Origin of the sequence: uncultured Mediterranea sp. (assembly GCF_902493215.1) — a bacterium.
Lineage (GTDB): Bacteria > Bacteroidota > Bacteroidia > Bacteroidales > Bacteroidaceae > Bacteroides.
On sequence record NZ_CABUOL010000007.1, the window covers coordinates 1 to 57,671 of the forward strand.

The 57,671-nt window shown below is 53.2% G+C and carries 49 protein-coding genes and 1 tRNA gene (1 of these 50 running past the window's edge); 31 read left to right on the forward strand and 19 right to left on the reverse strand.

Going from position 1 to position 57,671, the window contains the following annotated elements; all coding sequences use genetic code 11:
* Nucleotides 1-223 precede the first annotated feature (223 nt).
* The 3 genes from rfbA (at nucleotide 224) to RDO88_RS05930 (ending at nucleotide 2,998) form a co-directional block, all read left to right on the forward strand.
* Complete coding sequence (rfbA, locus tag RDO88_RS05920) at nucleotides 224-1,126, forward strand: glucose-1-phosphate thymidylyltransferase RfbA (protein WP_307758502.1); 903 nt, start codon at nucleotides 224-226, stop codon at nucleotides 1,124-1,126.
* Nucleotides 1,127-1,205: 79 nt separating this feature from the next.
* Nucleotides 1,206-1,769 carry a dTDP-4-dehydrorhamnose 3,5-epimerase gene (rfbC, locus tag RDO88_RS05925; RefSeq protein ID WP_307758503.1) on the forward strand — a complete coding sequence of 188 codons (564 nt, stop codon included), beginning with the start codon at nucleotides 1,206-1,208 and terminating at the stop codon, nucleotides 1,767-1,769.
* Between the two features lie 89 nt (nucleotides 1,770-1,858).
* Complete coding sequence (locus tag RDO88_RS05930; RefSeq protein ID WP_307758504.1) at nucleotides 1,859-2,998, forward strand: GDP-mannose 4,6-dehydratase; 1,140 nt, start codon at nucleotides 1,859-1,861, stop codon at nucleotides 2,996-2,998.
* Nucleotides 2,999-3,129: 131 nt separating this feature from the next.
* On the opposite strand, the gene RDO88_RS05935 is transcribed toward RDO88_RS05930, so the two are convergent.
* Entirely contained in the window at nucleotides 3,130-3,999 is an 870-nt protein-coding gene (locus tag RDO88_RS05935; RefSeq protein ID WP_307758505.1) for an NAD kinase, read from the reverse strand.
* A gap of 104 nt (nucleotides 4,000-4,103) precedes the next feature.
* On the opposite strand from RDO88_RS05935, the gene RDO88_RS05940 reads away from it, so the two are divergent.
* The 15 genes from RDO88_RS05940 (at nucleotide 4,104) to RDO88_RS06010 (ending at nucleotide 19,596) form a co-directional block, all read left to right on the forward strand.
* Nucleotides 4,104-4,820: a pyridoxine 5'-phosphate synthase gene (locus tag RDO88_RS05940; RefSeq protein ID WP_307758506.1), complete on the forward strand. Its 717-nt coding sequence runs from the start codon at nucleotides 4,104-4,106 to the stop codon at nucleotides 4,818-4,820.
* Nucleotides 4,817-5,530 (forward strand): MotA/TolQ/ExbB proton channel family protein, encoded by a 714-nt coding sequence (locus tag RDO88_RS05945; RefSeq protein ID WP_307758507.1) that lies wholly within the window; start codon nucleotides 4,817-4,819, stop codon nucleotides 5,528-5,530. Before RDO88_RS05940 ends, RDO88_RS05945 begins: the two co-directional genes overlap by 4 nt.
* Entirely contained in the window at nucleotides 5,524-5,937 is a 414-nt protein-coding gene (locus RDO88_RS05950; protein ID WP_307758508.1) for a biopolymer transporter ExbD, read from the forward strand. The genes RDO88_RS05945 and RDO88_RS05950 overlap by 7 nt, the downstream gene beginning before the upstream one ends.
* A 49-nt stretch (nucleotides 5,938-5,986) precedes the next feature.
* A complete protein-coding gene (locus tag RDO88_RS05955) occupies nucleotides 5,987-6,808 on the forward strand; it encodes a TonB family protein (protein WP_307758509.1) in 822 nt (273 codons plus the stop codon).
* 22 nt (nucleotides 6,809-6,830) lie between these two features.
* Entirely contained in the window at nucleotides 6,831-7,382 is a 552-nt protein-coding gene (locus tag RDO88_RS05960) for a DJ-1 family glyoxalase III (protein ID WP_307758510.1), read from the forward strand.
* A gap of 10 nt (nucleotides 7,383-7,392) precedes the next feature.
* Entirely contained in the window at nucleotides 7,393-8,061 is a 669-nt protein-coding gene (locus RDO88_RS05965) for a 2-C-methyl-D-erythritol 4-phosphate cytidylyltransferase (protein WP_307758511.1), read from the forward strand.
* Nucleotides 8,058-10,154, forward strand: a complete 2,097-nt coding sequence (gene recG / locus RDO88_RS05970) for an ATP-dependent DNA helicase RecG (protein WP_307758512.1) — start codon at nucleotides 8,058-8,060, stop codon at nucleotides 10,152-10,154. The genes RDO88_RS05965 and recG overlap by 4 nt, the downstream gene beginning before the upstream one ends.
* 268 nt (nucleotides 10,155-10,422) lie before the next feature.
* Nucleotides 10,423-11,286 carry a peptidoglycan DD-metalloendopeptidase family protein gene (locus RDO88_RS05975; protein WP_307758513.1) on the forward strand — a complete coding sequence of 288 codons (864 nt, stop codon included), beginning with the start codon at nucleotides 10,423-10,425 and terminating at the stop codon, nucleotides 11,284-11,286.
* Between the two features lie 110 nt (nucleotides 11,287-11,396).
* On the forward strand, nucleotides 11,397-11,939 hold the full coding sequence (locus RDO88_RS05980; protein WP_307758514.1) for a nucleotide modification associated domain-containing protein: 543 nt from the start codon (nucleotides 11,397-11,399) through the stop codon (nucleotides 11,937-11,939).
* On the forward strand, nucleotides 11,929-13,242 hold the full coding sequence (locus RDO88_RS05985) for a BT_3928 family protein (protein WP_307758515.1): 1,314 nt from the start codon (nucleotides 11,929-11,931) through the stop codon (nucleotides 13,240-13,242). Before RDO88_RS05980 ends, RDO88_RS05985 begins: the two co-directional genes overlap by 11 nt.
* A 21-nt stretch (nucleotides 13,243-13,263) precedes the next feature.
* Nucleotides 13,264-14,019, forward strand: coding sequence for a triose-phosphate isomerase (gene tpiA, locus RDO88_RS05990; RefSeq protein ID WP_307758516.1), 756 nt, complete (start codon nucleotides 13,264-13,266; stop codon nucleotides 14,017-14,019).
* 130 nt (nucleotides 14,020-14,149) lie between these two features.
* Nucleotides 14,150-14,605, forward strand: coding sequence for an SPOR domain-containing protein (locus RDO88_RS05995; RefSeq protein ID WP_307758517.1), 456 nt, complete (start codon nucleotides 14,150-14,152; stop codon nucleotides 14,603-14,605).
* Nucleotides 14,606-14,678: 73 nt separating this feature from the next.
* Nucleotides 14,679-15,275: a GTP cyclohydrolase I FolE gene (folE, locus tag RDO88_RS06000; protein WP_072546113.1), complete on the forward strand. Its 597-nt coding sequence runs from the start codon at nucleotides 14,679-14,681 to the stop codon at nucleotides 15,273-15,275.
* 261 nt (nucleotides 15,276-15,536) lie between these two features.
* A complete protein-coding gene (locus tag RDO88_RS06005) occupies nucleotides 15,537-16,997 on the forward strand; it encodes a thioredoxin-like domain-containing protein (RefSeq protein ID WP_307758518.1) in 1,461 nt (486 codons plus the stop codon).
* A gap of 13 nt (nucleotides 16,998-17,010) precedes the next feature.
* A complete protein-coding gene (locus RDO88_RS06010) occupies nucleotides 17,011-19,596 on the forward strand; it encodes a hypothetical protein (protein WP_307758519.1) in 2,586 nt (861 codons plus the stop codon).
* A 303-nt stretch (nucleotides 19,597-19,899) separates the two neighbouring features.
* Here the strand turns inward: RDO88_RS06010 and alaS are convergent, their stop codons facing one another.
* A complete protein-coding gene (gene alaS, locus RDO88_RS06015; RefSeq protein ID WP_307758520.1) occupies nucleotides 19,900-22,518 on the reverse strand; it encodes an alanine--tRNA ligase in 2,619 nt (872 codons plus the stop codon).
* Nucleotides 22,519-22,729: 211 nt separating this feature from the next.
* On the opposite strand from alaS, the gene RDO88_RS06020 reads away from it, so the two are divergent.
* The gene (locus RDO88_RS06020; protein WP_307758521.1) at nucleotides 22,730-23,698 is read left to right on the forward strand and encodes a peptidoglycan DD-metalloendopeptidase family protein; all 969 of its coding nucleotides are present in this window, start codon (nucleotides 22,730-22,732) and stop codon (nucleotides 23,696-23,698) included.
* A 52-nt stretch (nucleotides 23,699-23,750) separates the two neighbouring features.
* On the forward strand, nucleotides 23,751-24,152 hold the full coding sequence (locus tag RDO88_RS06025) for a MerR family transcriptional regulator (RefSeq protein ID WP_307758522.1): 402 nt from the start codon (nucleotides 23,751-23,753) through the stop codon (nucleotides 24,150-24,152).
* Here the strand turns inward: RDO88_RS06025 and RDO88_RS06030 are convergent.
* From RDO88_RS06030 to RDO88_RS06055, 6 genes are all read right to left on the reverse strand, one after another.
* Entirely contained in the window at nucleotides 24,149-26,416 is a 2,268-nt protein-coding gene (locus RDO88_RS06030) for a RelA/SpoT family protein (RefSeq protein WP_307758523.1), read from the reverse strand. The two genes, RDO88_RS06025 and RDO88_RS06030, sit on opposite strands and share 4 nt — an antisense overlap.
* 116 nt (nucleotides 26,417-26,532) lie before the next feature.
* Nucleotides 26,533-27,816: a transglycosylase SLT domain-containing protein gene (locus RDO88_RS06035; RefSeq protein ID WP_307758524.1), complete on the reverse strand. Its 1,284-nt coding sequence runs from the start codon at nucleotides 27,814-27,816 to the stop codon at nucleotides 26,533-26,535.
* Between the two features lie 72 nt (nucleotides 27,817-27,888).
* Entirely contained in the window at nucleotides 27,889-28,713 is an 825-nt protein-coding gene (locus tag RDO88_RS06040; protein WP_307758525.1) for a DUF5683 domain-containing protein, read from the reverse strand.
* Complete coding sequence (locus RDO88_RS06045; protein WP_022020727.1) at nucleotides 28,710-29,600, reverse strand: ParB/RepB/Spo0J family partition protein; 891 nt, start codon at nucleotides 29,598-29,600, stop codon at nucleotides 28,710-28,712. The genes RDO88_RS06040 and RDO88_RS06045 overlap by 4 nt, the downstream gene beginning before the upstream one ends.
* 21 nt (nucleotides 29,601-29,621) lie before the next feature.
* Complete coding sequence (locus tag RDO88_RS06050) at nucleotides 29,622-30,386, reverse strand: ParA family protein (RefSeq protein ID WP_022020726.1); 765 nt, start codon at nucleotides 30,384-30,386, stop codon at nucleotides 29,622-29,624.
* 408 nt (nucleotides 30,387-30,794) lie between these two features.
* Nucleotides 30,795-31,268 (reverse strand): DUF456 family protein, encoded by a 474-nt coding sequence (locus RDO88_RS06055; protein ID WP_307758526.1) that lies wholly within the window; start codon nucleotides 31,266-31,268, stop codon nucleotides 30,795-30,797.
* A 143-nt stretch (nucleotides 31,269-31,411) separates the two neighbouring features.
* Here RDO88_RS06055 and surE point away from each other — a divergent pair, with 143 nt between their 5' ends.
* The 3 genes from surE (at nucleotide 31,412) to RDO88_RS06070 (ending at nucleotide 34,248) form a co-directional block, all read left to right on the forward strand.
* A complete protein-coding gene (gene surE / locus RDO88_RS06060; protein ID WP_307758527.1) occupies nucleotides 31,412-32,176 on the forward strand; it encodes a 5'/3'-nucleotidase SurE in 765 nt (254 codons plus the stop codon).
* Between the two features lie 62 nt (nucleotides 32,177-32,238).
* The gene (gene lpxB / locus RDO88_RS06065; RefSeq protein ID WP_307758528.1) at nucleotides 32,239-33,381 is read left to right on the forward strand and encodes a lipid-A-disaccharide synthase; all 1,143 of its coding nucleotides are present in this window, start codon (nucleotides 32,239-32,241) and stop codon (nucleotides 33,379-33,381) included.
* Between the two features lie 117 nt (nucleotides 33,382-33,498).
* Nucleotides 33,499-34,248: a NigD-like C-terminal domain-containing protein gene (locus tag RDO88_RS06070; RefSeq protein WP_307758529.1), complete on the forward strand. Its 750-nt coding sequence runs from the start codon at nucleotides 33,499-33,501 to the stop codon at nucleotides 34,246-34,248.
* 97 nt (nucleotides 34,249-34,345) lie between these two features.
* On the opposite strand, the gene RDO88_RS06075 is transcribed toward RDO88_RS06070, so the two are convergent.
* From RDO88_RS06075 to rsfS, 3 genes are read right to left on the reverse strand one after another with little or no spacing between them, the layout of a single operon-like run.
* On the reverse strand, nucleotides 34,346-35,185 hold the full coding sequence (locus RDO88_RS06075; RefSeq protein WP_307758530.1) for a phosphatidate cytidylyltransferase: 840 nt from the start codon (nucleotides 35,183-35,185) through the stop codon (nucleotides 34,346-34,348).
* Between the two features lie 14 nt (nucleotides 35,186-35,199).
* The gene (ftsH, locus tag RDO88_RS06080) at nucleotides 35,200-37,293 is read right to left on the reverse strand and encodes an ATP-dependent zinc metalloprotease FtsH (protein WP_307758531.1); all 2,094 of its coding nucleotides are present in this window, start codon (nucleotides 37,291-37,293) and stop codon (nucleotides 35,200-35,202) included.
* Between the two features lie 9 nt (nucleotides 37,294-37,302).
* Nucleotides 37,303-37,662: a ribosome silencing factor gene (rsfS, locus tag RDO88_RS06085; protein WP_307758532.1), complete on the reverse strand. Its 360-nt coding sequence runs from the start codon at nucleotides 37,660-37,662 to the stop codon at nucleotides 37,303-37,305.
* A 220-nt stretch (nucleotides 37,663-37,882) separates the two neighbouring features.
* Here rsfS and RDO88_RS06090 point away from each other — a divergent pair.
* Nucleotides 37,883-37,953, forward strand: a tRNA-Gln gene (locus RDO88_RS06090).
* Nucleotides 37,954-38,162: 209 nt separating this feature from the next.
* Here RDO88_RS06090 and RDO88_RS06095 read toward each other — a convergent pair.
* From RDO88_RS06095 to rsmA, 3 genes are all read right to left on the reverse strand, one after another.
* Nucleotides 38,163-40,031, reverse strand: coding sequence for a DUF349 domain-containing protein (locus RDO88_RS06095; RefSeq protein ID WP_307758533.1), 1,869 nt, complete (start codon nucleotides 40,029-40,031; stop codon nucleotides 38,163-38,165).
* Between the two features lie 122 nt (nucleotides 40,032-40,153).
* Complete coding sequence (gene mgtE, locus RDO88_RS06100; RefSeq protein WP_374043907.1) at nucleotides 40,154-41,500, reverse strand: magnesium transporter; 1,347 nt, start codon at nucleotides 41,498-41,500, stop codon at nucleotides 40,154-40,156.
* A 96-nt stretch (nucleotides 41,501-41,596) separates the two neighbouring features.
* On the reverse strand, nucleotides 41,597-42,388 hold the full coding sequence (gene rsmA / locus RDO88_RS06105; protein ID WP_307758534.1) for a 16S rRNA (adenine(1518)-N(6)/adenine(1519)-N(6))-dimethyltransferase RsmA: 792 nt from the start codon (nucleotides 42,386-42,388) through the stop codon (nucleotides 41,597-41,599).
* Between the two features lie 62 nt (nucleotides 42,389-42,450).
* Between rsmA and RDO88_RS06110 the strand changes: the two genes are divergently transcribed.
* The 6 genes from RDO88_RS06110 (at nucleotide 42,451) to RDO88_RS06135 (ending at nucleotide 52,096) form a co-directional block, all read left to right on the forward strand.
* The gene (locus tag RDO88_RS06110; protein WP_307758535.1) at nucleotides 42,451-43,539 is read left to right on the forward strand and encodes a lysylphosphatidylglycerol synthase domain-containing protein; all 1,089 of its coding nucleotides are present in this window, start codon (nucleotides 42,451-42,453) and stop codon (nucleotides 43,537-43,539) included.
* Nucleotides 43,540-43,792: 253 nt separating this feature from the next.
* Nucleotides 43,793-44,785, forward strand: a complete 993-nt coding sequence (locus tag RDO88_RS06115; protein ID WP_307758620.1) for a GSCFA domain-containing protein — start codon at nucleotides 43,793-43,795, stop codon at nucleotides 44,783-44,785.
* On the forward strand, nucleotides 44,761-47,244 hold the full coding sequence (locus RDO88_RS06120; RefSeq protein ID WP_307758536.1) for a bifunctional UDP-N-acetylmuramoyl-tripeptide:D-alanyl-D-alanine ligase/alanine racemase: 2,484 nt from the start codon (nucleotides 44,761-44,763) through the stop codon (nucleotides 47,242-47,244). Before RDO88_RS06115 ends, RDO88_RS06120 begins: the two co-directional genes overlap by 25 nt.
* Nucleotides 47,245-47,323: 79 nt before the next feature.
* Nucleotides 47,324-47,542 (forward strand): twin-arginine translocase TatA/TatE family subunit, encoded by a 219-nt coding sequence (locus tag RDO88_RS06125; protein ID WP_307758537.1) that lies wholly within the window; start codon nucleotides 47,324-47,326, stop codon nucleotides 47,540-47,542.
* Nucleotides 47,543-47,550: 8 nt separating this feature from the next.
* Nucleotides 47,551-48,354, forward strand: a complete 804-nt coding sequence (tatC, locus tag RDO88_RS06130) for a twin-arginine translocase subunit TatC (protein ID WP_307758538.1) — start codon at nucleotides 47,551-47,553, stop codon at nucleotides 48,352-48,354.
* A 331-nt stretch (nucleotides 48,355-48,685) separates the two neighbouring features.
* Nucleotides 48,686-52,096 carry an AAA domain-containing protein gene (locus RDO88_RS06135; RefSeq protein ID WP_307758539.1) on the forward strand — a complete coding sequence of 1,137 codons (3,411 nt, stop codon included), beginning with the start codon at nucleotides 48,686-48,688 and terminating at the stop codon, nucleotides 52,094-52,096.
* A 217-nt stretch (nucleotides 52,097-52,313) separates the two neighbouring features.
* Here the strand turns inward: RDO88_RS06135 and RDO88_RS06140 are convergent, their stop codons facing one another.
* The 5 genes from RDO88_RS06140 to RDO88_RS06160 all read right to left on the reverse strand — a co-directional run bounded on the left by RDO88_RS06140 (nucleotide 52,314) and on the right by RDO88_RS06160 (nucleotide 57,370).
* A complete protein-coding gene (locus tag RDO88_RS06140) occupies nucleotides 52,314-53,792 on the reverse strand; it encodes an MFS transporter (protein ID WP_307758540.1) in 1,479 nt (492 codons plus the stop codon).
* A gap of 147 nt (nucleotides 53,793-53,939) precedes the next feature.
* Nucleotides 53,940-54,896, reverse strand: coding sequence for a 5-dehydro-4-deoxy-D-glucuronate isomerase (gene kduI / locus RDO88_RS06145; protein WP_307758541.1), 957 nt, complete (start codon nucleotides 54,894-54,896; stop codon nucleotides 53,940-53,942).
* A 61-nt stretch (nucleotides 54,897-54,957) separates the two neighbouring features.
* On the reverse strand, nucleotides 54,958-56,331 hold the full coding sequence (locus RDO88_RS06150; protein ID WP_307758542.1) for a PTS transporter subunit IIC: 1,374 nt from the start codon (nucleotides 56,329-56,331) through the stop codon (nucleotides 54,958-54,960).
* Between the two features lie 104 nt (nucleotides 56,332-56,435).
* On the reverse strand, nucleotides 56,436-56,669 hold the full coding sequence (locus tag RDO88_RS06155) for a hypothetical protein (protein WP_307758543.1): 234 nt from the start codon (nucleotides 56,667-56,669) through the stop codon (nucleotides 56,436-56,438).
* Nucleotides 56,670-56,716: 47 nt separating this feature from the next.
* The gene (locus tag RDO88_RS06160; RefSeq protein WP_307758544.1) at nucleotides 56,717-57,370 is read right to left on the reverse strand and encodes an HAD-IA family hydrolase; all 654 of its coding nucleotides are present in this window, start codon (nucleotides 57,368-57,370) and stop codon (nucleotides 56,717-56,719) included.
* A gap of 259 nt (nucleotides 57,371-57,629) precedes the next feature.
* On the opposite strand from RDO88_RS06160, the gene RDO88_RS06165 reads away from it, so the two are divergent.
* Nucleotides 57,630-57,671 carry the beginning of an SDR family oxidoreductase gene (locus RDO88_RS06165; RefSeq protein WP_307758545.1) on the forward strand. Its footprint extends 816 nt past the window's final position, so 42 of the gene's 858 nt are visible here — the first part of the coding sequence; the start codon lies at nucleotides 57,630-57,632; its stop codon lies off the right edge, out of view.

Here is a 57,671-nt window from a genome sequence, read left to right on the forward strand (position 1 = left end):
GGAAAGCTTCCCAAAGGGGCTTTCCCTGTAGGGTACGTCAAAATTGGACGCTTACAGAAAAGGCGGGCGGAGCGGCGATAGAGCGGCTTCGCCCGCCTTTTTTATTGGTATCTGTTTGGGCATGTCGGGATTAATCCTTACTTTTGTGTAGATGTAGACGAAAATGGTTTGCAGAGGGGACGAAAGTCCGGAGTATGAACGTAACAAGTAAACAACCAAAGATATGAAAGGGATTGTTCTGGCGGGAGGAACAGGGACGCGCCTGTATCCCATCACCAAGGGGGTGAGCAAGCAGCTGATTCCCATTTTTGACAAACCGATGATCTATTATCCCATCTCGGTGCTGATGCTGGCGGGTATCCGCGAGATTCTGATTATCTCGACTCCGCAGGACTTGCCGGGCTTCCGGCGGCTGCTGGGCGACGGCTCGGACTTTGGCGTACGTTTTGAATACGCGGAACAGCCAAGTCCGGACGGACTGGCACAGGCGTTCATCATCGGGGCGGACTTCATCGGCGACGATGCGGCGTGCCTGGTGCTGGGCGACAACATCTTCCACGGCAATGGGCTGAGCGCGATGCTGAAGGAGGCGGTGCGCACGGCGGAAGAGGAAAAGAAGGCGACGGTGTTCGGCTACTGGGTGAGCGACCCGGAACGATACGGCGTGGCGGAGTTTGACAAGCAGGGCAACTGCCTGTCCATCGAGGAGAAACCGAAGCAGCCGAAATCGAACTATGCGGTGGTGGGGCTGTATTTCTACCCGAACAAGGTGGTGGACGTGGCCAAACACATCGAGCCGTCGGCTCGTGGGGAGCTGGAGATTACGACCGTGAACCAGCGTTTCCTGGAGGACGGGGAGCTGAAGGTGCAGACCTTGGGCCGTGGCTTTGCCTGGCTGGACACGGGTACGCACGATTCGCTGAGCGAGGCTTCGACGTTCATTGAGGTTATCGAGAAGCGTCAGGGCTTGAAAGTCGCCTGTTTGGAGGGCATCGCTTTCCGCAAGGGATGGATTACCGAAGAGAAGTTGCGCGAACTGGCTCAGCCGATGCTGAAGAACCAGTACGGACAGTATCTGCTGCAGGTAATCGGCGAGGTGGAGCGAACGGGGGAGGAGAACCTTTAAGGAACGGTGAGCGGTTAGTGGTTAGTGATTAGTGATGAGTATGCTAACCGTTAACCGTTGACCACTAATCACTTTAACAATGGAGGTAATCAAGACAAGTATAGAGGGCGTGGTGATCATCGAGCCACGCATTTTCAGGGATGCGAGGGGGTATTTCTTCGAGTCGTTCTCGCAACGGGAGTTTGATGAAAAGGTGGGGCCTGTCACCTTTGTGCAGGACAACGAGAGCATGTCGAGCTATGGCGTGATGCGCGGTCTGCACTTCCAGCGGCCACCGTACACGCAGAGCAAGCTGGTGCGTTGCGTGAAGGGGGCGGTGCTGGACGTAGTGGTGGACATCCGCAAAGGAAGTCCCACGTACGGGCAGCATGTGGCTGTGGAACTGACGGAGGACAACCACCGGCAGTTCTTCATTCCGCAGGGTTTTGCCCACGGCTTTTCGGTATTGAGCGAGACGGCGGTGTTCCAGTATAAGTGTGACAATTTCTACCATCCGGAAGCGGACGGGGGTATCAGCATCCTGGACGAAAGTCTGGGCATCGACTGGCGGATACCGACGGAGAAGGCGATACTGAGTGAGAAGGATACAAAACATCCGTTGTTGAAGGACTTTGAGACACCGTTTGTGTTCACCACGGAGTGACACGGAGTTATCAATAAATAATCGTTTACGTATGAACAGGCACTCAGTGTGACACAGTGTCCTCTGTGGTGCAACAAACCATCATTGAAATGAATTTCAAACGCACAATAGTAATTACCGGCGGAGCCGGTTTCATCGGCAGCCATGTGGTTCGCCTGTTTGTGAACAAGTATCCGGAGTATCGCATCATCAACCTGGACAAGCTGACGTATGCGGGTAATCTGGCCAATCTGAAGGACATCGAGGACCGTCCGAACTACAAGTTCGTGAAGATGGACATCTGCGACTTCGACGCTTTCTACCGCCTGATGCAGGAGGAGAAGGTGGACGGCATCATCCATCTGGCTGCAGAGAGCCACGTGGACCGAAGCATCAAGGACCCGTTTACCTTCGCACGGACGAACGTGATGGGTACGCTGAGCCTGCTGCAGGCGGCGAAGCTGTACTGGGAAAGCCTGCCGGAGAAATACGAGGGCAAGCGCTTCTACCACATCTCGACGGACGAGGTGTATGGGGCACTGGAGATGACGCATCCGGAAGGCATTGAACCACCGTTCACCACAAAGGCTTCGTCGGGCAGGCATCACCTGGCCTATGGCAAGGAGTTCTTCTATGAGACGACGAAGTACAATCCGCACAGTCCGTACAGCGCCAGCAAGGCATCGAGCGACCACTTCGTGCGTGCGTACCATGACACGTACGGCATGCCGACCATCGTGACGAACTGCTCGAACAACTACGGTCCGTACCAGTTCCCGGAGAAGCTGATACCGCTGTTCATCAACAACATCCGTCACCGCAAGCCGTTGCCGGTGTATGGCAAGGGTGAGAACGTGCGCGACTGGCTGTATGTGGAAGACCATGCACGGGCTATTGACGTCATTTTCCACAACGGCAAGGTGGCTGAAACGTACAACATCGGTGGTTTCAACGAGTGGAAGAACATCGACATCATCAAGGTGGTAATCAACACGGTGGACCGTCTGCTGGGCCGCAAGGAAGGGGAGGATATGGACCTGATAACCTACGTGACGGACCGTCTGGGCCACGACATGCGCTACGCCATCGACTCGACAAAGCTCCAGCAGGAGCTGGGCTGGGAGCCGAGTCTTCAGTTTGAGGAGGGTATCGAAAAGACGGTGCGCTGGTATCTGGATAATCAGGAATGGATGGACAACGTGACTTCAGGGGATTACCAGAAGTACTATGAGACGATGTATGGGAGATGACAAATGTCAAATATTAAATATCAAATATAAAATATCGGATATCAGTGGGGGGATTTTCAATTATCAATTCTCCATTCTCAATGAATCGGGCGAAGCGGTCGGGAAAAGGATGGCTTTGCCCGATTGTCGTTTTATCGGATGTCGGCTCCCCACATCATCTTGTCGCGCAGGGTATGGAAAAAGATGTGGTCGAAGCGCTTGACTACTTTGATGGTGTAGGGCGCGCGGGAGATGGTGAGGCGGGTGGCTTCACGGCACGACTCGCTGCGACCGTCGATGGCCACGAGGAAGTTGTGGCTGCGGCTTTCGACGTCGAGGGTGATGGTCCAGTCGTCGCAGATGACGATGGGGCGCATGTTGAGGCTGTGGGGGGCGACGGGAGTGATGGCAATGGTCTTGCTGTGGGGTACAATGATGGGCCCTCCCACGCTGAGCGAGTAGGCGGTGGAGCCGGTGGGCGTGGCAACGATGAGTCCGTCGGCCTGGTAGGTGGTGAGCGGGGCACCGTTGATGGCGGTGTGGATACTGATCATCGACGAGCTGTCGCGCTTGAGGACGGCTATCTCGTTGAGGGCATAGGGGCAACGCATCAGGTTGCGGTCGTCGCATGACAGCTGGAGCACACTGCGCTCTTCTATTTTATAATGGTGGTTGTAGATGTCGTTGAGGGTGATCTCCATTTCTTCGGGGGAGATGTCGGCCAGGAAACCGAGGCGGCCGGTGTTGATGCCCAGAATGGGGAATCCCTTGGCACCTACCCGGCTGGCTGCCTTGAGGAACGTACCGTCGCCGCCCAGGCTGATGACAAGGTCGGCCTCGAAACAGTCGCCGTCGAACAACTCGACGGGAGGAAGCTGGAGATGCAGCTCGGCCGTCAGGAACTGGTAGAACTCACGGCAGATACAGATCTCGGCCTTGTGGCGGGTGAGGATACTGAACAGGCGCTCGGCATACGAGGACTTTTTGGCCTGATAAGTGTTTCCGAAAATGGCTATTTTCATACGCTCCGTTTGTTATTAGCATTGCAAAGATGCTATTTTTTTATAATATTCCTGTCAACTTATGACTATTATTTGTACTTTTGCCCGAAACTAACGGTAAAATTATGACTAAATTAAGTGTAAACATAAACAAGGTAGCAACGTTGCGCAATGCGCGCGGCGGGAACGTGCCGGATGTGGTAAAGGTAGCGCAAGACTGTGAAAGCTTTGGTGCGGACGGCATTACGGTGCATCCGCGGCCGGATGAAAGACATATCCGCCGGAAAGATGTGTATGACCTGCGTCCGCTGCTGCGTACGGAATTCAATATCGAGGGGTATCCGGCGCCGGAATTCATTGACCTGGTGCTGAAAGTGAAGCCCCATCAGGTGACACTGGTACCCGACAGCCCGACACAACTGACTTCGAACGCCGGATGGGATACGAAGAAGAACCTGGACTTCCTGAGCGAAGTGCTCGACGAATTCAAGAAGGCGGGTATACGGACCTCGGTGTTTGTGTCGACCGACATTGAAATGATAGAATATGCCGCCAAGGCAGGTACCGACCGCGTGGAACTGTACACGGAACCCTATGCGTCGGGCTACACGAAGAATCCGGAAGCGGCTGTGGCGCCTTTTGTGGCTGCCGCAAAGGCTGTGCGCAACCTGGGGCTGGGCCTGAATGCGGGCCATGACCTGAGTCTGGTGAACTTGAACTATTTTTATAAGAACATACCCTGGCTGGACGAGGTGTCGATAGGACATGCGCTGATCTGTGATGCGCTGTACCTGGGACTGCAACGCACCATTCAGGAATATAAAAACTGTCTTCGTCAATGAATGCAATGATGTTATTGGCCCAAGTGGCCCCGGCGATGGCCGACTCGATTGCGGGTGCCAATCCGGTTCTGACTCCGGTGGCCGGACCGGAAGAGATGAGTTTGTGGAGTATGGCCGTGAAAGGCGGCTGGATCATGGTGGTGCTGGGACTGCTCTCGGTGCTGTGCTTCTACATCCTGTTTGAACGGAACTACGTTATCCGCAAGGCTGGAAAGGAGGATCCCATGTTTATGGACAAAATCAAGGATTACATTCTGGGAGGCGAAATCAAGGCTGCACTGGCCTACTGCCGTAGCGTGAACACGCCGTCGGCACGCATGATAGAAAAAGGAATCAGCCGCCTGGGCCGTCCGGTGAGCGACGTACAGGCTGCCATCGAAAATGTGGGCAACATTGAGGTGGCCAAGCTGGAAAAGGGACTGACCATCATGGCAACCATCGCTGCGGGAGCGCCGATGATTGGCTTCCTGGGAACGGTGACGGGTATGGTGCGCGCTTTCTTCGAAATGGCGAATGCGGGCAACAACATCGACATCACCCTGCTTTCCGGGGGTATCTATGAGGCTATGATTACGACCGTAGGCGGTCTGATTGTGGGCATCATCGCCATGTTTGCCTACAACTATCTGGTGACGCTGGTCGACGGAGTGGTGAACAAGATGGAAGCCAAGACCATGGCCTTCATGGATTTACTGAATGAGCCATGCTGAAACGAAGAGCCAAAATATCGCCCAACTTCAGTATGGCGTCCATGACGGACGTGATATTTCTGCTGCTGATATTCTTCATGATCACTTCGACGGTGGTTTCGCCCAACGCCATCAAGGTGCTGTTGCCGCAGGGCAAACAACAGACGTCGGCCAAGCCGCTGACAAGGGTTATCATCGACAAGGACCTGAATTTCTATGCAGCGTTCGGGAATGACCGTGAACAGGCGATTACACTGGAGGAACTGACACCGTTCCTGCAGGAATGCGCCGAAAAGGAACCGGAAATGTACGTGGCTCTGTATGCGGACGAAACGGTGCCTTATCGGGAAATTGTGAAAGTGCTGAACATTGCCAACGAGAACCACTTCAAGATGGTGCTCGCCACCCGTCCGCCCGAAGGGCGCTGACGACGGCAAAACAGTATGGGTCGTTAATGTCTAAGAAAGGAATCTTGCTGTGAATCAAAAAGAAAAAGGAAAATACATAGGCTTGACGGGGGCATTGCTGGTGCATGCCGCCGTAATCGTCTTTTTGATATGGGCAGGGTTTGTAGTACCGGCTCCTGCCGAAGAGGGAGGTATGCCAGTCATGTTGGGTGAAGTGCCCGATGCATGGGGGCAGGCGGATCCGTCGTTGGTAGACGTGGACGTGATGCCCGAACAGGCGGTGCCGCAACCTCAGGAGCCTGCGGACCAGGATCTGATGACGCAGGATATGGAGGAAACGGTGGCTCTGAAACCCGAAACGAAAACTCCCGAAAAGAAGAAGGAGGAAGTGAAGAAGCCCGAGAAGACAGAAGCCGAGAAGGCGGAAGAAGCCCGCAAACTGGCTGCCGAGAAAGCCGAACGCGAACGGAAGGAAGCAGAAGAGGCTGCACGACGTACCGTGGCGGGAGCTTTCGGCAAGGGTGCCCAGATGGGCAGTAAGGGAAATACGCAGGGCAACGGTATCCAGGGCAGCCCGACCGGCAATGCGGCCGAAGGAGCGGCTACCGGTGTGGGCGGTTATGGTTCGTTCAGCCTGAACGGACGTTCGTTAGGTCCCGGCGGATTGCCCAAACCGGTCTATAACGTGCAGGATGAAGGAAAGGTGGTGGTGAACATCACCGTGAATCCGGCCGGCCAGGTGATAGCTACCAGCATCAACCGCCAGACCAACACCGTGAATCCGGCGCTGCGCAAGGCGGCCGAGGATGCGGCCAAGAAGGCGCGCTTCAATGCCGTGAGCGGGCTGAACAACCAAGCGGGAACTATTACGTATTATTTTAATCTGAAATAAAATATAAGGAGGACTTTTGACTATGGGAACTGTTTATGTGTTTTTTGCAGACGGTTTTGAAGAAATGGAAGCCTTTGCGGCTGTCGACATCATGAAACGCGCCGGTCTGAATGTGACAATGGTGTCTGTGACTCCCGATGAAATCGTGAAGGGGTCTCATGGCATCTCGGTGCTGTGCGACAAGAACATCGTGAACTGCGATTTCTTTGATGCGGACATGATGGTATTGCCCGGCGGACTGCCCGGCGCTACAACGCTGAACGAGTGTGAGGACCTGCGCAGACAGTTGCTGAAACAGGCGGAAGGAAACAAGTCAATTGCCGCTATCTGTGCTGCCCCGATGGTGCTGGGCAATCTGGGATTGCTGAAGGGCAAAAAGGCTACCTGCTATCCGGGATTTGACAAATACCTGGAAGGAGCCGAATATACGGGTGCCATGGTGGAGAAGGACGGAAACTTCATTACCGGCAAGGGACCCGGAGCTGCCATCGAATTCGGTCTGGCGCTGGTAGAACACCTTTGCGGGAAAGAGAAAGTGAAGGAACTGAAGAGTGCCATGTGTCTGACCAAGTAAAGGAAACGCAATGACACACTATGCTCTGATTGTGGCCGGAGGCAAGGGACTGCGCATGGGAACGGATTTGCCCAAGCAGTTTCTGCCCATTGGAGGAAAACCGGTGCTGATGCGCACGATGGAGGCCTTTTATGCCTGCAATCCGGAGATACAACTTATTCTGGTGCTTCCGCACAACCAGCAGGATTTCTGGCTGGAACTGTGCCGGAAGCACTGTTTCAATTTGCCTTATCGGATGGCCGACGGCGGAGAAACCCGTTTTCATTCGGTGAAGAACGGCCTGGCACTGGTCGAAACGCCGGCTTTGGTAGGAGTACACGACGGGGTGCGTCCGTTTGTGTCGCCCGAAGTCATACGCCGCTGCTACGAGGAGGCCAAGACCAAGCGGGCGGTGGTGCCCTGCATCGGGGTGGTGGAGACGGTGAGACACCTGCAGGAGGCGGGTGGCAGTGTGACCGTTCCACGTGACGAGTACCGCCTGGTACAGACACCGCAGGTGTTCGACGCCGCTTTGCTCAAGGAGGCATACGGACAGCCCTATACTCCCATGTTTACAGACGATGCTTCGGTGGTCGAGGCGATGGGGGTGCCCGTCGCGCTGACCGAAGGCAACCGGGAAAACATCAAGATTACCACACCTTTTGACCTGAAGGTGGCTTCGGCTCTGTTGGAAGAATGATTGACCTGGCTACTGCTGACATCAAATATCTGCCGGGCGTAGGGCCGCAGCGGGCCGCTACGCTGAACAAGGAACTGGGTATCTGTACCCTGCACGACTTGTTGTATTATTTCCCTTATAAATATGTAGACCGCAGCCGCATTTATTCCATCCGCGAGATAGACGGAACCATGCCCTATATCCAACTGAAGGGAGAAATCCGCAGTTTCGAGATTGCGGGTGAAGGACGGCAGCGGAGGCTGATAGCCCATTTCACGGACGGGACGGGATTTGTGGACCTGGTGTGGTTTCAAGGCATCAAGTTCCTGACCGGGAAATACAAGGTGCATCAGGAATACGTCGTGTTCGGCCGGCCGACGGCTTTCAACGGGCGTATCAATATCGCCCATCCGGATATCGACGCGGTTTCGGATGTACAGATGTCCGGCATGGGCTTGCGTCCCTACTACAATACCACGGAGAAGATGAAACGGGCTTTCCTGAACTCGAATGCCATCGAGAAGATGATGGCGACGCTGGTCCGCCAGATCCAGGAGCCTTTGCCCGAGACCCTGACGGCTTCGCTGTTGCAGGAACACCACCTCATGCCGTTGACCGAGGCGCTTTGCAACATTCACTTTCCCGGCAATGCCGACCTCTTGCGGAAGGCACAGTACCGGCTGAAGTTTGAGGAACTGTTTTATGTACAGCTCAACATCCTGCGCTATGCGCGCGACCGCCAGTATAAGTACAGGGGGTACGTGTTCGGCAAAGTGGGGGAGGTGTTTAACACTTTCTACACGCGTAACCTGCCGTTCGAACTGACGGGAGCCCAGAAGCGGGTGCTCAAGGAGATACGGCGTGACCTGGGTTCGGGACGGCAGATGAACCGCCTGCTGCAGGGCGATGTGGGAAGCGGAAAGACACTGGTGGCGTTGATGAGTATGCTCATAGCGCTGGACAACGGCTATCAGGCTTGCCTGATGGCGCCTACGGAGATTCTGGCCAATCAGCATTTCGACACGATTCGCGAGTTGCTGTGCGGCATGGATGTACGGGTGGAACTGCTGACCGGTTCGGTCAGGGGCAAGCGTAGGGAAGCCATCCTGAAAGGTCTGGTGGAAGGGGATGTGAAGATATTGGTCGGCACGCATGCGGTCATCGAAGATACGGTGAACTTTGCTTCTTTGGGGCTGGTGGTCATCGATGAGCAGCACCGTTTCGGTGTGGCGCAACGTGCCCGCTTGTGGACCAAGAACGAACAGCCTCCCCATGTGCTGGTGATGACGGCCACCCCCATTCCCCGTACGCTGGCCATGACGCTGTATGGCGACCTGGATGTGTCTGTCATCGACGAACTGCCTCCCGGACGCAAGCCGATAGCCACCATCCATCAGTTCGACAACCGTCGGGAGAGTCTGTACCGTTCGGTGCGCAAGCAGATAGAGGAAGGACGGCAGGTGTATATTGTCTATCCGCTGATCAAGGAAAGCGAGAAGATAGACCTGAAGAATCTGGAGGAAGGTTATCTGCACGTTTGCGAGGCCTTTCCCGACTGTTGTGTATGCAAGGTGCATGGCCAGATGAAACCGGCCGAGAAAGATGCGCAGATGCAGCTGTTTGTTTCGGGACAGGCTCAGATTATGGTGGCCACGACGGTCATCGAGGTGGGAGTGAACGTACCGAATGCGTCGGTCATGATTATCGAGAATGCCGAACGCTTCGGCCTGTCGCAGCTGCATCAGTTGCGCGGACGGGTAGGGCGTGGAGCCGATCAGTCGTACTGCATTCTGGTGACGGGTTACAAGCTGGCCGAGGATACCCGCAAGCGGCTGGAAATAATGGTACGTACCAACGACGGTTTCGAAATAGCCGAAGCCGACCTGAAGCTCCGTGGTCCCGGCGATCTGGAAGGTACGCAGCAGAGTGGGGTGGCTTTCGACTTGAAAATCGCCGACCTGGCCCGTGACGGGCAACTGTTGCAGTATGTGCGCGAAGTGGCCCGGAAAATTGTGGAACAGGATCCGCAGGGAACATTACCCGAACACGAGATTCTGTGGAAACAGCTGAAGGCGTTGCGTAAGAGCAATGTCAATTGGGCGGCTATCAGCTGATTGTGTTAATGGAATGTCTTGTGAAAGCCGATATGTTGTAAAACATATTTCTTTATAATTATTTGTTTGTCAATTTGTTATGTTGTTTTTCTCCTCTATAGTCCGGCTGATTAAAGAAAAAAATACTTAATTGGGGATACGCCGTTTGGAATAGAAATGCTACCTTTGGAAGAATTTTTGAAAAAACGGGTATTCGTCTGTGCAGAAGCGTGGTAACGGTATGAATTTCGGGCGGATATCTTGCTGGAAAGACAAAGAACGAAACGGAATGAATTTAAGAGGAATAAAACTGATTTTTTGTGCGGCTGCGGCAATGGTGAGTCTGAATTCTTTCTCACAGGACCTTATTGCCCGTCAGGCGCCCATCGATAGAAAACTGAAAAGCGTAGACTCACTGGCATTGCAGAAGCAGATTCGCGTGGAGCAGTCCATGTATCCTGCTTTCGATATCTATCCTTCCTGGAATACGAAGTCTGTTCATGTGTACGGCGATGCCATTGTCCCCGACAAATATACCATTGACCTTACCGGTTTCTGTATGCCTACCGACCATACGCGCATTACAGACGTGTTCGGTTATCGTCCGCGCCGTCGCAGAGCTCACTACGGACTTGACATCAAGGTGTATATCGGCGATACCATCCGTGCGGCTTTTGACGGTCGTGTGCGTGTGGTGGCCGACGAAGGACGCCGCAAGGGATATGGCAAGTATCTCGTAATCCGTCATGACAACGGTCTGGAAACAATTTATGGTCACCTGTCCAAGCAGCTGGTGGCTGTAGACCAGTTGGTAAAGGCGGGCGAACCGATAGCCTTGGGCGGAAATACCGGTCGTTCTACCGGTTCCCACCTGCATTTTGAGACCCGTTTCCTGGGTGTGGCGCTCGATCCTGCCAAGATGTTCGATTTCGAAAAGCAGGATATTGTGGCCGATACCTATACCTTCGAGAAGGCCAAGAAGTCTTCCGGTGGCAAGAGTTCAAGCGGCGATTTGTATTACAAGGTGAAGAAAGGTGATACCTTGTCGAAGATCGCAGCCCGTCAGGGAACCACAGTCAGCAAGCTTTGTCAGCTGAACCGGATTTCCAAGAATACGACCTTGCGTCCGGGACAGGTTTTGCGTTGTTCTTGAAAAAACGTAGACAATCTATATTTGTAAGGAGGGTGCTTTAATATAATTTAGAGCGCCCTCTTTTCTTTATTTCTTAATTATTCCTAACTTTGCGGTCTATTTGTAAGGATATGAAAGATACCAGACAACAATTTGAACATGTCATTGGAATTTGCCGCGACTTGTTTGCCAAGAAACTGCATGATTACGGTCCCGCTTGGCGTATTCTGCGTCCTTCTTCGGTGACGGATCAGATATTCATCAAGGCCAACCGCATCCGCAGTATCGAGACAAAGGGGGTAGCCCTGGTGGACGAGGGTATCCGGTCGGAATTCATCGCCATTGTCAACTATGGCATCGTGGGACTCATCCAGCTGGAATTGGGTTATGCCGAGCAGGCCGATATCAGCAATGAAGAGGCGCTGGCGTTGTATGACAAGTATGCCAAGACATCGTTGGAACTGATGCTGGCCAAGAACCACGATTACGATGAGGCCTGGCGCAGCATGCGTATCAGTTCGTATACCGACCTGATTCTGATGAAAATCTATCGTACCAAGCAGATAGAAATCCTGGCCGGGCAGACGCTGGTGTCCGAAGGCGTGGACGCCAACTACATGGATATGATAAACTATTCGGTTTTCGGTTTGATCAAGATAGAATTTGGAGACTGACAAACGACATATTGCCAAGAAGGTATGGGTAAACGCCTGCCGCTTCCTGCTGGGAGGGGTGTTTATCTTTTCGGGTTTTGTCAAGGCTGTTGATCCGTTCGGCTCTTACTATAAGCTGCAGGACTATCTGACGGCATTCGGCATGATCAGCTGGTTTCCTTCTGTACTCTTGTTTCTGGCCGGCATATTGCTGGCAGCGGTGGAGTTTTGTGTCGGAGTATATCTCTTTCTGGGTATCCGCAAAACGGTAAGTGCCTGGCTGGCTCTGTTGCTGATGTCTTTCATGACTCCGCTTACACTCTATCTGGCCATCGCCAATCCGGTATCGGATTGCGGTTGTTTTGGCGACGCATGGGTGCTGACCAACTGGCAGACTTTCGGCAAGAATATCGTTCTGTTGCTGGCCGCCATATCGGTGTTCCGTTGGCGGAAAGATGTGATACGCTTCATTACCCGCAAGATGGAATGGGTGTTCTCCATGTACGCCATCCTGTTCGTGTTTGCCCTGTCGGTCTATTGTCAGCGCAATCTGCCGATTATCGATTTCCGTCCCTATAAGGTAGGCGTGAATATCAGGCAGGCCATGGAGGTGCCCGAAGGTGCCAAGCTGCCGGTTTTTGAAACCTATTTCACCCTCGAGAAGGACGGAGTGCAGAAAGAATTCTCGCTGGACAATTATCCGGACAGTACGTGGACTTTTGTCGGGTCGCGTACGGTGTTGAAGGAGAAGGGATACGAGCCGCCGATTCATGACTTTTCGCTGCTGAACCTGCAGACGGGCGAGGATATTACGGACAGTGTCCTGGCAGACAAGGGCTACACCTTCCTGCTTGTGGCGCACCGCATCGAAGAGGCCGATGACAGCAACATAGACCTTATCAATGAAATCTATGACTACAGCGTGGAGCATGGTTATGCGTTCTATGCCCTGACAGCTTCGGAAGAAGACGACATCTTGTTGTGGGCCGACCGCACGGGAGCCGAGTATCCTTTCTGCCAGGCCGACGACATTACGCTGAAGACCATCATCCGTTCCAACCCGGGACTGTTGCTGTTGAAGGACGGAACGATATTGAACAAGTGGAGCGACAACAATCTGCCGGACGAATATGTGCTGGTCGATGCGCTGGACAAGATTCCCCTTGGACAGCAGAAGGTAGTCAGTGTGTGGAATGTGCTCGGGCAGGTCTTGCTGTGGTTTGTGATACCTTTGTGCATGGTGCTGGCTGTAGATATCCTGATCATCAAACGCAGGGAGAAGAAGACGGCCAAGTTGGCTGATAAGAATAAATTAATGGTTTAACCCTTTTAAATAGAAAACAAAATGAGAAAGAACATTGTTGCAGGAAACTGGAAAATGAACAAGACCCTCCAGGAGGGTATTGCCCTTGCAAAAGAACTGAACGAAGTGTTGGCTGCCGAGAAGCCCAACTGTGATGTAATCATCTGTACACCGTTTATCCACCTGGCATCGGTTACTCCGCTGGTAGACCCCGCCAAGATTGGTGTAGGTGCCGAGAACTGCGCTGACAAGGAGTCGGGTGCCTATACGGGTGAGGTATCGGCTGCCATGGTAGCTTCTACCGGTGCCAAATATGTCATCCTGGGTCACTCAGAGCGTCGTGCCTACTATCACGAAACCGTAGAAATCCTGGAAGAGAAGGTGAAACTGGCTCTGGCCAACGGTCTGACTCCTATCTTCTGCATCGGCGAAGTACTGGAAGAGCGCGAAGCCGGCAAGCAGAACGAAGTGGTTGCCGCCCAGCTGGCTTCTGTATTCTCTCTGTCTGCCGAAGACTTCTCCAAGATCATCCTGGCTTACGAGCCGGTATGGGCCATCGGTACTGGCAAGACTGCCACTCCCGAACAGGCACAGGAAATCCACGCCTTCATCCGTGGTGCCGTAGCCGAGAAGTATGGTAAGGAAATTGCCGACAACTGCTCCATCCTGTACGGTGGCAGCTGCAAGCCTTCGAATGCCAAGGAACTGTTTGCCAACCCCGATGTTGACGGCGGTCTGATTGGTGGCGCTGCCTTGAAGGTAGCCGATTTCAAGGGCATCATCGACGCTTTCAATTGATGAAAAGCTGATAGAAACCAAAGAGGAAGTGCCATGCCGGTGGTATGCACGCGGCGGGTGCTTCCTCCTTTTTCTTTTCATAGTCTATATTATTTCGACACATTATTCACCCCAATATACCCATTCACATATGAAACGTTTGCTTTTGGCTCTTGCCGGCCTTTCTTTCCTCCTGTCGGCTGCGGCGCAGGACAATATCGTGAAGAGTCTGGAACGGAATGTTCCCGGCCAGGGAAAGATTACAATCCATCAGGATGAGCGCATCGAGGCATTGGTAGGTAAAACGCATACCGTATCGGCTACGGGCGAACGCCAGGTAATCAAGACCTCGGGATATCGTGTTCAGGTATATGCCGGCAGCAATACCCGTGCAGCCAAGAACGAAGCCCATTCTGTGGCGGCATCCGTCAAGGAGATTTTTCCTGATCTGCCGGTCTATTCCTTCTTTACCCCTCCGCGCTGGCTGTGCCGTGTGGGCGATTACCGGAGCATCGAGGAGGCCGATGCCATGATGCGGCAGCTGCGGGCTACCGGCAAGTTCAAGGAAGTCTCCATTGTCCGCGACCAGATAAATATCCCATTGTGACGCAGGAAGCGGCCCGGATGCCGCGTCTGTCGTCTTTTCATGTAAAACCAGTCAATCATATTTTGTAGAAATCATGTTGGAAAAAGAAATCATCACCTCTCCTGCGTTGGACGAACTGAAAGAACATTATGCACGCATTCTGACCCTGCTGGGCGAAGACCCCGGGCGCGAAGGTCTGCTCAAGACTCCCGAACGTGTGGCCAAGGCCATGCTGACCCTGACCAAGGGCTATACGATGGACCCGCACGAAGTGCTCCGTTCGGCCAAGTTCAAGGAAGAATACAGCCAGATGGTGATTGTGAAGGACATCGATTTCTTCTCGTTGTGCGAGCACCACATGCTGCCTTTCTACGGCAAGGCGCACGTGGCCTACATCCCCAACGGCTACATTACCGGCCTGAGCAAGATAGCCCGTGTGGTCGACATCTTCTCCCACCGCCTGCAGGTGCAGGAGCGCATGACGCTCCAGATTAAGGAGTGTATCCAGGAGACGCTCAATCCGCTGGGCGTGATGGTGGTGGTCGAGGCCAAGCACATGTGCATGCAGATGCGGGGCGTGGAGAAGCAGAATGCCATCACTACGACTTCCGACTTCACCGGTGCCTTCAACCAGGCCAAGACTCGCGAGGAGTTTATGAACCTCATCAAGCATCACTCCACTGCCTTGTGATTCTTTGATGAAAGATATTCCAGCTGCCAATGTCCATAGTTAGCGTTGTAAAGTTCATAGTTAGGCCGCTGGCTATGGACTTTTTGCAAGGCGGGGAAGCCGGTTACTGCTGATTGCGATGCTTTGCGGCCGGCGAGTGAATACACCGATTCTGGCGGCCAGGACTGAAAATAATTCAGTTGAAATAATACTAAATGTAAAAAAACATTACCTTTGTAGCGGGGCTATGGTTTGCCCCCTCGATTTAAAATCTTGGGAACAATGAAACACTTCAGCAGAAAAGTTTGGAAAGCTGCCCTCGGGGCGGTATGTTTGGGCGGATTGTGTGCAGCCTGCACCACCCGTCCGGAGATTCACATTACGGGTTCCGTGCGTCATGCGGACGGGGCACTTCTGGTTTGCCAGCGGTCGGTTGGCGGAATGTTCAATTCGCAAACGTTTGATACGTTGAAGTTGCAGGCGGACAGCACGTTCACGCTGACGCTGCCCGGAGGAGAATACGAGCGGGTCCAGTTTTATCTGTATGGAAAGAAGAAAATGGGTTCACTTCTTGCCAAGGAAGGAACGATGCGGATCGAATTGGACGGATGGGCCGAAAAGCCGATGACCGTCATCGAAGGGCAGGATGACAAGACGGCCCGTGTGGCGGAACTGCTGAACCAGCTGTACGAGGATGTGTTCGCCATCCGTGCACGGAGAGGCGACCGTTGGCAGATTGTCCGTGACACCGTGGCTACATCGGTGCGCCGCAAGCTGACGGACTATGCCCTGTCGCTGGACAAGGAGGTGGAAGGCGTGGACGAGGACCTGCGTGCCAAGGTCCGTCAGGACATTCGCATGCAGTTGCTGCTGGCTTTCCAGAACCAGGTGCTGGCTACTGTCTTCCGGTCGTCCGAGGCCACGAAGCAGGAATGGATGGCCCAGCTGGACAGCATGACGGCCTTCTGCTCCATCAATCATCCTTGCAGCCCTTTCTCCCTTTCGTTTTACGACGCGGCAAGTTATGATACCGGCATCCGTTACTATACCAAGGGTGAGCCGAAGCCGGAAGGAGTGGAGAAAGGCGTGCAACTGGCTTTCTACGATTTTACGCACCGGCTGACGGGCAAGGCGCAGGAAGCTGCTCTGGCCCAGCTCTTCCTCGAAGACGAGTCGCAGCAGCGTTATGACCCGCAACTGCTTCCGCTGGCCGACGAGTTCCGCCGCCTCTATCCCGAAAGCGGATGGATGCCGTGGGTGGACCGTGCCGTGGCCAAGAACCGTGCCTTCAACGAAACAACAATCCCTGCCGATATTCATTTCCTCGATGTCAGCTCGGCCAAGACGATTAAGGACGTGACCGACCTATACAAAGGGAAAGTCATCTTCATGGACATCTGGGCCACGTGGTGTGGTCCCTGCCGTGCGTCGTTTGCCCACGTCGGTCCGTTGCAGGAGTATGCTGCGGCCAACGATGTGGTGTTGCTCTACCTCTCCATCGACCGTCCGGAGGACGATGAAAAGTGGCGGAAGATGGCCGCGCACTACAATCTGAAAGGCGAACACGTCCGTGATCAGGAGGCCTTCCATCAGGAAATCTATGATACCTTCGGCCATAAGGGGGCCCTGAGCATTCCGCGCTGCGTCATCTTCGACAAGCAGGGGAACATCCGTTTCAGCACGGCCGCCTCGCCCGAGCAGTGGGACAAGCTGAAAGAACAGTTGCAGGAAGCGGCTAAGTAAAGGAGACCCTACGATGAACAGGTATGGGATAATGGGACTGCTGCTGTGGGGGGTCTTCCCTCTGGCAGCGTTGGCACAGATTCCGGATAGCATAGCCGGGCCGCTGACGGCGCTGGCCCGCCGCGTGGAGCAGTTCGGCAAGGCGCTGCCGCAGGAGAAGGTGGCCCTGCACCTCGACAACACCAGCTATTATCAGGGCGACGACATCTGGTTCCAGTGCTACGTGGTGGGCTCCGGACTGAACCGTCCCACGGAGTGGAGCAAGACGCTGTATGTGGAGCTGCTCAATCCCGGAGGCGAGATTGTGTCCAAGCAGATTCTCCCTGTCAGGAACGGCCGTTGTCACGGCCACTTCGCCCTGACGCAGCTACCGTTCTATTCCGGCTTCTACGAGGTGCGGGCCTATACGAAATACATGTTGAACTTCGATGAGGCTTCGGTCTTTTCGCGCATCATCCCCGTCTTCGACAAGCCGGAGGTGCCGGGCTACTATGTGGAAAAGGAAATCAGCCCGCGGGCAGGCAAGTATCCGCAGGAACGCAAGCGGCCGCGGAAGGAGAAGAAACTGAACCTCCGCTTCTATCCCGAAGGCGGCTATCTGGTGAAGGACGTGCCGGTGCGTGTGGCCTTCGAGGCGACGGATGCCTATGGCAATCCGGTGGACGTGTCGGGGTGCGTGATGGATGAGGAAGGCCGCGAATGCCTTACCTTTGCCACGGGGCACGAAGGGAAAGGCAGCTTTACCTATACGGCCGGCGAGGAAGAAAGTCAGGCCGAAGTAATCTGGAATGAAAAGCGATACCGTTTCGACCTGCCGGAAGCGAGGGAGCAGGGCTTTGCCTGCTCGGTAGACAACCTCAGCTCGCCGGACAGCCTGCTGGTGACGGTACAGAAGAACGCCCGCACGCCAGGCAGTGTGCTGGGGATGGCAGTCATCGGCGGAGGGCAACTCTACCACTTCAGCATGCTGACGGTCACCCGCAGCCGTCCCGTCCGCTTCGGGCTGGACAAGCGGGATCTGCCCGTAGGCGTGGCGCAGGTCGTGTGGTTCGACCCTTCCGGCCGGATGGTGGCCGACCGTCTGATTTTTGCCGGACAGCCCGACACCCTGTCGGTGACGGTCCGTTCGGACAAGGCTGCCTATCAGCCCTACGACTCCATCCGTCTGGACGTTGAAGTCCGGGATGCGGAAGGCCGCCCCGTGCAGGCGCCTCTCTCGGTTTCCGTGCGCGACGGCTGGCAGGAGGTGGAGAACCGCCACAGCCTGCTGACCGACCTGCTGCTGATGTCGGACATCAAAGGATACGTCCACCGTCCTGCCTGGTATTTCGAATCCGGCGACTTGGCGAACCGCCGTGCGCTGGACGAGCTGCTGATGGTGCAGGGCTGGAGGAGGTACGACTGGGAGAGCATGGCTGGTGTACGCCCCTTTGACCTGAAATACCTGCCCGAGCAGGGCATCGAGCTGCACGGCACGGTGGTGTCGATGGTGCGCAGCAAACCGCGTGCCGGGGTGGAAGTGTCTTCCTTCCTGAGCAGTCCCGGCGAAGACCCGGAGGCGGGCAGGCAGCAGTCCTTCGGCCTCTTTACCACCGACAGCCTGGGGCGTTTCTCTTTCGTCTCGCAGATAGAGGGGAAGTGGAACCTGATACTGGCCGTGACCGAGAAAGGGAAGAAGAAAGACCACCGTATCGTGCTGGACCGTGTGTTTGCTCCCGCGCCCCGCATGTATCCGCTGGCCGAGATGCAGGTACGGGTACCCGGCGGGGAACAGAAAGTCGGGCCGTCGGCCGACGAGCCGGCCGATACGGTGCAGGTGGAGGAAGACTACAACTTGTTCCTCCAGGCCTACGAAGACTCGTTGCGACGCCTGGGTATCGACGAGAAGATACACCACCTGGACGAGGTGGAGGTGAAAGCCCGCAAGCGCGACAAGGCCAGCGATGTCTATCAGGCCCGCACCAAATCCATAGCTTACTACGACGTGGCCTCGGAGATGGACGACATCCAGGACCGAAACGGCTTTGTGGGCGACGACATCCACGAACTGATGAGGAACATGAATCCCGATTTCTATACGCAGTTCAGTCCGTCGGGCGAGGAGTATTTGTTCTACAAAGGCCGTCTGGCTTTGTTTGTCATCAACTATGAGCGTACCCGCCACGAGGAAATGGACTTCAACAAATATCGTAGTCTGACGCTGGAGTCCACCAAGTCCATCTACGTCAGCGAAGATGTGATGACCATGTGCCGCTACGCCGACCCGCGGTTCACGCCGATGAACATCGACAAGCTATATAGTTGTGTCGTATTGATTGAAACGAAACCGGAGGGAGAAATACCTGCCAAGGGGGCGAAAGGGGTACGTAAGACGTGGCTCGAAGGCTATAGCAAGGTTAAAGAGTTCTATTCGCCGGATTATCGGGTGCTGCCCCGTGAGGAAGATTACCGCCGGACGCTGTACTGGCAGCCGGAGCTGATGACCGACGAACAGGGACGTGCCACGGTGCGCTTCTTTAACAATAGCCGTTGCCGTCGCCCGCGCGTCACGGTCAATGTGCTCGATTCCGACGGGCGTATCGGTAGCCTGGAACAATAATCTGACTTGATTTGTATGTGATTGATACGTAAAGAGTTATCAGTTTATTTTCGTTTGAAGAAAATAAACTGCCAGTTTACCGGCTTTAAACTGTCGGTTTACTCCGTTTAAACTGCGGGTTTAAAGCTTTTAAACTGACAGTTTAACGCCTTTGAACCGATGGTTTACTGCTTTTGAACTGATTGGTCAGCACAGGGGAGGCTGGCAGAGAACGCTTGCTGACAAAAAAAGAGGGCATATCCCGATTGGGATACACCCTCTTTTCTTATTTCAGGCTGGCAGCCTGCCGATGCGGTTGACGCATCAGAGTCCTGCCAGTTCTACAATCTTGTCGACTGCTGCACTCAGGCCGTCGGGGTTCTTGCCGCCGGCTGTTGCGAAGTGGGGCTGACCGCCACCGCCACCCAGAATCAGTTTGGCAGCTTCTTTCACCAGGGCGCCAGCTTTCAGACCATTGGCCACCAGATTGTCGCTCAGCATGACGGTGAGCATCGGCTTGCCTTCGAACTCGGTACCGGCCACGAAGAACAGGTTCTCCGTAATCTGGCCGCGCAGCTGGAAGGCGATGTTCTTCACCGTTTCGGCGGGCAGGGGAGCGCAGAACTTGATGAGCTTCACGCCGTTCACTTCCTTCACGCTCTGCAGCAGTTTCTCCTTCAGCTGGGCTTCCTTTTCTTTCATGAATTCCTCTACCTGCTTCTTCAGTCCGGCATTCTCCTCGATGTACTTGCGGATGGTTCCGGCCAGGTCGGGGGCGTTGTTGAAGAGTGCTTTCAGGTCGCGGATGGAATCTTGCAGATTGTCCATCATTTCTTCTACACGGGCACCCGTATAAGCCTCGATACGGCGTACACCGGCAGCTACAGAACTTTCGGATACAATCTTTACCATACCGATGTGGCCCGTAGCGGCTACGTGCGTACCACCACAGAACTCGATGGACGAGCCGAACTGGATGACGCGGACGTGGTCGCCGTACTTCTCACCGAAGAGGGCGATGGCGCCCAGTTCCTTGGCTTCCTCGATAGGAATGTTGCGGTATTCCTTTAAAGGAATGTTGGCACGGATCTTGGCGTTGACCAGGTGCTCTACCTGACGCAGCTGCTCGTCGGTCACCTTCTGGAAGTGTGAGAAGTCGAAACGCAGCGAGTCCGGCGTAACCAGCGAACCTTTCTGCTCTACGTGGTCGCCCAGCACGGTGCGCAGTGCTTCGTCCAGCAGGTGCGTACACGAGTGGTTGGCGGCGCAGGCGGCGCGCTTGTCGGTATCCACGCAGGCCATCATCGGCGCGTCGAGGTGTTCGGGTAACTTCTTGGCCAGGTGGATAGGCAGGTTGTTCTCTTTCTTGGTATCGATGATGTCGATGGTCTCGAATTCGCTCACCAATACACCCGTATCGCCTACCTGACCACCGCTTTCGGCGTAGAACGGCGTCTTGTCCAGTACAATCTGGTAGAGTGTCTGGTTTTTCTGCTTCACCTGACGGTAGCGCAGGATGCTGGTTTCATATTCTGTATAGTCGTAACCTACAAATTCGGTGGTACCTTCCTTCAGCGTAATCCAGTCGCCGGTCTCTACGGCGGCGGCGTTGCGGGCACGCTGCTTCTGCTGCTGCATTTCGGCATCGAATTCCTTCGTGTCGGCTGTCATGCCGTTCTCGCGCAGGATGAGTTCGGTCAGGTCGAGCGGGAAGCCGAAGGTGTCGTACAGCGTGAAGGCATCCTTGCCGCTGATTTCGGTCTTGCCGGCAGCCTTGGCCTCGGCCATGGTCTTTTCGAGCAGGCGGATACCCGTTTCCAGTGTACGCAGGAAGGCTTCTTCTTCTTCCTTGATAACCTTGGCAATGAGGTCTTTCTGGGCGTTCAGTTCGGGATAGGCGGCTCCCATGTTGTCTATCAGCACGGGCAACAGCTTGTACATGAACGACTGCTTCTGACCCAGGAACGTGTAGCCGTAGCGGACGGCACGGCGCAGGATGCGGCGGATGACGTAGCCGGCTTTGGCGTTGCTGGGCAGCTGTCCGTCGGTGATGGAGAAGGCGATGGTACGGATGTGGTCGGCAATGACGCGCATGGCTACATCCTTCTGCTTGTCTTCGCCATACTTGGCACCGGCCATGGCGGCGATGGCCTGGATGAGCGGCTGGAAGACGTCGGTGTCATAGTTGGACGTCTTGCCCTGCATGGCCATACAGAGACGCTCGAAGCCCATGCCGGTATCGATAACCTTGGCGGGCAGACCTTCGAGGCTGCCGTCGGCCTTGCGGTTGAACTGCATGAACACGAGGTTCCATATCTCGATGACCTGCGGATGGTCGTGGTTCACCATGTCGCGGCCGGGTATCTGCTTCTTTTCTTCTTCGGAACGGAGGTCGATGTGGATTTCCGAGCACGGACCGCAGGGACCTGTATCACCCATTTCCCAGAAGTTGTCGTGCTTGTTGCCGTTGATGATGTGGTCCTTCGGCAGGAACTGTTCCCAGTAGGAAGCGGCCTCGTCGTCGCGGCTCAAGCCTTCTTCGGGGCTGCCTTCGAAGACGGTAGCGTAGAGATTTTCGGGATTGATTTTCAGCACGTCCACCAGGTATTCCCAGGCCCAGGAGATGGCTTCCTTCTTGAAGTAGTCGCCGAACGACCAGTTGCCCAGCATCTCGAACATGGTGTGATGGTAGGTGTCGTGGCCCACTTCCTCCAGGTCGTTGTGCTTTCCGCTGACGCGCAGGCACTTCTGCGAGTCGGCCACTCGTTTGTATTTTGCCGGGTGGTTGCCCAGAATGATGTCCTTGAACTGGTTCATCCCCGCATTGGTAAACATCAGTGTGGGGTCGTCCTTGATTACCATAGGAGCTGAGGGCACGATGTGGTGTCCCTTGCTCTCGAAGAAACTCTTGAACGAGTCTCTGATTTCGTTTGCAGTCAACATATGCTAATTAAGTTTTTAAGTTTCAGTGTGCTAAGTTTTTTCGGAGTCTCGAAGCCGTGGGCTGTGCGAACGGCCCGGGGCGGAACCGCTGCCGCCTGGAAGAAACGGAACGTTCAAAAGCTCAATAACTTAAAAACTCAAAAAAAACTGTGCAAAGATAGCTCGTTTTTATTACTTTTGCCGCATAGACCACCGAAATATTTCCAAAAAGATGCGCAAAGTATACTATATTTATAATCCGCAGACCCAGACCTACGACCGCATTTATCCTACGTTCCGGCAAAGGATGATGAGTTATGCGCGGCGTCTGTTTGTCGGCATGGGCTTGGGTGCGGGCAGTTTCATAGCCTTGCTGCTGTTGTTCGGTTCGCCTTCGGAAAAGGAGCTGAGGAAGGAAAACAGCCAGTTGCAGGCCCAATACAATGTGCTTCAGCATCGCATGGACGAGGCGCTGGGCGTGCTGCAGGACATCCAGCAGCGCGACGACAACCTTTATCGGGTCATCTTCATGGCCGACCCGGTGCCGTCGGCCATCCGTCAGGGCGGATATGGCGGTACCAACCGCTACGAACATCTGATGAAGCTGGCCGATGCGGAACTGGTGGTGAACACGACGCAGAAGATGGACATGCTGACCAAACAGCTGTATATCCAGTCGCGTTCGTTCGACGACGTGGTGCGCATGTGCAAGCGTCACGATGAAATGCTCCGTTGCATACCGGCCATCCAGCCTATTTCCAACAAGGACCTGAAGCAGACGGCTTCGGGTTACGGTACGCGCATCGACCCGATTTACGGAACAACCAAGTTTCACTCAGGCATGGACTTCTCCGCCCATCCGGGTACCGATGTCTATGCCACGGGCGACGGAACGGTGGTGAAGATGGGGTGGCAGACGGGATATGGAAACACCATCATCATCGACCATGGCTTCGGGTACCAGACGTGGTATGCACACTTGCAGGACTTCCGCACGAAGCTGGGCAAGAAGGTGGTGCGTGGCGAAGTGATAGGCGGCGTGGGCAGCACGGGCAAGAGTACCGGTCCGCACCTTCACTACGAGGTGCATGTCAAGGGGCAGGTGGTCAATCCTGTGAACTATTACTTCATGGACCTGAGTGCCGAAGACTATGACCGCATGATACAGATTGCCGCCAACCAGGGTAAGGTGCTGGATTAAGGAGGATTTGAGAACGAAAACATGGATTGTGGACCGTTAAATCGAAATTGCTGTGCTGAATGCTGACAAGAATCTGAAATTATATTACTCCATCAGCGAGGTGGCCGAGATGCTTGGCGTGAACGAATCGCTGCTCCGTTACTGGGAGAAGGAGTTCCCGCAGCTTTCTCCGAAGAAGGCTGGCAGAGGTGTGCGCCAATACCGCAAGGAGGATGTGGAGACTGCAAAACTGATATATCACCTGGTGAAGGAACGGGGCATGACCTTGCCCGGTGCCCGTCAACGCATGAAGGACAACAAGGAAAATACCCTCCGCAACTATGAGATTGTAGAGCGTCTGAAGAACATCCGCGAAGAGTTACTGGCCATGCGCGACGCACTCGATGCCTTTACCTACGATGATCTCGATGCGCTAAAGGAAAACATCGGTGAGATGCAGGCATCCGAACGTTAGTCTTCGATTCGTGATACCTGCTTGATGTTCTGTATCTGCTTCAGGTTGTTGCAGATAGTGCGTACATCGTCCACGTCGTGTACGTACAGTTGGATTTTCCCTTCGAAAATGCCGTCGTTGGTCTCCATGGTCAGTTTCCGGATATTGACGTTGAGCTGGCGCGAGATGACTTGTGTCACTTCGTTCAGCAGTCCCACACTGTCAATTCCCTTGATGTAGATGGTTACGAGGAAGGAGAGTTCCTTGTGCGTATCCCACTGGGTCGCGATGATGCGGTTGCCGTAGCTGCTCTTCAGGCGGGCGGCCACAGGGCATTGCCGTTTGTGGATGATGACCTGGTTGTTTTCGTTGATATAGCCCAACACGTCGTCACCCGGAATGGGGTGGCAGCAGTCGGCCATGATGTATTCCTTGGAGATGGTCTCTTCCGTCAGCTTCAGAATCTTCTTGGTGTCGATTTTTTCGGCATGCGTCTTCTCCGGCACCGTTTTCTCTTCTTCTGTTTCCTTGGTTTCCTTGCCGTTGCCGAACGAGAAAGACAACAACTTCTTCCAGCTTCTTTCCTGTTTCTCTTTGAAGGCGTTTCGGTCGGCATCGCCCAGTACCAGCTTCTTGCTGCCGATGGCTACCAGCAGTTCGTCGTGGGTATGGAAGTTGTGCAGGCGCGTCAGCTTTTCCAGGGAGATGTCGTCCATGCGGATACCTTCTTCTTTCAGGAAGTCGGCCAGTATCTTTTCGCCTTCCTTTTGGTTGGCTTTGGCCTCCTTGCGCAGGATGGAAGCGATTTTGGCCTTCGCACGTGCTGTGGTGGCATAGTTCAGCCATTCGGGTTGCACGCGTTGCGATTTCGAAGTCAGGATTTCTACCTGGTCGCCGCTCTGCAACTTATGGCTCAGGGGCACCAGCTTGTGGTTGACCTGTGCGCCGATACAATGGCTGCCGATGTCGGTGTGCAGGGAGAAGGCGAAGTCCAGTGCCGTACAGTTTTGCGGCATGGTCTTCAGGTCGCCTTTGGGCGTGAACACAAATATCTCGGATGCGAAAAGATTCAGCTTGATGGTGTCGAGGAAGTCGATGGCATCGGGCTGCGGGTCATCCAGAATCTCCTTGATGGTCTTCAGCCACTTTTCCAGTTCGCCTTCGTCCTCGCTGCCGCCGCCTTCCTTGTACTTCCAGTGGGCGGCAAAACCCTGTTCGGCCACGTCGTTCATGCGCTCGCTGCGTATCTGTACCTCGATCCACTGGCCGTTGTTGCCCATCAGGGTGACGTGCAGGGCCTGGTATCCGTTGGCTTTTGGGTGACTCACCCAGTCGCGCAGGCGGTCGGGATGGGGCTTGTATATCTTGGAGATGGCTACGTAGATGTCGAAACAATCGTTCAGCTCCTCTTCCAGATTCTTGGGCGTGAAGATGATACGGACGGCCAGGATGTCATAGATTTCTTCGAAGGGGACGTGCTTGGTCTGCATCTTGTTCCAGATGGAGTAAATGGACTTGACGCGTGCCAGGATATGGTATTTCATGCCCATCTTGTCCAGTTGGGCACGGATGGGGGCCGTGAATTCCTTGAAGACCTTGTCGCGTTCGGCAGCGGTGGCCTCCAGTTTCTTCTCGATAACTTCATACTCCTCAGGATGTTCGTACTTGAAGCTGAGGTTCTCGAGTTCGGTCTTTATCTTGTAGAGCCCCAGGCGGTTGGCCAGCGGAGCATAGATATACATGGTTTCGCCCGCAATCTTGTATTGCTTGCTGGGAAGCATGGAACCGAGGGTACGCATGTTGTGAAGGCGGTCGGCAATCTTGATGAGGATGACGCGGATGTCGTCGCTCATGGTGAGCAGCAGCTTCTTGAAGTTTTCGGCCTGTGCAGAGGCCTTGTCGCCGAAGATGCCGCCCGAAATCTTGGTCAGTCCGTCCACAATCTGGGCAATCTTGGGGCCGAAGATGTTTTCTATGTCCTCTACCGTATAGTCGGTATCTTCCACGACGTCGTGCAGCAGAGCCGAACAGATGGAGGTGGAACCCAATCCGATTTCGGTACACACAATCTTGGCTACGGCGATGGGGTGCAGTATGTAGGGTTCGCCCGAACGCCGTTTGATGCCTTTGTGCGCCTGGTTGGCAAAGTTGAATGCCTTGGTGATGATTTCCACGCGCTTGCGGTGCTTGGTGGCCAGGTAGCAGTTCAGCAGGTTCTGAAACGCCTCCTGTATCATCGCTTCTTCCGCTTTCTCTTTTTCTTTCAGATCAAGGTTCTCTTCCATATCCGTATCCTATTTTCTTCACTTTCTGCAAAAATAAGCAAATTTTGACATCGGACAAGCATTTTGACGTTTAAAACATCGGTTATGCCTGAATTATTTGGAAGAGACGGATTGCTTTACTTGTAAATCTTCAGTGTCTTTCCTGCGGTGATATTGTTGCCTCGCAGACCATTCCAACTGCGCAACTTGCTGACGCTTACGCCATAGCGCTCTGCAATGCCGCCCAGCGTATCGCCTTTCTTGATCTTGTAGGTGATGGGTTTGCCATTGCCGGCCACGGCTTTGGAAGTACTACTGCTGGCCACGGCTACGGTACGGCGGTTCTTGAACAGCTCGGCCTGGCGGTGGTTGTAGATGGTATCCTGCTTGTCGATGAAGGTGCTGATGGCATTCATGGGCAGGCGCAGGGTCTGCGGCTTGCTGTCGCCGGGGATGATGTTGCGCTTGTACTGCGGGTTGAGGCTCTTGAGTTCGTCCATCGGCACGTGGCAGATGTCCACCACCTGTTCGAAGTGCAGGTTGCGGCTCACCTGTACCGTATCGGTTGCTTCAGGGATGTTGGTCTCCATCGGGCAGATGTTGTGCTTGCAGTAGTAGGACATGATGTAGTTCACTGCGATGAAAGCCGGCACGTAGCCGCGCGTTTCGCGGGGCAGGTAGTTGTAGATTTCCCAATAGTCGGTCTTGCCACCGGCACGGCGGACGGCTTTGTTGACGTTGCCCGGCCCGCAATTGTAGGCGGCAATCACCAGATTCCAGTCGTTGTAGATGGCATAGAGGTCCTTCAGATAGCGGGCGGCGGCCCAGGTTGCCTTGATGGGGTCACGGCGTTCGTCCACAAGGCTGTTGCTTTCCAGACCGTAGAGCTTGCCTGTCTGTAGCATGAACTGCCAGAGCCCGGCGGCTCCTGCACGCGATACGGCCGAGGGGTTCAGGGCCGATTCGATGATAGGCAGGTATTTCAGTTCGAGAGGCAGGTTGTAGGTGTCGAGGGCTTTCTCGAAGATGGGCATGTAGAAGTTGCAGGCACTGAGCATGAAGGCCACCTGATTGCGCAGGCGGGTGGCGTACATGTCGATGAACTTGCGCACGATTTCATTGTAGGGCATCTCCATGATGACCGGCATGCGCGACAGGCGGTCGATGTAGATGGAGTCGCTGAACAGCGGATTTTCGTGCGAGGTACTGCAATCTTTCCCCAAGTCGATGTAGGTCTTGGCCTTCCAGTCGTTCAGCAGGCTGTCCAACGGATAGGTCATGCTTCGGGGCAGGTCGATGGTCTCTTCGCGTTGGGTTCCGTTCTCGTTGATGACTACGTTGACGCTTTCTTGCGCACAGAGGGAGGCGGGCGCCAGCAGGGTAGATATCAGCAGGGCGGAACTTATGATCAATTTCTTCATAACAGGTATCTCTATATATTGGGTGTATTAGGGATTAATATTCATTTGCTTTTCTTGTCCGGGCAGCGACCGTCAGAAGCGGAAACTGCATTGTACGCCTACCGACTTGTCCTTCAGTGTGGCGGGATTGTAACTGCCTCCCGCCTGGTTGTTGAAGATGGTGGGTTCCACTTTCATGCTCAGGTCGGGGCCGATGTCGAAGTTGGACAGCTCGGCATCTACATAGGCGTCGACTACGGATATCAGGTAGACACCGATAAAGGCAAAGATGCTCAGGTCGCGCCAGCGGCGGTAGGTATCCTTGCGTTTGCGCAGCGTCTCGGTGAGCTGCGAATGCGACACACGGTCCATATAGCCTGGAGGAAGCAGGTCGGTGATGCTGCTGGAGTCCCATTTCTCGTTGACGGCATCGACGTAGGCCGACTGGTAGTCCTTGTACATCTTGCTGTTCCACGTCAGGGCGTAGGCACAGCCGGCAAAGCCTCCGTAGACGATGGGCAGCTTCCAGTACTTTCGGTTGTATATTTGTCCGCCGCCGGGGATGACCAGCGCCAGCCAGGTAGCCTTCGTGGGGTTGGGCAGCCATTGCTTGCGCTTCAGTTCGCGGCTCAGGCTGTCGGTGTTCACCTTTTCCTCTTTCAGGTCAGGGCTGGCCGTCAGTTCGAGCAGCTGGCGCTTGTTGGCGTCGGCAATGCTGTCGGCGGTCGCCTGCCCGTTGGCGCTCAGGCTGTCGGGGGCCGTGGTGACTATCCTTTTCAGTGTGTCGGCTTTCAGCGTGTGCGAGCGGCGGCTGGCGGCACGCGGGCGGTCTTGCCCATACACGACAATCCCTGCCACCTGCACGAAGCAGAGCAGCAGGGCCGCCAGTATCCGATATGTGAGTCTTCTTTTTGTCATTTGTTTTTCAGCGTGTCGAGGATGCCGATGATACGTTCCAGTTCTTCTTCGTTGCTGAAGGGGATGCTGATTTTTCCTTTTCCTTTCTCAGAGCAGGTCAGCTGGACCTTGGCGCTGAAGAAGTTGGAAAGTTGCTGTTTCAGCATGTTGAACTCTTCGGGCAGCTTGGCCCGTTTGGGGGTTATCTTGCGTCCTCCGCTTTTGACGGCTTCGCCTTCGCTCAGTGACTTGACGATTTCTTCCACCTTGCGGACGGAGTAGCCGTGTTCCAATATTTCTTCGTATATCTTTACTTGCAGCTTGGGGTTGTCCAGCGTCACCAGTGCACGGGCGTGCCCCATGTCTATCTGCTTGTTCTGCAGGCCCATCTGTACGGGGGCAGGCAGCTTCAGCAGGCGCAGGTAGTTGGCGATGGTGGTGCGTTTCTTGCCCACGCGTTCGCTCAGGCGTTCCTGCGTCAGGCCATACTGCTCCAGCAGGTGCTGGTAGGCCAGGGCTATTTCCACCGAGTTGAGGTCTTCGCGCTGGATGTTCTCGATGAGGGCCATTTCCATGACGTTCTCGTCGTCGGCAGTACGGATGTAGGCGGGTATGCTGGTGAGGCCTGCCATCTGCGAGGCACGGAAGCGACGCTCGCCGGCAATGATCTGGTACTCGTCGTCCGAGAGCTTGCGCAGCGTGATGGGCTGTATGATGCCTATCTCGGCGATGGAGTCGGCCAGTTCCTGCAGGGCGGTGGGGTCGAACTCGCGCCGCGGCTGGTTGGGGTTGACGCTGATTTTCGAGAGCTCCACTTCGTTGATGGAAGAGGAACCTTCGGTCTGCACGTCATCCATGGAGAGCAGTGCGTCCAGGCCGCGTCCTAATGCATTTCTTTTTTGTGCCATATCTGTCAGTTTCCTTTTTCTTTATTTTTCTCTTTCTATCAGCTCCCTGGCCAGTGCCATGTGGTTTTTGGCGCCGGTAGAGTCTGCGTCGTAGAGGATGGTGGGCAGGCCGTAGCTGGGTGCTTCGCTCAGTTTCACGTTGCGCTGGATGACGGTCTTGAACACCAGTTCCTGGAAGTGGCGTTTCACTTCGTCGTAGATTTGGTTGGCCTGTCTCAGGCGCGAGTCGTACATCGTCAGCAGGAAGCCTTCGATTTCCAGGGCCGGGTTGAGCTTCGACTTGATGATCTTGATGGTGTTCAGCAGCTTGCTGATACCTTCGAGCGCGAAGTATTCGGCCTGTACGGGGATGATGACCGAGTCGGCGGCGGTGAGCGCGTTGACGGTGATGAGCCCCAGCGACGGCGAACAGTCTATCAAAATATAGTCAAACTCGTCTTTCAGCGGTGCGAGCACTTCCTTGAGGATCCGTTCGCGGTTCTTCAGGTTGAGCATCTCGATTTCGGCGCCTACGAGGTTGATGTGAGAAGAGATTACCTTCAGCGTGTCAATCTCGGTATCGTGGATTGCTTCACGCACGTCGGCACGGTCAATAATGCACTCATAGATAGTGCATTCGGCTTGCTTGATGTCTACTCCGAGTCCCGATGAGGCGTTGGCCTGCGGGTCGGCGTCCACAACGAGCACTTTCTTTTCAAGGGTGGCCAGCGAGGCTGCCAGGTTGATGGTGGTGGTAGTCTTGCCCACGCCTCCCTTTTGATTTGCCATTGCAATAATTTTTCCCATATTCTCTATCATTTATCGGCGGCGAAATAAGCGATTATTTCTGATAGTACCTTCAAAAAAAGGGGGGAGATTGCAAAAACGGTTGATAAGTCGCCTTTTTTGTTAATAACTTGCGGGCGCCGGCATGTCTCTTTTCCGGCCGTCCGCCCGTATTCGGCTCTGCCTCCTTTTTCCGTCCTCGTCGGCAAATATACATATTTATATTGGAAATCGGGGAGTTTTGGCAAAGCCCTTGGCGAAGATTAAGATTTATTTTCCCGTTTGAACTCCTTGGCGCTGGTAATGAGGACGAAATGTGCGGGGAGGCTGTGCGTGTTTTTACGTTTGGAGCAAAGCAATGCTTTCTCTGATATAAAGTAATGTTTTGCCACAGAGAAAGCATTGCTTTCCTTGACGGATTGGGGCGTTTCACCACACCGCCTCCACAAACTTCCAAAGAAAATAGCCGCACAGGGCACATTTCACCACCGTGCCCAGCAGAAATCCCAGCAGGGAGCCGAGGCCCGAGCGGAGGGCATCTTTCGCTTCGCGTCCGCCTAGCAGCTCGCCGATGAAGGCGCCCAAAAAGGGACCGAGGATGATGCCCCAGGGCATGAAGAACAGGCCGGCGATTGTGCCTGCCAGGCAGCCCCGTTCGCCCCATCGGCTGCCACCGCTGTACTTGGCGCCCAGCAGGGGAACGAAGTAGTCGAGCACCTGCACGACGATGACCAGCACAAGCCACACCACCAGTTGCGTGGTGCCGAACTGTACGCGGTCGGTAAAGTGCAGCAACAGCATGCCGCCATAGGCCAGCGGAGGGCCGGGCAGGGCGGGGAGAATGCAGCCCGCCAAACCTGCCAGCAGGCAGAGGATGCCCAGTATAATCAACAAAATGTCCATATCCGAAAGAGTTTTCCGCAAAAATAAGCGTTACTGGCCGAATTGTCAAATTTTGCCGTTATAGAAGTTTGGCGGTTCTTTTTTTTATTTCCCCCTTAAAGTTGCTACCTTTGCCGGGAGTTAACAAAAACGTTTGTGAAAGTATGGAAAATCAAAGACCTTTGATATTGGTATCGAACGATGACGGCATCGTTGCGAAAGGAATCAGTGAGTTGGTGAAATTTCTCCGTCCGCTGGGCGAGATTGTGGTGATGGCCCCCGACAAGGCCCGTTCGGGTACGGGTTGTGCGCTGACCACAGGCGAGCCCATCCACTATAGCCTTGTGCGCAAGGATGTGGGCCTGACGGTGTACAAATGCTCGGGCAATCCTGCCGACTGTGTAAAGCTGGCTTTTGAGACGGTGCTCGACCGCAAGCCCGACCTCGTGGTGGGCGGCATCAACCACGGTGACAACTCGGCTACGAACGTTCACTACTCGGGCACAATGGGAGTCGTCATCGAAGGATGTCTCAAGGGAGTGCCTTCCATCGGCTTCTCTTTGTGCAGCCACGAGCCCGACGCCAACTTTACGGCCGCAGGTCCTTACGTGCGCGACATTGCCCGCCTGGTGCTCGAGAAGGGACTGCCCGCACTGACCTGCCTCAATGTGAACTTCCCCGACACGCAGGAGCTGAAGGGCGTCAAGATCTGCCGCCAGACGAAGGGACAATGGACCAGCGAATGGGAAAACTTTGCCCATCGCGGCGACAACCATTACTATTGGCTGACGGGTTCGTTTGTGGACGAAGATGCCGACCAGGAGGATACCGACCACTGGGCGCTGGCCAACGGTTATGTAGCCATTACACCTACTACGGTCGATGTCACGGCCTATGGCATGATTGACGAGCTGAAGACTTGGTTCTAATATTTTAGCGTAAGAATGAAGGGGAAGCTGTGCTTCGTTCTTCATTCTTCGTTCTTCATTTTATGAAATACTACCTGATTGTCGGCGAAGCCTCGGGCGACCTCCATGCGTCGCACCTGATGGCGGCCTTGCGTCGCGAAGACCCGCAGGCGGAGTTCCGCTTCTTTGGGGGCGACCTCATGGCTGCCGCGGGCGGTTGCGCGCCTGTGAAGCACTACCGCGACCTGGCTTACATGGGCTTTATCCCCGTCCTGCTCCACCTGCGCACCATCTTTGCCAACATGGCCTTCTGCAAGCGCGACATCGTGGAGTGGCAGCCCGACGCCTTGATACTGGTGGACTATCCCGGCTTCAACCTCAGCATTGCCAAGTACATCCATGCCCGCACGCGCATCCCTGTCTACTACTACATCGCCCCCAAGATATGGGCGTGGAAGGAGTACCGCATCAAGAACATCAAGCGCGACGTGGACGAACTTTTCTCCATCCTGCCTTTCGAGGTCGATTTCTTTGAAGGCAAGCACCGATACCCCATTCATTACGTCGGCAACCCGACGCTGGACGAGGTGGCCGCTTTCCGTGCTTCCTACAAGGAGACGCGTCAGAGCTTCTTCGAACGCAATGGTCTGCAAGCCAAGCCCGTCATTGCCCTGCTGGCAGGCAGCCGCAAGCAGGAGATAAAGGACAACCTGCCCGACATGATTCGGGCGGCTTCCTCCTTCGGCGGTTATCAGCTCGTGTTGGCAGGTGCGCCAGGCATCGATGCCGATTACTATCGGGCCTACATCGGCGATGCGGAGGTGAAGATTGTCTTTGGCCAGACTTACGAACTGTTGAGTCATGCCGATGCGGCGCTGGTCACTTCGGGCACGGCCACACTCGAGACGGCCCTCTTCCGCGTGCCGCAGGTGGTGTGCTACCACACGCCCATCGGCCGCGTCATCGCTTTCCTGAAGCGGCATGTGCTGAAGGTGAAATATATCTCGCTCGTCAACCTGATAGCAGGGCGCGAGGTGGTGCGCGAGCTGGTGGCCGACACGATGACGGTAGCGCAGATAAAGGCCGAGTTGGGGCGCATCCTTACCGACGAAAGCTGGCGCAGGGAGGTGCTGGCAGGCTACGACGACGTGGGCAGACGGCTGGGCGAGCCGGGCGCTCCTGCCAGGGCGGCACAGCTGATCGCCTCGTTCCTGGCAGAAAAGTAACTTGCCAATCCGTCTGTGGATATCCAATAATATGTTAAAAGCGGGCAGGCCGATGCAGTAAATGAGCGGCTTGCCCGTTTTCTTTTCAGAAATTAAAAGTAAATGAATAGAATGATTATGAAAAGAGTACATTGGTTTGTCCTGATGTTGTGCCTTGCCTTGTCGCCCGTCTTCCAGTCGTGCGACGACGATGAAGGCTATTCGATAGGACAGTTCACAGTTCCTTTGTGGGCCACTGTCCGTGTGGAAAACGGAAGTTTTTATTTTGACAGCGATTTGTGGGGCACCTTGCTTCCCTTCAATACGGGCAGTTATGTGCCGGTGGACGGGCAGCGTGTGCTGGCCAGCTTCAGTCCTCTGTATGACGATTATCAGGGCTACGACCATGCGGTCCAGATTTATCAGTTGTGGAATGTACTGACCAAGCAGGTGGATACCCTGACGGCTGAAACCGATGAAGAGTTTGGCAACGATCCCGTTACCATCTATCAGGGCGACATTACCATCAGTGGCGGATATATGAACATCATCTTCCTGCAGAACTTACCCGCCAAGGAAAAGCACCGCATCAGCCTGGTGCGTCCCGAAGACGATGCTGAGCTTTATGGTGAAGACGGTTATGTGCATTTGGAACTGCGTTACAACGACTACGACGATGTGACGGGCTATGGTGCCTGGGGACTTGTTTCCTATAACCTCAGCAGCCTGAATATTACGGATGAAACGAAGGGTATCAAGCTGAAACTCAATTCGTCGGTCAACGGCGAGGTGGAAGTGGCGTTCGATTTTGCTTCTTCCAACGAAGAATATTCGGAGAGCCAGTTGAAGGAAAAGGATATGGATTTCTCAAAAATGCAGTTGAAATAATGTCTTTTTAAATTGGTATGTAAAGGTGGAGGCCCCGAAGGCGGATGTGAATCCTGCTTTCGGGGCCTCGTTTTATCGAAAGGTTTTCTGATGTTTCTCAGATAAGTGTCAGCACATGAAGGTAGCAGACGGCAGCTGGAATGGCCATCAGGGCGCTGTCGAAGCGGTCGAGCATGCCTCCGTGGCCGGGCAGGATGTTGCCCGAGTCCTTGATACCCAGCTGGCGCTTCATGAGCGATTCGGTCAGGTCGCCCCATGTACCGAAGATGACAACCACTATAGCCAGTCCGGCCCATTGGCCTACAGACATGAAGTCGTAGTAGTGGGCGAAGACGAACGAGGAGGCGATGGAGAAGACGGCTCCTCCGATGCTGCCTTCCCAAGACTTTTTGGGCGAGATACGCTCGAAAAGACGGTGCTTTCCTATCAGCGAACCGACGCAATAGGCACCTGTATCGCTCAGCCAGATGAAGACAAAGATGGAGAGCGGCAGGATGGGGTTGTAGCTCACGCTGCTCGCCGTCGGGTCGTTGTGGAAGGCCAATACATTGAGCAGGGCGAAGGGCAGGGCTACGTAGAGCTGGCTCATCATGGAGAAAGCCCAGTTGCCCAGCGGATTTTTGTGCTTCAGATATAACTCTGAAATAAGCAGGTAGAGCAGCAGGCCCAGATAAGGCAGGAAGATGCGTGCGTCGGCTGCCTGTGTGCAGAAGCCCATCAGAGACAGGCAGAGGTAGGCGCCGCCCAGCGAGGTGATGGTGCGGTTGATGCTCACTTCGCCGCTGGCATTGACCAGATGGCCGAACTCATGTACGCTCAAGGCGGCGATGAGTGTGAACAGAAGTCCGAACGACAGGGGGCTGTAGAGTATGCAGCCCACCAGTACGATGACAAACAGGGCGCCTGTGACGGCACGTTTCATGAGATTGCTTTTCATGTCTTTCTTCTCCTTTATGCTTGGGTCGGTTCCTTGTCTTCTTTTTCTCCTTCGCCACCTGTAGCTTGAGGCTTTTCGTCAGCGGTATTTTCTTTCTCTTCTTCCTTTACCTCTCTGACGGCTTCTTCAGCCCGTTTGCTCTCCTCCTCAGCTGCTTCTTTCAACTCTCTGGAGGTCTGGTTGGCAGTGATGATTTCCTCCGAGCGTGAAGCCCAGGGGCGTTTGCCGAAGATTTGTTCCACGTCTTCAGCAAAGATGACTTCCTTCTCGATGAGCAGCTGGGCCAGCTTGTTGTGTCCTTCCTTGTGTTCGGACAGAATCTGCTTGGCACGTTCGTACTGCTCGTTCACCATACGCTTCACTTCCTCGTCGATGAGTTCGGCGGTCTTCTCGCTATAGGGACGGTTGAAGGAGTATTCGTCGTTGTTGTAGTAGCACAGGTTGGGCAGCTTTTCGCTCATGCCCAGGTAGGCTGTCATGCCATAGGCCTGCTTCGTCACACGTTCCAGGTCGTTCATGGCGCCTGTCGAGATACGTCCCAGGAAGAGGTCTTCGGCAGCACGTCCACCCAGCGTGGCGCACATTTCGTCGAGCATCTGCTCCTTGGTCGTGATCTGTCGCTCTTCGGGCAAGTACCAGGCGGCGCCCAAAGCCCGTCCGCGTGGCACGATGGTCACCTTGATGAGCGGGTTGGCGTATTGCAGCAGCCACGAAATGCTGGCATGGCCTGCTTCGTGGATGGCGATGGAGCGGCGTTCCTCTTCGGTGGTAATCTTGGTTTTCTTTTCCAAGCCTCCCACGATGCGGTCCACGGCATCGAGGAAGTCCTGCTTGCCCACGAACTTCTTGCCGTGGCGGGCAGCTATCAGAGCGGCTTCGTTGCACACGTTGGCGATGTCCGCGCCCGAGAAACCAGGTGTCTGACGTGCCAGCAGGTCAACGTCCACCGTTTCGTCTATCTTGATGGGGCGCAGGTGCACGCCGAATACTTCTTTGCGTTCGTTCAAGTCGGGCAGGTCCACATGGATCTGTCGGTCGAAGCGACCTGCACGCAAGAGGGCCTTGTCGAGCACATCCACGCGGTTGGTGGCGGCCAGGATGATGATTCCGCTGTTCGAACCGAAGCCGTCCATCTCGGTCAGCAACTGGTTCAATGTGTTTTCGCGCTCGTCGTTGCCACCCATGGCTGCTGCTTTCGAGCGGGCGCGTCCCACGGCATCAATCTCGTCGATGAATACGATGCAGGGAGCCTTTTCCTTGGCTTGACGGAAGAGGTCGCGTACACGCGAGGCACCTACGCCGACGAACATCTCTACAAAGTCGGAACCCGCCAACGAGAAGAAAGGTACGTTTGCCTCACCGGCCACAGCCTTGGCCAGCAGGGTCTTACCTGTGCCCGGAGGGCCTACCAACAGAGCACCCTTGGGTATCTTACCGCCCAGGTCGGTATATTTCTGCGGTTCCTTGAGGAACTCTACGATTTCTTCCACTTCCTGTTTGGCTTCGGCCAGGCCTGCCACGTCCTTGAACGTCACTCTCGTACCCGAGCCTTTTTCGAAAAGTTGTGCCTTCGACTTGCCGACGTTGAAGATGCCTCCTCCGCCGCCCATGCCACCGCCACCGCTCAGACGGCGCGACATGAATATCCAGAAGCCGATGAGGAAGAGGATGGGCACCACGTTCCACAGGATGAGGCTCATGTAGTTGGTACGTTTCTCGTAGGTGATGGAGCCGTCGAAGTGGGCTTCATCTCTTTCCTTCTGAAGGAAGTCGCCCAAGCTTTCGCGTGAAGGGGCTTCGGTGGTGATCATCGGGTTTCGTCCTACGCGGGTCGAGTCGGCCCCGAATACATTTCCTGCATGCTGCACCTTGATGTAGGCTTCAACCGAATTGTCATCGTAGCCCACTACACGGCTGATGTATCCCTGCTGTACGTAGCGTTGGAACTCGTCGTAGGACACATTTTTGCTGGAGCTGCCATTTTCGTTGGTCAGCCACAAACCGACCAGCATCATAAAGATGAGCGTATAGAGCCAGTTCAGGTTGAACTTGGGTATATTCACCCGATTGTTGCCGGCATTCTTTTTATTGTTGTTGTTATTGTCCATAAGTTTGTTTTAATCGATGTCGGGTATTTGGGTTAATTGTGCATCTGCCCAGAGATGTTCCAGATTGTAGTACTCGCGCACTTCGGGCAGGAATACGTGTACCAGCACGTCGGCATAGTCCATGGCTACCCATTGGGCATTGCGCAGGCCGTCTACGGCAAAAGGCTTGGCGTTGGCACCCTTGCGTGCGAATTCCTTGACCGATTCAACGATGGCGGTTACCTGGCTGGGCGAGTTACCCTGGCAGATGATGAAATAGTTGCAGATGGTGTCGTCTATTTGGGTAAGGTCGGCGACTACGATTTTTTTTCCTTTTTTATCTTGGATACCTTCAGTAATTTGTTCTATCAGTTTCTTTGTTTGGTCCATTTATACATTATTATATTTAACAGTCGGCAAATATACGCCGTTTTCTTGTATGTAACACGCAAAATGTGAAAAGTATTTTGATTTTAGTTTTTTTTTAGTGATGTAATTGCTTGTAGAAAGCCGATTTATCATTTTTCTGCAAAAAAAATCTTCGAAAATGTTTGTGTTTCCCAAAAAGTTCGTATCTTTGCAACCGCAAAACGGAAATAAAGCCAAACATTGGGCTATGGTGTAATGGTAACACTACAGATTCTGGTCCTGTCATTCCTGGTTCGAATCCAGGTAGCCCAACAGAAAAAAGGACGCTTCGATGAATGAGGCGTCCTTTTTTTATTGTCTCTCCCGTGAAGGGGTGCGTGCAAAAAAAAGAAGCTGTATCAGAGTGAAAAGATATAATTGAAACACCCTGTCATCTTTCACTATATTCAGAATGACAGAGGTGCCGCTCTTTTCTCTTTGATACAGCTTCCTTGCTATATACAAGTTGTCTTGTTGCTGTTTCAGTCTTCCTTGCGGATGCTTTCGTCTACTGCCTTGATTTTTTCCTTCACCAGGTCGATGTCGGCTTTCAGCTTCTCTACTTTGCGGTTGAGTTCCGTCAGCAGGCTGTTACCCTTCTTCGAGGCAGCGTTCAGGAAGCCCAGGTTATTCTCATACGTCTGCAGTTCGCTCTTCATGTTTTCGTAGGCGCGCATCAGTTTTTCGCGTTCGCGGTAGAGTGTCTGCGTACCACCTTCCTGAATGTTGTTCAGCGTGTTGCGGAAGTTGCTCAGCTTCTTGCTGGACTGGCTGAGGTTGTAGCGTTCGAAGAGTTTGTCTACCAGTGCATGGTATTGCTTGTACACCTTGTCCTTCTCCTTGAAGGGAACGAAGCCCACAGCATTCCATTCCTTCATCAGGTTGCGCACTTTGTCGATGGCGGTATCGGCATCTGTCTCCTCGCCGATGGCTTCCAGGTGGGCAATGATGTCGCGCTTCTTTTCAAGGTTGGCCTGTTCTTCGGTGCGTTGTGAGGCGCCTGCCTGGTTCTTCTGCTCGAAGAAGTAGTCGCAGGCGGCGATGAAGCGTTTCCAGATGGCGTCGGAGTGCTTCTTGGTCACGGGGCCGATGGTCTTCCACTCCTTTTGCAACTTCACCAGTACGTCGGCTGTGTTCTTCCAGTCGGTGCTGTCCTTCAGAGCTTCGGCCTTTTCACAGAGGGCGCGTTTCTTCTCGAGGTTTTCGTTCATGCTCTCCTTGACGGTCTTGAAGAATTCGGCCTTTTTGTTGAAGAAGGCGTCGCAGGCGGCGCGGAAGCGCTCGAATATCTTCACGTTCATCTTCTGGGGCGCGTAGCCGATGGTTTTCCACTTGTTCTGCAGGGCGATGATTTCCTGAGTCTTGTTGTCCCAGGCGGCGAAGTTGGTCAGTTCGTTGTAGTCGATACCCTCAATGATTTCGCAGATTACCGTCTTTTGGTCAAGGTTCTGCTGTTCGGTTTCCTTCAGGGCGTCGAAGTGCTGCTGGTGGCGGCGGTTGACGGCGGTCGATGCGGCCTTGAAGCGTGCCCAGATTTCTTCGCGCAGTTCCTTGGCCACGGGGCCTGTCTCGCGGTATTCCTGGTGCAGCTTCTGCAACTGGTGGAAAGCCGATACCACGTCGGGTTCTTCGGCCAGCTTCTCGGCGGCTTCGCAGAGGTGGGTCTTTATCTCGAGGTTCTTCTTGAAGTCGTATTCGCGGAATTCATTGTTCAGCTTCAGCAGGTCGTAGAACTTCTCCACGTAGAGCTGGTAGTTCTTCCACAGCTCGTTCACGTTGGCCTGGGGCACGAGTTTCACCTCGTTCCATTGCTGCTGCAGGCGCTTGAATTCGTTGTAGTTCTTGTTGGCGTCTTCGGGCGACTCGAGCAGGTCTTTCAGTTCCTCGATGATGGAGAGTTTTACCTGCAGGTTCATTTCTTTCTGCTTCTCCACTTCGGCGGCCAGCTCGTTTCGTTTGGTTTTGATGACGGACATGACGTTTTTCATTTCCTCTTCCAGCGGGTCGGGTACAGGCACGTAGTCTTCGGCTGCTCCGCCTTCTTCCGCAAACTTCTTCCGTGCGGCTTCCTGTTCAGCGTTGTGCAGCTTGTAGAAGGTCTGTTTCAGGCTGTCTATTTCGGCTTTTGTCACACTTTCTACGTCGTGGGCTATTTCCTTCAGCCGTCCGATGACTTCTTCCTTCGAGAACTTCTGCACAGGTGCAGCTTCTACTGTATTTTCATCTTCCGATGTCATTGTTTCTTCAGCGGGAGTTTCTGCCGTTGCCGTTTCAGGAACCTCTGCTGTTTTCTTTTCTTCTTCTAATTCCACCTGCTTTTCGGGGAGATTAGTGTCATGAGTGTCCGTCATTGTATATCTTTATTTTTAGAAACGGGTTTCCCCGTTTGGGTTACATGGGTTGCAAATTAATGAAATAAAATGTTTACTTCATACTTTTTCCCGATTTTTTTTACAAAAAAGTTTGCATGCGTTCACGACAGCAGTACCGTGATGCCCATGTAGAGCATCATGCCGATGATGTCGTTCGTGATGGAGATGAAGGGGCCGGTGGCGATGGCGGGGTCTACCTTGAGCTTTTCGAGCGTCATGGGCACCAGGGTACCGAAGATGGAGGCGAACATCACGACGGCAAACAGGCTGATGGACACCGAGTAGGTGACGGTAGCGGCACTACCGAAGCGCACGAAGTTGTAGATGTAGACCAGCAGCGAAATGATGGTGGCGTTGATGCTGGCCACGACGGCTTCCTTGCCCACCTGTTTCAACGTGTCCTTGGCGTCGAGCGAGCTGTTGGCCAGGCCCTGCACGATGATGGCCGACGACTGCGTACCCACGTTTCCGCCCGTTCCGCCGATGAGGGGGATGTAGAGCGCCATTTCGGGGTGGGCGGCGAAGGTGGCGTCGAAGTTGCCCAGTATCATGGAGTTGCCGATACCACCCAGCATGCCGATGAGCAGCCAGGGCAGGCGGGCGCTGGTCTGGCGCACCAGGTTGTCGTCTGTCTCGACGTCTTGCGAAAGACCCGAGGCCAGCTGGTAGTCGCGTTCCGACTGCTCGCGAACCTCGTCCATGACGTCGTCGACGGTAATCTGTCCCACAAGCCGCCCGATGCTGTCGATGACCGGCACGGCCACAAGGTCGTATTTCTCGATAATCTGCACCACCTCATCGATGGGTGTGTCCACATGTACCGAGATGGGGTCCTTCTTCATCACGTGCTTCACCTTCGATACCGAGGGCGAGGTGATCATCTTCTTCAGCGGGAAGACGCCCTGCAGGCGTTCGTCGTCGTCGATGACGTAGACGTAGTAGATTTCGTCCAGCTGTTCGGCCTGCATGCGCATTTCCTTGAGGCACTCGGGCATACTCCAGTTCTCGTTCACGGTTACCATTTCCGTGCCCATGAGTCCGCCGGCGGTGTCTTCGTCGTACTTCAGCAGGTCCACGATGTCGCCTGCCTGTTCGATGTCCTCGATGTGCGAGAGGACCTCTTCCTGCTTGTCCTCGTCGAGGTCGCGCATCAGGTCTACGGCGTCGTCCGTGTCCATGTAGTCCACGAACTTTTTGGCGATGGTTTCCGAGGGGAGCAGTTCGAGGAACTCCTTGCGGACGTCCTCGTCCATCTCCACCAGTACGTCGGCTGCCGTCTCGTTGTCCAGGAGGCGGTAGACGAAGCGTGCGTCCTCGGGTTCGAGGTCGTTGCACAGTTCGGCGATGTCGGCCGGGTGCAGGTCGGCCAGCAGGGCTTTCACGTTGTCTGTGTCTTTCTGCTCAATGTAGCCTTTGACCTTGTCTATGTATTCTTCGTCTATTTCCATGTTGATAGCGGTTAGGGGTTAGTGATTAGTGGTTAGTGACATAGTTAGCGATGGGTGGGATAGCGGCAGTCTGAACAGTCTGCTCACCGTTCACCGTTAACCGCTGACCGCTAAAAAGTCTTTCACTCGGTTTGTCAGCTCCACGAACTCCTGCACGGACAGTTGTTCGGGCCGCCGGTCGAAGAGGGCGTCCTGCGTCAGGGGGCAGTCCTTGCCCACGAGGGGCTTGATGGAGTTGCGCAGCGTCTTGCGCCGCTGGTTGAAGGTGGTCTTCACCACTTGCTTGAACAGGCGCTCGTCGCATCCCAGTTCCTGTGTGTCGTTGCGCGTCATGCGGATGACGGCGCTCTTCACCTTGGGCGGCGGGTTGAACACGTTTTCGTGGACGGTGAAGAGGTATTCCACGCGGTACCACGCCTGGACGAGCACGCTCAGGATGCCGTAGGTCTTGCTGCCCGGCCCTGCGGCCATGCGTTCGGCCACTTCTTTCTGTATCATGCCCGTGCAGCAGGGTATCAGGTTCTTGTTGTCCAGCATCTTGAAGAAAATCTGGCTCGATATGTTGTAGGGATAGTTGCCCGTCAGCACGAAGGGGCGGCCGCCGAAGAGGCGCGTGAGGTTCATCTTCAGGAAGTCGTCCTCGATGATGTGCTCTTCCAGCTGGGGATAGGCTTCGCGCAGGTAGGCCACCGACTCGTAGTCCACCTCCACCACCTTCAGCTCGCGCTCCTTGGGCAGGAGGAACTGGGTGAGCACACCCATGCCGGGCCCCACTTCGAGGATGGGCAGGCCGGGGCAGGCGTCGACCGTGTCGGCGATGTCGCGGGCTACCTTCAGGTCTTTCAGAAAATGTTGGCCCAGAAACTTTTTAGGCTTTACCAGTCTCATATATCAAGTTTATTGTTACTTTTGTGCCCCACAAAGGTACGAATTTTAATGAAGAATGAACAATGAAGGATGAAGAATTAAGTGAAGAACGGAAAATGAGCGATGACGGGCGGCTTCCCGATGACGGCGGCTCCTCCCTTGTCCGCTCCGCGGGGCTTCCGCGTTCTTCGTTTAATGGGGTTTCCCGCCTGCTGAAGGTGGCACTTCCCCTGCTGCTGGGTGCCTTCATCCTCTATTGGGTCTATCGCGATTTCGACTTCACGCAGGCCGTCCGCGTGCTGCGCCACGGCATCCGATGGGACTGGATGGCGCTGTCGCTCTTCTTCGGCGTGTGGAGCCATGTGGAGCGGGCGCTGCGCTGGCGCCAGACGCTGGAACCGCTTGGCTATCGTCCGCGTGCGTCGCATCTGGTGGACGCCATTTACCTGTCCTATGCCACGAGCCTCGTCATTCCCCGTGTGGGCGAGGTGTCGCGTTGCGGCGTGCTCTCGCGCTACGACGAGGTCCCCTTCTCCAAGTCGCTGGGCACAGTGGTCACCGAGCGCCTGGTCGACACCCTCTGCATGCTGCTCATTACGGGCGCCACGCTGCTCCTCCAGCTGCCCGTGTTTCTCACCTTCTTCCGCCAGACGGGTACCAAGATACCTTCGCTGGTCCATCTGCTCACGTCGCCCTGGTTCTACGTGGCCCTGTTCTGCGTGGTGGGCGTGCTGGTGCTGGCCGTGTGGCTGGTGCGCATGCTGTCGTTCTTCGAGCGGGTGCGGGGTGTGGTGCTCGACGTGTGGCAGGGCATCGTGTCGTTGCGCCGGGTGCGGAGCGTCCCCCTCTTCCTGCTCCACACAGTGCTGATGTGGCTCTGCTACTTCTTCCATTTTTACCTCACGTTCTACTGCTTCTCCTTCACCGAAGGCCTGGGCGTACAGGCTGGGCTGGTGATGTTCGTGGCGGGCACGTTCGCCGTCATTGTCCCCACGCCCAACGGTGCCGGCCCGTGGCACTTCGCCGTCATCACCATGATGATGCTCTACGGCGTTTCGTCGGCCGACGCCTCGCTCTTTGCCCTCCTGGTTCACGGCATACAGACGTTGCTCGTCATCGTCCTCGGCCTCTGGGGATGGCTGCATCTGACGCTGGGCGGACGGAAAGGGTAGGGGTGCCGACTACACAAAGGTAGGACTTCGGCGCCGTGCGGCCAAAAAAAATGGCGCCGGTAACGGTTGAAAGTTTGTTAATGAAATCCGATGACGTGTTAATAAAACTAATGCATTGCTTTCGAGGGTAGAAAGCATTGTTTTCCGGTGGGTTGCATGATGTTTTTCGGTTCCGTTCCTGCTAGTCTACACCTTTTTTTATATCTGTTCATTTGGCACTCTTCGGCCAACAGACTATCTTTGTATCATGAACATGAATCAATTCTATACTACCGTTGAAATGCCCCAAAGGTTGCCTAGGTTTTCGCAACGCAACCGTCTGCTGCTGATGGGTTCTTGCTTTGCCACCCACATCGGCACAAGGCTGGTGGAGGCCAAGTTTGCCTGCGATGTCAATCCTTATGGAGTGCTCTACAACCCCATGTCCATCTCCGCCGCCCTGCGCGAAGCGATGGATGGGAAGCTGTATGCAGAAAAAGACCTGTATGCATACGGAGACTTGTGGCACAGCCCTATGCACCATGGTGACTTCTCCGCTCCAAGCGTTTCTGAAGCTTTGGAGCGCATCAACACTCGGTTGAAGAGATTGCACACAGAGCTGAAGGAACTGGATGTGCTGGTGGCCACTTGGGGCACAGCATGGGTGTACGAGGACGCAGAGACTGGTAGTATTGTGGGGAACTGCCACAAGAAGCCCGAACGTTGCTTCCGACGCCGACGGCTGACGGTGGAAGAGGTGGCGGACGAGTGGCTCCAGTTGCTTGCCACATTGCGGAAACTGAATCCACAAATAAAGGTTCTGCTGACCGTGAGCCCTATCCGCCACCTGCGTGACGGATTGCATGCCAACCAGCTTAGCAAAGCTGCCCTGCTGATCGCCGCCGACCAATTGGTAGAGGCAATGCCCGATGTCGTGGGTTACTTCCCCGCTTATGAACTGCTGGTAGACGAGCTGCGCGACTATCGCTTCTATGCGGCTGATATGGTTCACCCCTCGGACGTAGCGGTGAACTACGTGTGGCAACGCTTCTGCGAAGCCTGCCTGACGGATGAAGCAAGGCTGGTTATGGATGAATGCGACGCTATTCATAAAGATTTGTCACACAAGTCCTTCCGTCCAGAATCAGATGGATATAAAAAATTTTTAGAACAAATTTTGTTAAAAATAGACCGACTTAACGAAAAATACCCGTACTTAGACTTCGAAAAAGAAAGAACATCATGTCGTATCCGATTGAACAAATAGCAGAAATGATCGGGGCCCGACGCATTGGCGAGGCTCCGGCTACCATCGACTGGCTGCTGACAGACAGCCGCTCGTTGAATTTCCCTGAAGAGACTTTGTTTTTTGCCCTCCCTGCCAAGCGCAACACGGGAGCGAACTATATCCCCGAACTCATTGAACGGGGCGTACGCTGCTTCGTGGTGAGCGAAGAAGAGTATGCGAATGGAGAATGGAAAATGGAAAATGGAGAATTGAATTTCCTCCTTGTTCCTTCGCCCTTGAAAGCTTTGCAGAAGTTGGCAGAGCTACACAGAGCACAGTTCAACATCCCTGTAGTGGGTATCACGGGCAGTAACGGCAAGACGGTGGTGAAGGAATGGCTTCACCAGCTTTTGGGTGACGACCGACGCATCGTACGTTCGCCGCGCAGCTACAATTCGCAGATTGGCGTACCTCTGTCCGTTTGGCAGATGGGAGCAGATGACGAACTGGCCATTTTCGAGGCAGGTATTTCTGAACCTGGTGAGATGCGGGCACTGGAAGCCATCATCAAGCCGACCATCGGCATATTGACCAATATCGGAGGCGCCCATCAGGAAAATTTCTATTCGTTGCAGGAGAAGTGCATGGAGAAGCTGACGTTCTTCAAGAACTGCGACGTGCTGATTTACAACGGCGATGATGAGTTCATCTGCAACTGCGTAGCCAAGTCACTGCTTTCCGCACGAGAGATAGCCTGGAGTCGCAAGGATCCTGAACGCCCGCTTTTCATCTCAAAAGTAGAGAAGAAAGACGACTGTACGTTGATAGCTTACCGCTACTTGGACATGGACAACCAGTTTACGTTGCCCTTCATCGACGACGCTTCCATTGAGAACTCGTTGAACTGTCTGGCGGCATGCCTCTACCTGATGCTTCCGCCGCAGAAAATCAAGGAACGGATGGCACGGCTGGAGCCTGTGGCCATGCGCCTGGAAGTAAAAGAAGGCAAAAATGGATGCCTGCTGATTAACGATAGTTATAACAGCGACTTGGGCTCGCTCGACATAGCCCTCGATTTCCAATACCGCCGTTCGCAGGCCAAGGGGCTGAAACGCACGCTCATCTTATCCGACATCTTGGAAACGGGACAGAATGCATCGACACTCTATCGACGTGTGGCCCAACTGATGAACAGCCGCGGTGTGGAGCGTATCATCGGCGTAGGGCCGAACATTTCGTCGTGTGCCTCCTGTTTCAGCATCGAGAAAGCTTTTTACCCCGACACGCAAGCATTGCTCAAAGCCATTGCCCGCGGAGAGCTGAAGTTGGAAAAGGAACTGATTCTGATAAAGGGTGCGCGCAAGTTCGGTTTTGACATATTGAGCGAGAATCTTGAACGGAAGGTGCACGAAACCATTCTGGAGGTGAACCTCGGCGCAATGGTGGCCAATCTGAACTACTATCGCAGCAAGCTGAAGCCAGAAACGAAAATGGTATGTATGGTGAAGGCATCGGCTTATGGAGCGGGCTCCTACGAAATAGCCAAGACGTTACAGGAACGCCATGTGGATTATCTGGCAGTAGCCGTGGCCGACGAAGGGTCGGAGTTGAGAAAGGCAGGCATCACGGCCAATATCCTCATCATGAATCCTGAAATGACAGCTTTCAAGACGATGTTCGATTACAAGCTGGAGCCAGAAGTTTATAGTTTCCATCTGCTGGATGCCCTTATACGCGAAGCGGAGAAAGAAGGCATCACGAACTTCCCCATCCACATCAAGTTGGACACAGGCATGCATCGCCTGGGCTTTGCCCCCGAAGACATGCCCGAGCTGGTAAAGCGTCTGCGCGGACAGAATGCCGTGCTGGTACGTTCGGTCTTCTCCCACTTAGTGGGCAGCGATTCATCCGTATTCGACAGCTTCACACGACGACAAATAGAGACGTTCGAAGCGGCTGCAAAGGTGCTTCAGGATGCTTTCCCCCACAAGATTTTGCGCCACATCTGCAATTCGGCAGGCATCGAACGTTTCCCTGGCGCGCAATTCGACATGGTACGTCTGGGCATTGGCCTTTATGGTATCAGCCCGATAGACAACTCGATACTGAACAACGTAAGTACATTGAAGACTACTATCTTGCAGATACACGACGTGCCGCAGGAAGATACCGTGGGTTATAGCCGCAAAGGACACTTGGAGCGTCCTTCACGCATTGCCGCCCTGCCTATAGGCTACGCCGACGGCTTGAATCGACGGCTGGGTAACGGACATGCCTACTGTCTGGTAAACGGACAACGGGCGCCCTACGTAGGTAACATCTGCATGGACGTGTGCATGATTGACGTGACGGACATCGATTGCAAGGAAGGCGATTCGGTGGAAATCTTTGGCGACCACCTGCCTGTGACAATTCTTTCCGATGTACTCGATACCATTCCTTATGAAGTGCTGACAAGTGTGTCTACGCGTGTCAAACGGGTGTATTATCAAGATTGAAGGAACAAGGAATAATGGAATTTGGTATTTTTCTCGGTTTGCATTATCTTTGCCCAAACTAATTATTGAAAGAAAAACTATGACAAATTTATTCTTATTGCTCTTTCTGCCTAGTGGTCAAGAATGGATTTATATTGTCATCATTATCCTGTTGCTCTTCGGTGGTAAGAAAATACCCGAACTGATGAAAGGATTAGGCAAAGGCGTAAAGAGCTTCAAGGAAGGCGTAAATGAAGCCAAAGAAGAAATAAACAAGGCCAAAGACGACCTCGATGAATCGGCCAAGGACAAGAAATGACTTGGAGCATGTCGGACGACAAGGAACTGACTTTTTGGGATCATTTGGACGAATTGCGCAAAGTGCTCATCAGAGTGCTGTGTGTGTGGTTCGTATTGGGCGTGGGCTACTTTGTGGCTATGCCCTACCTGTTCGACAAGGTAGTGTTGGCACCTTGCAACAACGATTTCATCTTTTACGACCTGTTGCGTTATATTGGTGAACGCCTCCAATTGGAAGATGACTTCTTCACGCAAGACTTCCATGTAAAGTTGGTCAACATCAATTTGGCAGCTCCTTTCCTGATACACATGTCTACCGCCTTTTGGATGTCGGTAGTGACCGCCGCGCCCTATCTTTTTTATGAAGTATGGCGTTTTGTCAGTCCTGCCCTCTATCCCCACGAGATGCGCGGCGTACGCAAGGCTATGCTGATAGGGACGGCGATGTTCTTCGTGGGTGTGTTGATAGGTTATTTTATGGTCTATCCGCTGACACTTCGCTTCCTCTCCACCTATCAGCTCAGTTCGCTCATCGAGAACCAAATTTCGCTGAATTCCTACATCGACAACTTCATGATGCTGATTCTCTGTATGGGGTTGGCTTTCGAACTGCCCTTGGTGACGTGGTTATTATCTCTGTTGGGTATCGTTCACAGGCAATTGTTGCGCAAGTACCGCCGACATGCAGTAGTGGTTATTGTTATTGTAGCCGCCATCATTACCCCTACGGGCGACCCCTTCACGCTGGCCGTAGTGGCCATACCGCTCTATCTGCTTTACGAGCTGAGCATCCTGATGATCAAAGACAAACCGGCCGAAGTGGAAGAATAGGCAGGTTTTATCTAATTTAACGGACAACAGCTGGTATTGGTACACTCTTTGTAAAGGATGAATCGATTTTTAATTCGATTGTTGAACCATCTAAAAAAAGGAGGATTGCCTTATGGGAGCCGCAGGAAATAAAAAGCCGAAAAAGCCCAAAGATAAACATCATGTACCCGCTTACGAAAGGGATGAAATCCTGAACGAAGCCAGCAAGAAGCCAAGAAACCAGAAGAAGTGAGTAATGTAGGACCCAAATAAGATTCGGTTCGGAATAAAAAATAGTTGAAACAAGTTTCAATATTTTGTTCTCCACTCACCATTCCGTATCTTTGCCTTCATGGAAACTAATGAAGTGAAGGAATATTACGACCGACTGCTGGATGCTTGCAGAAACGATGTACCTTTGGAAGTAGCTTACAGACAATTGCGCGAACTGCTGGAGCAATTGTGCCGCACTCAGATGGAGGACGGCAGTTTGCAGATGACCGACCTTTCCGCCCGCATCAGCTACGTGGCGACTAAAGTCGGCCTTTCTGTTGTAGAACAGAACCGGCTTCATACTTTTCGCCTGACATCCAACCGCATACTCAACCACGAACAGGAACCTGTACGCGATAATTTGTTGCGCGATGTAAAGACACTGGCCTTTTTTGTCAAGTTCCTCACACACGAAGATATTCCCGCCCCCCTCTACCGCCTCCTGCCACGCACAGATGCCACCTATGTGACAATGCCTGTGGGGCGTCGCGTGAAACGCATGCGTGTATGCTTCCAATATGCCGACGGTACCTATCTGTATGTACAGCCACTCGACATCCTTGCAAACGAATGGCTCAAGGTGCGCTATAATGTGCCCGAAGTTAACGACGAATTCAATGAAACTTGTGAATTGTTATGGCGTCATGCACAAGTCAACCTGCTGGACGTAGTAGTGGACGAAGAAGGAGTACTCACCCCTTCATTCATCATTCTGGAGCCTGATTACCTGATTGATATCAGTTCGCTGGCCGAATGTTTCAAAGACTACGGTCACCATCCTGCCAACTACATGCTGGCACGTCTGCAACCCTCGGAAAACACACGACCGCTGCTGTTGGGTAACATTGCCAACCTCTTCCTGGACGAATGGATACACGCGAAAGACGAGCCAGACTACCTGGCGTGCATGAAGAAAGCCTTCCGCACCTATCCGCTAGAACTGGCTGCCTGCGAGGAACTGCGCGACACAGCCAAGGAAAGACAGTTTTTTGCCGACTGCCGCCTGCATTTCGAAAACATCCGACGGACGGTGAACGAGACTTTTCCAACCCCCGGCTATAACCTCGACAAAAACGATGCCGTACTCGAGCCTTCGTACATCTGTGAAGCACTGGGACTGCAAGGACGCCTTGACTACATGCAACGCGACATGACTTCGTTCATCGAAATGAAGTCGGGCAAAGCCGACGAATATGCCATACGCGGCAAGATAGAGCCCAAGGAAAACAACCGCGTACAGATGTTGCTGTACCAAGCCGTACTGGAGTATGCAATGGGAATGGACCATCGTCACGTAAAAGCCTACCTGTTCTACACACGCTATCCGCTACTCTACCCCTCGCGCCCGTCTTGGGCCATGGTACGCAGAGTGATGAACGTGCGCAATCGCATTGTCGAAGCGGAGTATGGTATCCAATTGAGAAACAACATCGAATATACGGCCTACAAGTTCAAGGACCTGCAACCTAATGTATTGAACGAACGTAACTTGGACGGCAAGTTCTGGCGGGAGTATTTATGTCCGCCTATTCAACGCCTGTCGGAGAGGTTGACAACTTTGTCTGCATTGGAGAAGAAATATTTCTATGCACTCTACAACTTCATCACAAAAGAGCTCTATACCTCAAAATCGGGAGACGTAGAAGGGTTAAGTCGCACAGGAGCCGCCTCCCTATGGCTGGCTACCCTTGACGAAAAGTGCGAGGCAGGCGAAATCCTTTACAACCTGACCATTCAGGACAATCATGCGGCCGACCCACACAAGCCCTACCTACAACTGACCCGACAAGGAGGAGAGGAAGAAGCGTTGGCCAACTTTCGGGCAGGAGACGCCGTAGTGCTCTACGAGCGTAACTCGGCACAAGACAACGTAACCAACCGAATGATATTCAAAGGTAATGTAGAATATATATCCGAGCAAACAATCCGCCTTCGCCTGCGTGCCTCGCAACAAAATGCCAGCGTATTACCTGCCGACAGCCGATATGCCATCGAACATGATTTTATGGATACTTCTTTCCGTAGCATGTATCAGGGTCTTGCATCCTTTCTGTCGGCACCCAAACGGAGACGTGATTTGCTGTTGGGACGTCGCGAACCTGCCTTCGACGAAAGTTATCAGGAGAAAATCAGTACAGCAGCGGACGATTTCGCCCGTATCACTCTCAAGGCTCTGGCTGCCCGCGACCTCTTTTTGCTGATAGGCCCGCCAGGCACAGGAAAGACCTCCCGCGCCCTTCGGAGCATGGTGGAAGCCTTCTACAAAGAAGGCAGACAGATATTGCTCATGTCCTACACCAACAGGGCGGTAGACGAAATCTGCAAGACCCTGTCGGCCATAGAACCTGCCATCGATTACATCCGCATGGGCAGCGAACTGGCCTGCGAAGCGGCCTACCGTCCGCATCTCATCGAAAACATATTGGAGGAATGCAACAACCGCCGCGAAGTACAGTCACGTATAGCCCGTTGCAGGGTATTTGTAGGAACTGTAGCCACTCTCTCTGCCAAACCCGACCTTTTCCGGCTGAAACATTTCGACGTGGCCATCGTAGATGAAGCTACACAGATTCTAGAGCCTCAGCTACTGGGACTTCTCTGTACTTGCAATTCAGATGATCGGGAAGCTATCGGCAAGTTTGTCCTGATAGGCGATCACAAGCAATTGCCTGCCGTCGTGCAACAATCTTCCGACCAGTCAGAGGTTTGCGATGAAAAATTACGAAGTTTCGGCATGTACAATCTGAAAGACTCGTTATTTGAACGCCTTTACCGCCACTTTTCCGTTCAAAGCGCGCTGAAGGGACGCAATGGCTTTCTGTCAGAACCCAGTTTCGACATGCTCTGCCGCCAGGGACGCATGAACGAAGAAGTGGCATTGTTTCCCAACCAGGCTTTCTATGGCGGCCTGCTGCAACCAATCGGCCTGCCTCATCAGCAAGGTCGCCTTGAGTTAGCTCCAGGTCTTGAAAGCCATCCGTTGGCAGCAATATTGACACAACGGGTAGCTTTCTTGCCTTCGGTAGCAGGCCCCGCCAGCCAGTCAGTTAAAATCAATCCTATAGAGGCTCAAATTGCCGCCCAACTGGCAGAAGCTGTCTACAGACAATACACAGCCTTGGGATGCTTCTCTCCCCAAATGACTTTGGGTATCATCACTCCCTATCGAAGCCAGATAGCCCTCATCCGAAAAACAATTGAATCGTTGGGAATAACAGAGTTGAGAGACATTTTGGTAGACACAGTAGAACGTTTTCAAGGTAGCGAACGCGATGTCATCATTTATTCCTTCTGTATTAATCGTCCCTACCAACTGAAATTTCTGTCAAATCTGACTGAAGACAATGGGGTTGTGGTAGACAGGAAACTGAATGTAGCTCTGACACGTGCTCGCAAGCAGATGTTCATCATTGGAGTACCCGAACTGCTGAAAATGAATCCTATTTATGCCGAACTACTCCGTTTTTTGGAAAAATTAAAGGACAAGTGATACAAGTTATCAGATTTATTGTTATATTTGCCACACGTTTTTTTCATAGAGATTTAGATTTAAGGTTAGAAGAATTGTGGAAGTCGTGAGACTTCCCTTTTTTTTTATATGCCTTGCACATCCCATAAAGACAAGAAAAAAGACTGTATTCGAAGATAGGATTCTTTATTTCCTCTGTTCGGATACAGTCTTTTTTTATTTACTTCAGCCCGAATGTTCAGTCAATCACGACAGGTTTATATTTAGGTACTAATATTTTCAACATGCTCCAACCAACAAGATAGGCTACGGCGCAGATACAGAAAATGATGAAATAACCGGCAGGTTTTCCTTCAAAGCCCATGAACTGCATATTTGTGCGGGCTGCATAATCAAACAACTTGCCCGATCCTATATTGATAAGGAAAGAACTGATACCACCCGCCATTCCATTGAAGCCTGTGATTGTGGCCACCACACTGTGGGGGAACAAATCGCTGGCTACTGAATACAAGTTAGCCGACCAGGATTGATGGGCAGCTCCTGCCAATCCGATAATGATGACAGGGAACCAGTAAGAATAGTTGCCCAACGGTTGAGCGAACAATGCCAGCAAAGGAATCACAGCAAAGATAAACATGGCCTGCATACGTGCCATATAGGGATTCTTGCCTGTACGATTGATGATAATGGTAGGCAGTTTTCCGCCATAGATGGACAACATGGTAATAGCATACAGCACGAAAATAAGTAACTGCGCAATACCAGTATCTGAAGAAAAGCCATATACATCGGAAATATAGGCGGGCGTCCAGAAAAGGAAGAACCACCAAACACCATCTGTAGTAAACTTGGCCAGTACAATAGCCCACGTCTGCTGATAGGAAAGGCATTGGAGCAAGCTCAATTTCTTTGCAGGCTTCGTCGGATGGCTTTCCTCCTGGCTGTCTGCTTGTTTTTCATTCGCCTTGTCCTGCTGGATGTAAGCCAGCTCGGCTTGATTGACATGGGGGCTTTCTTCTGGTTTCTTATATATGAAAAGCCATATCCCCATCCATATAAATCCCAATCCACCGATGATGACAAAAGCCATTTCCCAACCATTTCCTACACCCAAGTCTTGAAAATATCGGGCCAATGAAGGGATGGTAATGGGTGCAACCAACGCTCCGATGGTAGAACCTGCATTAAAGATGGAAGTGGCGTAAGCCCTGTCTTTCTGAGGGAAATATTCCGCCGTTACCTTGACTGCCGCTGGGAAGTTACCAGCCTCACCTATTCCCAAGATGACACGTGCGGCAATGAAGAAATAAACACTGGTAATGGTTATGGTCGAAGCGATGGCACCTGTAGCCGAAACCATTTCGGCCGCACTTTCAATCCCCACGACGTGCTCTGTGGCCCATCCGCATACTGCGTGCAGGCAGGCACCCAATGACCATACGAAAATGGCCCACATATAACCTTTCTTGGTTCCCATCCAGTCGATGAAACGGCCGGCAAAAATATTGGCTATAGCATATACGAGGGCAAAAGTACCCGTAATATTACCATAATGAATGTCTGTCCAATGGAACTCGGGGGCAATGAAATCTTTCCACGTGAGCGAAAGCACCTGTCGGTCCATATAGTTGACCGTAGTGGCAAAGAAGAGCATAGCGCAGATGGTCCATCGGTAATTGGTCATCTTGCTTACTGTTTTTTGAATCGTATTCATGATAATAGATCGTTGTTCCTCTCTATACAAGAAGAGAAGATTTCGTGTCAATTCTATGTGTAACAATGAAGGATATGTATCCTGTCAAAAAAACGACAAATGGGTATAGAACCTTCTTGTGGCCTACACCCATTTGCACATCATTTTTTATTTCATATCCAAATATTTGATCTCGTCTTTGTCGCTATACTTCAGGTTTTCGCCACCCATACCCCAGATGAAGCTATAATTGCTTGTACCGGCAGCAGCGTGGATGCTCCACTCAGGCGAAGTGATGGCCTGCTCGTTGTGCAACCATACGAGACGTTCTTCCTGAGGTTCACCCATCAGATGGCAAATGGCATTGCCCTCAGATACGTTGAAATAGAAGTAAGCCTCCATACGACGGGTATGTGTGTGGGCAGGCATTGTATTCCATACAGAGCCGGGAGCCAACTCGGTCAGACCCATCTGAAGCTGGTTGGTACCGCCGTTCTTCACTCTTTCCAAAACATCCTTTACGATGAGCTGGTTCACTACACGGTCGTTGCTGTCTTCCATCTTTCCATAGTGGTCGGAGATGGCAAGAGCATATTTCTTGGGCTCAGCCTTCTGAGCTTTTACATCGGTCGTAATCAGCTGGGTAACATACTGCTTGTATGCGGGAGCCGAGTTGATGTAGAACTTGGCAGGCTTCGTAGCATCGTTGCTCTTGAAAGTCACTTCCTTGTTGCCACAACCTACGTAGAGGGCTTCCTTGTATTTCATGGGATATTCCTTGCCGTCTACTGTAACCACGCCGTCGCCACCAATGTTGATGACGCCCAACTCGCGACGCTCGAGGAAGTAAGTGATTTCAGGACCCAGTTCACGGAAAGTTTCCAGTTTCAATACCTTGTTAACAGGCATCACACCACCATAAATCAGACGGTCGTAGAGAGTGTAGGTCAGGTTGATTTCATCGGGAGACAGAACCTTCTCCATCATGAAGGAACTGCGCAGACGCTCTGTGTCGTAGTGCTTTACGTCCAACGGATGACAGGCTGTCTGTACTTTGTAATTCATTTGGGCACTGGCCGTAACGGCAGCCATGCCTAACATCATTGCGATTGCTAACTTTTTCATATTCAGTATATAATCTATTAAATAAAATTCTTTCTATTTTTTCTTTATGCCATGTTCAGTTTTACTTGGCAGCCTGCTTGGCTTCTTTCTCACTACGGATGATGATGCGGCGGTTGATAACCATCATCACAACTGCTATCAGAGCAAGCAACGCACCACCTACATACGAAAGTTTTACACCTCTATAGATGGTCCATCCGAAGAGGGAGGAAGCAAAGTCGAGTGCGCCACCCGAGAAACCTTCAGGAATATGGGCTGTAGGGTCGTGTGTCTCGGCATAAACATTGTTGGCAGCCAAGGTAAAGTCGGGAGCCATGTCAGTCACGAAATAAAGACCCACGATAAGAGCAACCAAACCTACAATCAGCGTCTTCAACACGTTGCCTTTTGTAAAGGGCAGTACCATGGGGAAGAGGTAGAACATACCAGCCAGCGATGCTAGCGGGAGGAACTGATTGCCAGGGAGGAATACAGCTAGGGCGAGAATGACAGGAATCAGAATGACTGATGCCACAAGGGTGGCAGGATGGCCGATAACCAAGGCTGGGCTCATACCGATGTGTACCTTCTTGCCGTTGAATTTAGTCTTTACGAGTTCGGAAGTCTTTTCGGAAATGGGCTTCAGACCTTCGATGAACAGCGAAGTGATGCGCGGAATGAGCTCCATCACAGCTCCCATCGTGATACCCAGGAAGAGCACCTTCTTGATGTCGAGCTGGGCAGCCCAACCGATGAGCATACCTACGATAACACCCAATACGAGCGGTTCGCCTATCACGCCAAACTTCTTCTTCATGCCGTCAGCATCGATGTCCAGCTTCGAGAAGCCAGGAATCTTGTCCAGTGCCTTGTTGATGAGGATGGCGAAAGGCACGAAGCTCTGACAGAAGGGCTGAGGAATGGAAATGCCGTTCAGGTCATAATACTTCTGGAACTTGTCGGCTGTAAGGTCGGCACACACCAAAGTGATGACATAGCAGACGATAGCGGCAAAGTAACCCCATGCCAGGCTTTCGCCCATCACGAAATAGGCCACGGCACCGATGAAGGCAAAATGCCAATAGTTCCACAAGTCGATATTCACCGTACGTGTAGTTTTGGTGATAAGCATCAGCAGGTTTATACCCAGACAGATGGGGATAATCAGAGCACCCACGGCCGTGTTGTAGGCTACGGCAGCGGCGGCAGGCCACCCCATGTCGAAGACATTCAGTTGCAGGTGATAGAGGTCGGAAATGGCTTTCAGGGGGTTGTCGAAGTTGGTCGTCAGCAAAGCGGTAACCACACCCAGACCTACGAAACCGACTCCTACGCAAAGGCCCGACTTCAGCGCCTTTCCGAATTTCATGCCAATGCACAAACCAATAATTGTAAAGATAATAGGCATCATAACCGATGCGCCAAGGCTGATGATATAGCCGAAAACTTGTTCCATTCTCTTTTGTTTTTGATATGATTAAATTTATGTTTTACAAGAGTCTGAATGAAAATTCGGTGTCAAATTTAGCTCTTTTCTTCATTATTCAAAAAAGAAAGCCTTTAATTATTGGAAAAAGGGATGATTTTATATCTTTTTTGCCGTTTGCGTGCACAAAAAGACTCGTTCTCGCACACGAAAACCGCCGCCACTCCTATTTTGCCTTTAAAAAGTGCACCAGATTTTCCTACAATAACCTTTGTCAGAGGACGTAGGCAGGCAGCCTCCTGTGCAATGGATGAAGATACGGCGGCTGGAATCGGATGGTCCTTCAAGAGAGGAGCTTTCATTGTCATGTTTTTTCATTCAAAAGAAATGCCCCGGCAATCGTCGGAAAGAAAGTCTATCCCAAGACAATATCGCCGATTTCTTCCGCCTTGTCCACCAGATACTTGGGGCAGAGAGCTTCCAGCTCGGTGCGCGGACGGAATCCCCACGTCACCCCACAGGCAGTGACACGAGCATTGAGTGCTGTCTGCATATCGACGGCCGAATCGCCTACGTAGAGCGTATCTTCGACGGACACACCTGTATCTTTCAAGATGTCATGGACAATCGTCGGGTCGGGTTTGGGGCTGATGCCTTCGCGTTGGCCATAGACGGCGACAAAACGAATGGCGGGGAAATAGTGGGCGATGAGCTTGCGCGTGGCCGACTGGTATTTGTTCGAAGCCACCGCCAGCAGGATGCCGTTGGCCTGCAACCTTTCGAGCAGTTCGACGATGCCTGCGTACGGACAACTCTTGTCGGCATTGTGCAGGTCGTAGTGGGGGACAAAAAGGGAACGTACCTTGAGGATATTTTCCTCCGTTTTCCATCCTTCGGGCAGGGCGCGTTCGAAGAGCTTGTTGATGCCGTTGCCTACCATGAACTTGTAGGCCGATTCGTCGTGTGTAGGAAAGCCCAGCTCGCTGAGGGCATAGTTGGTGCTTTGGGCCAGGTCGGCAATAGTATTCAGCAGGGTGCCGTCCAGATCGAATATTACCAGTTTTTTCATCGTTGATGTTCTCCTTTCAGTTCTTCTGATTTTTGCGCAAAAGTAGCATTTATTTCGATAGGACGATGAGAGCAGATAGAAAAAGCAGTGTTTTACAAAGAAGAAAACGACCTTTTCCTGCCCGTAAAACATCGCTTTGCATAGCTGGTTCGGGCAATACAGCCGTTACCTCGGAAGTAAAAATGTTGAAAACGGCGTTTTCACTTTGTACTTCCCTCGGTTTGCACTATCTTTGCACCGTGAATTTTATTTAATAGGTATGAGTTACAATTTATTGAAAGGAAAAAGAGGCATCATTTTC

What these genes read in the sequence shown, in the direction of transcription:
- kduI (WP_307758541.1), bottom strand. Translation starts at nt 54,896, where the DNA reads ATGAAAAAGTTAGCAATCGCAATGATGTTAGGCATGGCTGCCGTTACG.
- mgtE (WP_374043907.1), bottom strand. Translation starts at nt 41,500, where the DNA reads ATGGAAATAGACGAAGAATACATAGACAAGGTCAAAGGCTACATTGAG.
- RDO88_RS05930 (WP_307758504.1), top strand. Translation starts at nt 1,859, where the DNA reads ATGAATTTCAAACGCACAATAGTAATTACCGGCGGAGCCGGTTTCATC.
- tatC (WP_307758538.1), top strand. Translation starts at nt 47,551, where the DNA reads ATGTCGGACGACAAGGAACTGACTTTTTGGGATCATTTGGACGAATTG.
- RDO88_RS05940 (WP_307758506.1), top strand. Translation starts at nt 4,104, where the DNA reads ATGACTAAATTAAGTGTAAACATAAACAAGGTAGCAACGTTGCGCAAT.
- RDO88_RS05950 (WP_307758508.1), top strand. Translation starts at nt 5,524, where the DNA reads ATGCTGAAACGAAGAGCCAAAATATCGCCCAACTTCAGTATGGCGTCC.
- RDO88_RS05960 (WP_307758510.1), top strand. Translation starts at nt 6,831, where the DNA reads ATGGGAACTGTTTATGTGTTTTTTGCAGACGGTTTTGAAGAAATGGAA.
- RDO88_RS05945 (WP_307758507.1), top strand. Translation starts at nt 4,817, where the DNA reads ATGAATGCAATGATGTTATTGGCCCAAGTGGCCCCGGCGATGGCCGAC.
- recG (WP_307758512.1), top strand. Translation starts at nt 8,058, where the DNA reads ATGATTGACCTGGCTACTGCTGACATCAAATATCTGCCGGGCGTAGGG.
- RDO88_RS06055 (WP_307758526.1), bottom strand. Translation starts at nt 31,268, where the DNA reads ATGGACATTTTGTTGATTATACTGGGCATCCTCTGCCTGCTGGCAGGT.
- RDO88_RS06120 (WP_307758536.1), top strand. Translation starts at nt 44,761, where the DNA reads ATGTCGTATCCGATTGAACAAATAGCAGAAATGATCGGGGCCCGACGC.
- RDO88_RS06035 (WP_307758524.1), bottom strand. Translation starts at nt 27,816, where the DNA reads ATGAAGAAATTGATCATAAGTTCCGCCCTGCTGATATCTACCCTGCTG.
- RDO88_RS06070 (WP_307758529.1), top strand. Translation starts at nt 33,499, where the DNA reads ATGAAAAGAGTACATTGGTTTGTCCTGATGTTGTGCCTTGCCTTGTCG.
- RDO88_RS06155 (WP_307758543.1), bottom strand. Translation starts at nt 56,669, where the DNA reads ATGACAATGAAAGCTCCTCTCTTGAAGGACCATCCGATTCCAGCCGCC.
- rfbC (WP_307758503.1), top strand. Translation starts at nt 1,206, where the DNA reads ATGGAGGTAATCAAGACAAGTATAGAGGGCGTGGTGATCATCGAGCCA.
- tpiA (WP_307758516.1), top strand. Translation starts at nt 13,264, where the DNA reads ATGAGAAAGAACATTGTTGCAGGAAACTGGAAAATGAACAAGACCCTC.
- RDO88_RS06140 (WP_307758540.1), bottom strand. Translation starts at nt 53,792, where the DNA reads ATGAATACGATTCAAAAAACAGTAAGCAAGATGACCAATTACCGATGG.
- RDO88_RS06050 (WP_022020726.1), bottom strand. Translation starts at nt 30,386, where the DNA reads ATGGGAAAAATTATTGCAATGGCAAATCAAAAGGGAGGCGTGGGCAAG.
- RDO88_RS06125 (WP_307758537.1), top strand. Translation starts at nt 47,324, where the DNA reads ATGACAAATTTATTCTTATTGCTCTTTCTGCCTAGTGGTCAAGAATGG.
- RDO88_RS05995 (WP_307758517.1), top strand. Translation starts at nt 14,150, where the DNA reads ATGAAACGTTTGCTTTTGGCTCTTGCCGGCCTTTCTTTCCTCCTGTCG.
- RDO88_RS05980 (WP_307758514.1), top strand. Translation starts at nt 11,397, where the DNA reads ATGAAAGATACCAGACAACAATTTGAACATGTCATTGGAATTTGCCGC.
- RDO88_RS05965 (WP_307758511.1), top strand. Translation starts at nt 7,393, where the DNA reads ATGACACACTATGCTCTGATTGTGGCCGGAGGCAAGGGACTGCGCATG.
- RDO88_RS06030 (WP_307758523.1), bottom strand. Translation starts at nt 26,416, where the DNA reads ATGGAAGAGAACCTTGATCTGAAAGAAAAAGAGAAAGCGGAAGAAGCG.
- RDO88_RS06115 (WP_307758620.1), top strand. Translation starts at nt 43,793, where the DNA reads ATGAATCAATTCTATACTACCGTTGAAATGCCCCAAAGGTTGCCTAGG.
- RDO88_RS06150 (WP_307758542.1), bottom strand. Translation starts at nt 56,331, where the DNA reads ATGGAACAAGTTTTCGGCTATATCATCAGCCTTGGCGCATCGGTTATG.
- RDO88_RS06075 (WP_307758530.1), bottom strand. Translation starts at nt 35,185, where the DNA reads ATGAAAAGCAATCTCATGAAACGTGCCGTCACAGGCGCCCTGTTTGTC.
- folE (WP_072546113.1), top strand. Translation starts at nt 14,679, where the DNA reads ATGTTGGAAAAAGAAATCATCACCTCTCCTGCGTTGGACGAACTGAAA.
- alaS (WP_307758520.1), bottom strand. Translation starts at nt 22,518, where the DNA reads ATGTTGACTGCAAACGAAATCAGAGACTCGTTCAAGAGTTTCTTCGAG.
- RDO88_RS06005 (WP_307758518.1), top strand. Translation starts at nt 15,537, where the DNA reads ATGAAACACTTCAGCAGAAAAGTTTGGAAAGCTGCCCTCGGGGCGGTA.
- RDO88_RS06135 (WP_307758539.1), top strand. Translation starts at nt 48,686, where the DNA reads ATGGAAACTAATGAAGTGAAGGAATATTACGACCGACTGCTGGATGCT.
- RDO88_RS06010 (WP_307758519.1), top strand. Translation starts at nt 17,011, where the DNA reads ATGAACAGGTATGGGATAATGGGACTGCTGCTGTGGGGGGTCTTCCCT.
- RDO88_RS05975 (WP_307758513.1), top strand. Translation starts at nt 10,423, where the DNA reads ATGAATTTAAGAGGAATAAAACTGATTTTTTGTGCGGCTGCGGCAATG.
- RDO88_RS06160 (WP_307758544.1), bottom strand. Translation starts at nt 57,370, where the DNA reads ATGAAAAAACTGGTAATATTCGATCTGGACGGCACCCTGCTGAATACT.
- surE (WP_307758527.1), top strand. Translation starts at nt 31,412, where the DNA reads ATGGAAAATCAAAGACCTTTGATATTGGTATCGAACGATGACGGCATC.
- RDO88_RS06020 (WP_307758521.1), top strand. Translation starts at nt 22,730, where the DNA reads ATGCGCAAAGTATACTATATTTATAATCCGCAGACCCAGACCTACGAC.
- rsfS (WP_307758532.1), bottom strand. Translation starts at nt 37,662, where the DNA reads ATGGACCAAACAAAGAAACTGATAGAACAAATTACTGAAGGTATCCAA.
- rfbA (WP_307758502.1), top strand. Translation starts at nt 224, where the DNA reads ATGAAAGGGATTGTTCTGGCGGGAGGAACAGGGACGCGCCTGTATCCC.
- lpxB (WP_307758528.1), top strand. Translation starts at nt 32,239, where the DNA reads ATGAAATACTACCTGATTGTCGGCGAAGCCTCGGGCGACCTCCATGCG.
- RDO88_RS06110 (WP_307758535.1), top strand. Translation starts at nt 42,451, where the DNA reads ATGAAGGATGAAGAATTAAGTGAAGAACGGAAAATGAGCGATGACGGG.
- ftsH (WP_307758531.1), bottom strand. Translation starts at nt 37,293, where the DNA reads ATGGACAATAACAACAACAATAAAAAGAATGCCGGCAACAATCGGGTG.
- RDO88_RS06095 (WP_307758533.1), bottom strand. Translation starts at nt 40,031, where the DNA reads ATGACGGACACTCATGACACTAATCTCCCCGAAAAGCAGGTGGAATTA.
- RDO88_RS06040 (WP_307758525.1), bottom strand. Translation starts at nt 28,713, where the DNA reads ATGACAAAAAGAAGACTCACATATCGGATACTGGCGGCCCTGCTGCTC.
- RDO88_RS05935 (WP_307758505.1), bottom strand. Translation starts at nt 3,999, where the DNA reads ATGAAAATAGCCATTTTCGGAAACACTTATCAGGCCAAAAAGTCCTCG.
- rsmA (WP_307758534.1), bottom strand. Translation starts at nt 42,388, where the DNA reads ATGAGACTGGTAAAGCCTAAAAAGTTTCTGGGCCAACATTTTCTGAAA.
- RDO88_RS06045 (WP_022020727.1), bottom strand. Translation starts at nt 29,600, where the DNA reads ATGGCACAAAAAAGAAATGCATTAGGACGCGGCCTGGACGCACTGCTC.